Origin of the sequence: Microvirga sp. RSM25, from assembly GCF_044784385.1 — a bacterium.
Taxonomy (GTDB): Bacteria; Pseudomonadota; Alphaproteobacteria; order Rhizobiales; family Beijerinckiaceae; genus Microvirga; species Microvirga tunisiensis.
Map to the genome: position 1 here is coordinate 1,031,454 of NZ_CP173039.1, position 55,833 is coordinate 1,087,286.

The 55,833-nt window shown below is 61.8% G+C and carries 53 protein-coding genes, 1 tRNA gene, 4 pseudogenes and 1 riboswitch (2 of these 59 running past the window's edge); of the genes and pseudogenes, 15 read left to right on the plus strand and 43 right to left on the minus strand.

What is annotated here, in order from left to right; genetic code table 11:
- Positions 1-633, minus strand: the 5' portion of a protein-coding gene (locus ACD578_RS04955; protein WP_404291394.1) for a Crp/Fnr family transcriptional regulator. Its footprint begins 30 nt before the window's first position; the window shows 633 of its 663 coding nt (coding positions 1-633); it begins with the start codon at positions 631-633; its stop codon lies beyond the left edge, outside the window.
- A 605-nt stretch (positions 634-1,238) separates the two neighbouring features.
- Here ACD578_RS04955 and ACD578_RS04960 point away from each other — a divergent pair.
- The 3 genes from ACD578_RS04960 to ACD578_RS04970 all read left to right on the plus strand — a co-directional run bounded on the left by ACD578_RS04960 (position 1,239) and on the right by ACD578_RS04970 (position 3,770).
- Positions 1,239-1,994: a pentapeptide repeat-containing protein gene (locus ACD578_RS04960; RefSeq protein WP_152712238.1), complete on the plus strand. Its 756-nt coding sequence runs from the start codon at positions 1,239-1,241 to the stop codon at positions 1,992-1,994.
- A gap of 174 nt (positions 1,995-2,168) precedes the next feature.
- Positions 2,169-2,618 (plus strand): sigma factor-like helix-turn-helix DNA-binding protein, encoded by a 450-nt coding sequence (locus ACD578_RS04965; protein WP_152712236.1) that lies wholly within the window; start codon positions 2,169-2,171, stop codon positions 2,616-2,618.
- Positions 2,619-2,996: 378 nt separating this feature from the next.
- Entirely contained in the window at positions 2,997-3,770 is a 774-nt protein-coding gene (locus ACD578_RS04970; protein ID WP_404291397.1) for an outer membrane protein, read from the plus strand.
- 523 nt (positions 3,771-4,293) lie between these two features.
- Here the strand turns inward: ACD578_RS04970 and ACD578_RS04975 are convergent.
- The 12 genes and pseudogenes from ACD578_RS04975 to cobA all read right to left on the minus strand — a co-directional run bounded on the left by ACD578_RS04975 (position 4,294) and on the right by cobA (position 16,512).
- Positions 4,294-5,524: pseudogene (locus ACD578_RS04975) on the minus strand (phenylacetate--CoA ligase family protein).
- A gap of 109 nt (positions 5,525-5,633) precedes the next feature.
- Positions 5,634-6,059 carry a DUF805 domain-containing protein gene (locus tag ACD578_RS04980; protein WP_404291399.1) on the minus strand — a complete coding sequence of 142 codons (426 nt, stop codon included), beginning with the start codon at positions 6,057-6,059 and terminating at the stop codon, positions 5,634-5,636.
- 67 nt (positions 6,060-6,126) lie between these two features.
- A complete protein-coding gene (locus tag ACD578_RS04985) occupies positions 6,127-6,975 on the minus strand; it encodes an ABC transporter ATP-binding protein (protein WP_404291401.1) in 849 nt (282 codons plus the stop codon).
- Between the two features lie 138 nt (positions 6,976-7,113).
- Positions 7,114-8,436 (minus strand): ABC transporter substrate-binding protein, encoded by a 1,323-nt coding sequence (locus ACD578_RS04990; protein ID WP_152712226.1) that lies wholly within the window; start codon positions 8,434-8,436, stop codon positions 7,114-7,116.
- Between the two features lie 73 nt (positions 8,437-8,509).
- The gene (locus ACD578_RS04995; protein ID WP_404291403.1) at positions 8,510-9,595 is read right to left on the minus strand and encodes a branched-chain amino acid ABC transporter permease; all 1,086 of its coding nucleotides are present in this window, start codon (positions 9,593-9,595) and stop codon (positions 8,510-8,512) included.
- A gap of 12 nt (positions 9,596-9,607) precedes the next feature.
- Positions 9,608-10,558: a branched-chain amino acid ABC transporter permease gene (locus ACD578_RS05000; protein WP_404293702.1), complete on the minus strand. Its 951-nt coding sequence runs from the start codon at positions 10,556-10,558 to the stop codon at positions 9,608-9,610.
- Positions 10,559-10,575: 17 nt separating this feature from the next.
- Entirely contained in the window at positions 10,576-11,376 is an 801-nt protein-coding gene (locus tag ACD578_RS05005; protein WP_404291405.1) for an ABC transporter ATP-binding protein, read from the minus strand.
- Positions 11,373-13,424: an AMP-dependent synthetase/ligase gene (locus tag ACD578_RS05010; RefSeq protein ID WP_404291407.1), complete on the minus strand. Its 2,052-nt coding sequence runs from the start codon at positions 13,422-13,424 to the stop codon at positions 11,373-11,375. The genes ACD578_RS05005 and ACD578_RS05010 overlap by 4 nt, the downstream gene beginning before the upstream one ends.
- A 187-nt stretch (positions 13,425-13,611) precedes the next feature.
- Positions 13,612-13,815 (minus strand): hypothetical protein, encoded by a 204-nt coding sequence (locus ACD578_RS05015; protein ID WP_404291409.1) that lies wholly within the window; start codon positions 13,813-13,815, stop codon positions 13,612-13,614.
- A 329-nt stretch (positions 13,816-14,144) separates the two neighbouring features.
- Entirely contained in the window at positions 14,145-14,306 is a 162-nt protein-coding gene (locus tag ACD578_RS05020) for a hypothetical protein (RefSeq protein ID WP_404291411.1), read from the minus strand.
- Between the two features lie 86 nt (positions 14,307-14,392).
- A complete protein-coding gene (locus ACD578_RS05025; RefSeq protein WP_404291413.1) occupies positions 14,393-15,721 on the minus strand; it encodes a cobyrinate a,c-diamide synthase in 1,329 nt (442 codons plus the stop codon).
- The gene (gene cobA, locus ACD578_RS05030) at positions 15,718-16,512 is read right to left on the minus strand and encodes a uroporphyrinogen-III C-methyltransferase (protein ID WP_404291415.1); all 795 of its coding nucleotides are present in this window, start codon (positions 16,510-16,512) and stop codon (positions 15,718-15,720) included. The genes ACD578_RS05025 and cobA overlap by 4 nt, the downstream gene beginning before the upstream one ends.
- A gap of 71 nt (positions 16,513-16,583) precedes the next feature.
- Between cobA and ACD578_RS05035 the strand changes: the two genes are divergently transcribed.
- On the plus strand, positions 16,584-17,687 hold the full coding sequence (locus ACD578_RS05035) for a cobalt-precorrin-5B (C(1))-methyltransferase (RefSeq protein ID WP_404291417.1): 1,104 nt from the start codon (positions 16,584-16,586) through the stop codon (positions 17,685-17,687).
- Positions 17,688-17,698: 11 nt separating this feature from the next.
- Here ACD578_RS05035 and cobM read toward each other — a convergent pair whose 3' ends face one another.
- From cobM to cbiE, 3 genes are read right to left on the minus strand one after another with little or no spacing between them, the layout of a single operon-like run.
- A complete protein-coding gene (cobM, locus tag ACD578_RS05040) occupies positions 17,699-18,472 on the minus strand; it encodes a precorrin-4 C(11)-methyltransferase (protein WP_404291419.1) in 774 nt (257 codons plus the stop codon).
- Positions 18,469-18,855 (minus strand): cobalamin biosynthesis protein, encoded by a 387-nt coding sequence (locus ACD578_RS05045; protein WP_404291421.1) that lies wholly within the window; start codon positions 18,853-18,855, stop codon positions 18,469-18,471. Before ACD578_RS05045 ends, cobM begins: the two co-directional genes overlap by 4 nt.
- Complete coding sequence (gene cbiE / locus ACD578_RS05050) at positions 18,852-20,066, minus strand: precorrin-6y C5,15-methyltransferase (decarboxylating) subunit CbiE (RefSeq protein ID WP_404291423.1); 1,215 nt, start codon at positions 20,064-20,066, stop codon at positions 18,852-18,854. Before cbiE ends, ACD578_RS05045 begins: the two co-directional genes overlap by 4 nt.
- Positions 20,067-20,103: 37 nt before the next feature.
- On the opposite strand from cbiE, the gene ACD578_RS05055 reads away from it, so the two are divergent.
- Positions 20,104-20,856 (plus strand): cobalt-precorrin-6A reductase, encoded by a 753-nt coding sequence (locus tag ACD578_RS05055; protein WP_404291425.1) that lies wholly within the window; start codon positions 20,104-20,106, stop codon positions 20,854-20,856.
- Here the strand turns inward: ACD578_RS05055 and cobJ are convergent.
- Genes cobJ through ACD578_RS05095 form a run of 8 tightly spaced genes read right to left on the minus strand, consistent with a single transcriptional unit; the run spans position 20,838 to position 29,930 of the window.
- Complete coding sequence (gene cobJ / locus ACD578_RS05060) at positions 20,838-21,602, minus strand: precorrin-3B C(17)-methyltransferase (RefSeq protein WP_404291427.1); 765 nt, start codon at positions 21,600-21,602, stop codon at positions 20,838-20,840. The two genes, ACD578_RS05055 and cobJ, sit on opposite strands and share 19 nt — an antisense overlap.
- Entirely contained in the window at positions 21,599-22,342 is a 744-nt protein-coding gene (locus ACD578_RS05065; protein WP_404291429.1) for a precorrin-2 C(20)-methyltransferase, read from the minus strand. The genes cobJ and ACD578_RS05065 overlap by 4 nt, the downstream gene beginning before the upstream one ends.
- Before the next feature lie 4 nt (positions 22,343-22,346).
- Complete coding sequence (locus tag ACD578_RS05070; RefSeq protein ID WP_404291431.1) at positions 22,347-22,979, minus strand: precorrin-8X methylmutase; 633 nt, start codon at positions 22,977-22,979, stop codon at positions 22,347-22,349.
- Entirely contained in the window at positions 22,976-24,274 is a 1,299-nt protein-coding gene (gene cobG, locus ACD578_RS05075; protein ID WP_404291433.1) for a precorrin-3B synthase, read from the minus strand. The genes ACD578_RS05070 and cobG overlap by 4 nt, the downstream gene beginning before the upstream one ends.
- Positions 24,271-27,810, minus strand: coding sequence for a cobaltochelatase subunit CobN (gene cobN / locus ACD578_RS05080; protein ID WP_404291435.1), 3,540 nt, complete (start codon positions 27,808-27,810; stop codon positions 24,271-24,273). The genes cobG and cobN overlap by 4 nt, the downstream gene beginning before the upstream one ends.
- Before the next feature lies 1 nt (position 27,811).
- Positions 27,812-28,849 (minus strand): cobalamin biosynthesis protein CobW, encoded by a 1,038-nt coding sequence (gene cobW / locus ACD578_RS05085; RefSeq protein ID WP_404291437.1) that lies wholly within the window; start codon positions 28,847-28,849, stop codon positions 27,812-27,814.
- Positions 28,850-28,874: 25 nt separating this feature from the next.
- The gene (locus ACD578_RS05090) at positions 28,875-29,270 is read right to left on the minus strand and encodes a DUF1636 family protein (RefSeq protein ID WP_404291439.1); all 396 of its coding nucleotides are present in this window, start codon (positions 29,268-29,270) and stop codon (positions 28,875-28,877) included.
- Between the two features lie 18 nt (positions 29,271-29,288).
- Positions 29,289-29,930 (minus strand): HupE/UreJ family protein, encoded by a 642-nt coding sequence (locus ACD578_RS05095; RefSeq protein WP_404291441.1) that lies wholly within the window; start codon positions 29,928-29,930, stop codon positions 29,289-29,291.
- Between the two features lie 117 nt (positions 29,931-30,047).
- Positions 30,048-30,238, minus strand: a riboswitch (cobalamin riboswitch).
- A gap of 106 nt (positions 30,239-30,344) precedes the next feature.
- On the opposite strand from ACD578_RS05095, the gene cobO reads away from it, so the two are divergent.
- Both cobO and ACD578_RS05105 read left to right on the plus strand, forming a co-directional pair.
- Positions 30,345-30,950 (plus strand): cob(I)yrinic acid a,c-diamide adenosyltransferase, encoded by a 606-nt coding sequence (gene cobO / locus ACD578_RS05100; RefSeq protein WP_404291443.1) that lies wholly within the window; start codon positions 30,345-30,347, stop codon positions 30,948-30,950.
- An 11-nt stretch (positions 30,951-30,961) separates the two neighbouring features.
- Positions 30,962-32,407, plus strand: a complete 1,446-nt coding sequence (locus ACD578_RS05105; RefSeq protein ID WP_404293704.1) for a cobyric acid synthase — start codon at positions 30,962-30,964, stop codon at positions 32,405-32,407.
- Here the strand turns inward: ACD578_RS05105 and cbiB are convergent.
- Positions 32,394-33,379, minus strand: a pseudogene (gene cbiB, locus ACD578_RS05110) (adenosylcobinamide-phosphate synthase CbiB). The gene ACD578_RS05105 and the pseudogene cbiB overlap by 14 nt on opposite strands.
- Positions 33,380-33,390: 11 nt before the next feature.
- Between cbiB and cobD the strand changes: the two are divergent.
- Both cobD and ACD578_RS05120 read left to right on the plus strand, forming a co-directional pair.
- Positions 33,391-34,389, plus strand: a complete 999-nt coding sequence (gene cobD / locus ACD578_RS05115) for a threonine-phosphate decarboxylase CobD (RefSeq protein ID WP_404291445.1) — start codon at positions 33,391-33,393, stop codon at positions 34,387-34,389.
- A gap of 449 nt (positions 34,390-34,838) precedes the next feature.
- The gene (locus ACD578_RS05120; RefSeq protein ID WP_404291447.1) at positions 34,839-35,090 is read left to right on the plus strand and encodes a hypothetical protein; all 252 of its coding nucleotides are present in this window, start codon (positions 34,839-34,841) and stop codon (positions 35,088-35,090) included.
- Between the two features lie 470 nt (positions 35,091-35,560).
- Here the strand turns inward: ACD578_RS05120 and ACD578_RS05125 are convergent, their stop codons facing one another.
- On the minus strand, positions 35,561-35,815 hold the full coding sequence (locus ACD578_RS05125) for a hypothetical protein (RefSeq protein ID WP_152712183.1): 255 nt from the start codon (positions 35,813-35,815) through the stop codon (positions 35,561-35,563).
- Positions 35,816-36,062: 247 nt separating this feature from the next.
- On the opposite strand from ACD578_RS05125, the gene ACD578_RS05130 reads away from it, so the two are divergent.
- The gene (locus ACD578_RS05130) at positions 36,063-36,308 is read left to right on the plus strand and encodes a DUF6894 family protein (RefSeq protein ID WP_404291449.1); all 246 of its coding nucleotides are present in this window, start codon (positions 36,063-36,065) and stop codon (positions 36,306-36,308) included.
- 9 nt (positions 36,309-36,317) lie between these two features.
- Here the strand turns inward: ACD578_RS05130 and ACD578_RS05135 are convergent, their stop codons facing one another.
- The 5 genes and pseudogenes from ACD578_RS05135 to ACD578_RS05155 form a co-directional block, all read right to left on the minus strand.
- On the minus strand, positions 36,318-36,506 hold the full coding sequence (locus ACD578_RS05135) for an STAS domain-containing protein (RefSeq protein WP_404291451.1): 189 nt from the start codon (positions 36,504-36,506) through the stop codon (positions 36,318-36,320).
- A gap of 31 nt (positions 36,507-36,537) precedes the next feature.
- Positions 36,538-36,606: pseudogene (locus tag ACD578_RS05140) on the minus strand (hypothetical protein); the annotation flags it as partial.
- Positions 36,607-37,549: 943 nt separating this feature from the next.
- On the minus strand, positions 37,550-38,275 hold the full coding sequence (locus ACD578_RS05145) for a Crp/Fnr family transcriptional regulator (protein WP_404291453.1): 726 nt from the start codon (positions 38,273-38,275) through the stop codon (positions 37,550-37,552).
- A 190-nt stretch (positions 38,276-38,465) separates the two neighbouring features.
- Positions 38,466-39,446: an ABC transporter substrate-binding protein gene (locus ACD578_RS05150; protein WP_404291455.1), complete on the minus strand. Its 981-nt coding sequence runs from the start codon at positions 39,444-39,446 to the stop codon at positions 38,466-38,468.
- A gap of 243 nt (positions 39,447-39,689) precedes the next feature.
- A complete protein-coding gene (locus ACD578_RS05155) occupies positions 39,690-41,435 on the minus strand; it encodes a cache domain-containing protein (protein WP_404291457.1) in 1,746 nt (581 codons plus the stop codon).
- A gap of 1,094 nt (positions 41,436-42,529) precedes the next feature.
- Here ACD578_RS05155 and ACD578_RS05160 point away from each other — a divergent pair.
- The 4 genes and pseudogenes from ACD578_RS05160 to ACD578_RS05175 all read left to right on the plus strand — a co-directional run.
- Positions 42,530-42,934 (plus strand): annotated as a pseudogene (locus tag ACD578_RS05160) (autoinducer binding domain-containing protein); the annotation flags it as partial.
- A gap of 51 nt (positions 42,935-42,985) precedes the next feature.
- Complete coding sequence (locus ACD578_RS05165) at positions 42,986-43,183, plus strand: response regulator transcription factor (protein WP_404293707.1); 198 nt, start codon at positions 42,986-42,988, stop codon at positions 43,181-43,183.
- 72 nt (positions 43,184-43,255) lie between these two features.
- A complete protein-coding gene (locus ACD578_RS05170; RefSeq protein WP_404291459.1) occupies positions 43,256-43,888 on the plus strand; it encodes an acyl-homoserine-lactone synthase in 633 nt (210 codons plus the stop codon).
- A gap of 3 nt (positions 43,889-43,891) precedes the next feature.
- Positions 43,892-44,089 (plus strand): hypothetical protein, encoded by a 198-nt coding sequence (locus ACD578_RS05175; protein ID WP_404291461.1) that lies wholly within the window; start codon positions 43,892-43,894, stop codon positions 44,087-44,089.
- Positions 44,090-44,330: 241 nt separating this feature from the next.
- Here the strand turns inward: ACD578_RS05175 and ACD578_RS05180 are convergent, their stop codons facing one another.
- The 4 genes from ACD578_RS05180 to ACD578_RS05195 form a co-directional block, all read right to left on the minus strand.
- The gene (locus tag ACD578_RS05180; RefSeq protein WP_404291463.1) at positions 44,331-45,539 is read right to left on the minus strand and encodes a polysaccharide lyase family 7 protein; all 1,209 of its coding nucleotides are present in this window, start codon (positions 45,537-45,539) and stop codon (positions 44,331-44,333) included.
- 2,199 nt (positions 45,540-47,738) lie between these two features.
- The gene (locus tag ACD578_RS05185) at positions 47,739-48,701 is read right to left on the minus strand and encodes a DUF2971 domain-containing protein (protein ID WP_404291465.1); all 963 of its coding nucleotides are present in this window, start codon (positions 48,699-48,701) and stop codon (positions 47,739-47,741) included.
- Positions 48,702-48,993: 292 nt separating this feature from the next.
- Complete coding sequence (locus ACD578_RS05190) at positions 48,994-49,287, minus strand: hypothetical protein (RefSeq protein ID WP_404291467.1); 294 nt, start codon at positions 49,285-49,287, stop codon at positions 48,994-48,996.
- Between the two features lie 123 nt (positions 49,288-49,410).
- Positions 49,411-49,484: transfer RNA gene (locus ACD578_RS05195), tRNA-Gln, on the minus strand.
- A gap of 356 nt (positions 49,485-49,840) precedes the next feature.
- Here ACD578_RS05195 and ACD578_RS05200 point away from each other — a divergent pair.
- The gene (locus ACD578_RS05200) at positions 49,841-51,418 is read left to right on the plus strand and encodes an anti-phage dCTP deaminase (RefSeq protein ID WP_404291470.1); all 1,578 of its coding nucleotides are present in this window, start codon (positions 49,841-49,843) and stop codon (positions 51,416-51,418) included.
- Positions 51,419-51,662: 244 nt separating this feature from the next.
- Here ACD578_RS05200 and ACD578_RS05205 read toward each other — a convergent pair whose 3' ends face one another.
- The 8 genes from ACD578_RS05205 to ACD578_RS05240 form a co-directional block, all read right to left on the minus strand.
- Positions 51,663-52,841 (minus strand): hypothetical protein, encoded by a 1,179-nt coding sequence (locus tag ACD578_RS05205; protein ID WP_404291472.1) that lies wholly within the window; start codon positions 52,839-52,841, stop codon positions 51,663-51,665.
- Positions 52,842-53,272: 431 nt separating this feature from the next.
- A complete protein-coding gene (locus ACD578_RS05210) occupies positions 53,273-53,563 on the minus strand; it encodes a hypothetical protein (protein ID WP_404291474.1) in 291 nt (96 codons plus the stop codon).
- Positions 53,560-53,856 (minus strand): hypothetical protein, encoded by a 297-nt coding sequence (locus tag ACD578_RS05215; protein ID WP_404291476.1) that lies wholly within the window; start codon positions 53,854-53,856, stop codon positions 53,560-53,562. The genes ACD578_RS05210 and ACD578_RS05215 overlap by 4 nt, the downstream gene beginning before the upstream one ends.
- 1 nt (position 53,857) lies before the next feature.
- A complete protein-coding gene (locus ACD578_RS05220) occupies positions 53,858-54,124 on the minus strand; it encodes a hypothetical protein (protein WP_404291478.1) in 267 nt (88 codons plus the stop codon).
- A 3-nt stretch (positions 54,125-54,127) separates the two neighbouring features.
- Positions 54,128-54,550, minus strand: coding sequence for a hypothetical protein (locus ACD578_RS05225; RefSeq protein WP_404291480.1), 423 nt, complete (start codon positions 54,548-54,550; stop codon positions 54,128-54,130).
- Positions 54,551-54,813: 263 nt separating this feature from the next.
- Complete coding sequence (locus tag ACD578_RS05230; protein ID WP_404291482.1) at positions 54,814-55,167, minus strand: hypothetical protein; 354 nt, start codon at positions 55,165-55,167, stop codon at positions 54,814-54,816.
- 49 nt (positions 55,168-55,216) lie between these two features.
- Positions 55,217-55,537 carry a DUF4031 domain-containing protein gene (locus tag ACD578_RS05235; protein ID WP_404291484.1) on the minus strand — a complete coding sequence of 107 codons (321 nt, stop codon included), beginning with the start codon at positions 55,535-55,537 and terminating at the stop codon, positions 55,217-55,219.
- 116 nt (positions 55,538-55,653) lie between these two features.
- Positions 55,654-55,833 carry the 3' portion of a hypothetical protein gene (locus tag ACD578_RS05240; RefSeq protein WP_404291486.1) on the minus strand. 72 nt of this gene lie beyond the right edge of the window, so only the last 180 of its 252 coding nucleotides appear in the window; its start codon lies beyond the right edge, outside the window — the gene reads right to left on this strand; the stop codon is at positions 55,654-55,656.

Genomic DNA, 55,833 nt, shown 5'->3' on the forward strand with positions numbered 1-55,833 from the left:
GATCTCGGGGAGGGCGGCGCGAAGGCGGACGATCTCCTCTTCCATCTTCTCCATGTTGGAGAAGAGTCGTTCACTGGTGAGGCGCAGGAAGTAGAAGCCAAACTCGGGATTCTGGAAATAGAGCTGGCGCACCTCGTCATATGAGATGCTGAGCACCTCACCGGCTTCCAGGCATTCGAGGGTCTGGGTGCGCGTGTTGCTCGGGGACATGAAGCCCATCTCGCCGACGACCTGCCCCTGGAGCAGCTCGATATCGATCTCCTTCAGGCGATAGCGTCCGGAAATCGTGAAGAACATGCAGTCGGCCACATCGCCCTTGGCGAACAGCAATTCCCCGGTCCTCGTCTTGTGACGGGTCATGAAGGGCTTGAGCCAATCCATGGACAGGTCGCTCCTGGAGGCGTGCTTCACCCGCTTGATCAAGCCCAGCATCTGGTACAGACGCATGCCGTTCAGCGGCAACAGGATCAGGTTGACGACGAGGCTCGGGTAATTGCCCGTGAAGGAGGAGAAGATCAGGGAGCAGATATTGGCCCCGATTCCGATGCAGCGCAGCGGGATGATGGTCCTCATAGCGCTGCCCGTGACGGCAAGGACCGCTCCGAGCCAGCCGATGGCTTCAAACCAAGTCATGAACACTCATCCCCGCATTCTGATCTATCGTTACGGCATATAGCACCAAGATAGGAATGTGCGCCAGCTAGGCATTGGCGCAGTATCAACGGCTCTTTAGGAGAGTGCCTGCCCAGGGGCGGAAGCATTGGCGAATCCGAAGAGGCCAATGCTTGCATTCCAAGGGGTCAGGGGCGGGGAGTGGAAGCTTGGCTAGGCACACTCAGGCCCTGACGCTGAGACGTGGCACCGGTCCGGGGCGTGGCGGAGGGACGCCTTACGGCCTCACCCGAGACGGATGGTGGGAGTGGAACGGGATCACGCGGCAGGACTCCGACGGGGGTCGTGGAGGCGACGCAGCCGCTCAAGACAAGCCCGGCAAGCACAACGGCAGGAAACGTTACGGAAAGACGCATAGTTTTACTCCACAGGGATCGCTGCAGAAGCTAGACCATAAGAAATGGAAGTCGAGTCCTGTATCGATGCTCCGATTTTTCACCGAGACGTGGTTCAGCGTGCAAATCGAAGGCGCTTTTCTGTGGCTTACGCAAGGAAAGTTGCATCGAAAGGGCTCCTCCGGACGGGCGTGATGCCTAAATATTGAAAGAGAAACTTGAGAGGACTTTATGGAGGATCGTTTCCGCGTGAAGATTGCAGGAGCCTTGATCACCGCTGTCGTGTGTGCCGGTCCGGCCTGGGCCAAGTGTCAGGATGGCCCGGGCCCAGGAATTGACTGGTCCGGATGCTCCAAGGCGCGCCTCATGCTGACCAACGAGGATCTGACGGGCACCATCTTCCAGCGCTCCCTTCTGACCCTGAGCGATTTTGCGTCCTCGAAGATGGCCGGTGCCAATTTGAGCGAAACGGAGGTCAGCCGCACCCGCTTCGAAGGGGCCGACCTGACAAAGGCGGATTTCACCAAGGCGCTCGGCTGGCGGGCCAATTTCGGACAGGCCAATCTCACCGGTGCCGTCTTCAGCGCGGCGGATATGAACCGCTCGAACTTTGCCCAGGCCAAAGCCGCAGGAGCGAATTTCAGCAAGGCCGAGCTGAACAGGTCCGACTTCAGCGGGGCCGATCTCTCAGGCGCCAATATATCGAAGGCGGAACTCGCGCGGGTTCTCTTTCAGAGCGCAAAAATTACCGGTGTCGACTTCAGTTATTCCAACCTGTCTCGAGCCCGTCTGGATGGCCTGGATCTGCAGGGCGTGAACCTCACGGGATCGTATCTGTACCTGACACAAATCGGCGGTGCGAATTTGAGTGGGGTCACTGGGCTCACCCAAGCGCAGGTCGATATTGCCTGCGGGACGGCGCAGACGAAGCTTCCCGCTGGCCTCAATCCACCGAAAGCCTGGCCCTGTAAGGAAGAAGAGGACTGAGACGCTGCTGTTTCTGGTGAAACCAAGCTGCAGCGTGGCCGTTGAGTTTTGAGAAGGTCTTGTCTCGCGAGGTCCAGAGCATCGGACCCTTAAGTTGGCGCATCGTGCGGAAAAGTGGATCCGGTTTTCCGCACAATGCGCTAGGTTCCATTTCTTCGAAGGAGTGCGTTCGATTTGGCCACGCTCAAAGAATTCGAGGATGCCTTGCGTGAGCAGGGAATGCATATGGCCCTCGCCATCCTGGAGAAACTTCGGGAGCGGGATCGCACCAAGCGGTCGGTAGCTCCCGCTCGCCGCATCGCCGGCCGGAAGATGACGCCTGAACTCGCCCGACGGATCCTGGAGCTTCATGGAACGACGGAGATGACGCAGCAGGAAATCGCCTTCCAACTGGGCGTCAATCAGGGGCGGGTCAACGAGGTCATCAAGCGCGGCAAGTGGCTTCATGACGATCCGACCTCACCGGAGGCGGTTGCTAGAGACAAGGCCAAGGCGCGGATGGCCGGTGAGAGCAGCCGAAAGCGGCCCGAACATCGCGCAATGAAAACCGTCTCTTCATCTCAGAAAAAGAGCTCGAAGCTGAAGCCGAGCAACCAGGCGCAGCTTCTGCTGGGCGATCTTTAGTGGATCGTGAAGAACCAGAGGCCCGCGTCGGCGAAAAGTAGTCCCGGTTTTCGCGCCAAGCGATGCTCTAGCGCCTTCATTTCCAGAAAAAACCCCGCCCAAAGGGCAGGGTTGAGTGATCTCCTCGCCTTCGGTTGTCAAGCCGAAAACACGATTATTAGGACATGCCTTCCAAGTAATGTCAAATAACTTTAAAGGTCTTGTTAAGAGACTTATTTTCTGCAGTATTGGATAAAATTCTTTACATCGAAAGTAGTACTACTTTTGCACCCATTGAATACTGATCGAACATGTAGGTGTTGCCCCTTTGCAATAGCTTTCCCAAGCGGAACGAGCGTAAGTTTTCACCGTGAGTCCTCACACTAAGGGGTTACGGTTATGAGAAAGTGCGTAATTAGCCTCCTCGCAGGGGTTGCAAGCGTCACGCTTGCTGCAGCCGCTGCCTCTGCCGCCGATCTTCCAAGTCAGGCACCACCTCCTGCACCGATCATCACGGCGCCGATCTTCACGTGGACCGGATTCTACGCTGGTGTGAACGCCGGCTGGGGCTGGCGTGACAATGATCGGCAAACCGCCGTCCTCGGCGGTGCGGTCCCGGGCACCCTGTTCTTCCCGGACAATGGTGACGGTGGGTTCACCGGCGGCGGTCAGATCGGTTACAACTACCAGATCGGCTCTTTCGTGATCGGTCTGGAAACCGACATCCAGTGGGCCGACACCGATCAGGAAGAGAATGTTGCGTTCATTCCGGCGGGCGTGCCCGGCACCTTCGTGCCCGGAACATTCAATAACGACCTGTCGGATTGGTTCGGCACGGTGCGTGCCCGTGCCGGTGTCGCGTTCGATCGCGTGTTGATCTACGCCACAGGCGGTCTGGCCTATACCGACGATAATACGGGCTGGGTGGCCGGCGCTGGTGTCGAGTGGGCGCTGCCGGTGAACTGGTTCGGCTCTTCCGCGGTCACCTTCGGTCTCGAAGGCCTGTGGCTCAGCTTCGATGACGACGACGACTTTGGCGGTGGAGTTGTTGGCTCCTTCCAGCCGGCCGCCGGCGGACCGCCGATCGACGTCGTTGCTCCCGCCGGAGGCAGCGATGACAACGACTTCTTCGTCGCTCGTGCCAAGCTGAACTTCAAGTTCGGCACCTACTGAGACGTTTCACCTAACAACAGAAAGGCCCGAGGGATCCTCTCGGGCCTTTTTTCTGTGCATCGTGCGGGGAAGTGGATTCAGCTTTCGGCGATGATCGATGCAACAGACCCTCGCGCCTAATCCCGAATAGCCAAGCTTTGAAAATGAAAATGGCCGCGACCCTGTCCTTTGAAGGATCTGTGGTCGCGGCCCCGGCCCGTGTTTGCCCCCACGGGAAGCTTTGGCCTAGACCTCGGAAACGTGACCTCAATGAGGCGTAGGCTTGGCCATAAGAAATTTGAAAAACTTTGGAACCAACTTCAACTAAGGGCGTTTATTGGCATCTCCGGTCTTTTTTGCCCCTACGGCCGGACACCTTAAGAGCACCCTATGGGTGCTCTTTCTTTTTGTAATTCCTGACTTTTCTCAGTTCGAATCACCTATGAGCTTGAGCTTATGGAGCGCGAGTCCTGCGTTCAAGGCATCTTGGCTCGGCTTATTTTGCAATCCCGCAAAGCTGGATTGCCATTCTGAAAAGAGCCGCTCAATCGTATTTGCGATCATCCGCGATGACCTTGCCGTCGTTCGGAAGACTTCCAGGCGTCGCGAAAGTCACCGACCCTTTCAGCTTCGTGATGATCTGAAGCGTCGCGCCTACCGCTGCCGAGAGGTCGTCGCTCGGCTCGGCCGTTTCGGCAGCGAGCGTCATGACGTCCGTCTCGCCTTCGCGGGTGATGACGAGGCGCAGTCGGCCGAGTTCGGGATGGCGCCGGCCGATCTCCGCCACCTGCTCGGGCCGAACGAACATGCCTTTGACCTTGGCGGCCTGATCTGCGCGGCCCATCCAGCCTTTGATGCGCATGCTGGTACGACCGCAGGAGCTGACCCCGCTCACGGCCGCCGTTAGGTCTCCGAGAGAGGCGGATGAACGGACGATGCGGATCGAGCGTCGTCACGACGATCTCGCCGACATCGCCCTCCGGCACCGGATCGCCCGTGCCCGGCCGCACGATCTCGACGACGATGTCTTCATTGACGACGAGTCCGTCGCGGGCGGAGGTCTCGTAGGCAATGAAGCCGAGATCCGCCGTGGCGTAGGCCTGATAGGCCTCGATGCCCTTGGACGAGAATTCCTCCTGCAGTGACTTCGGAAAGGCCGCGCCCGACACGAGCGCGCGCCTGATGGAGGAGATGTCCCGCCCGGCCGCCGCAGCACCGTCGAGCAGGATCTTGAGAAAGTCCGGCGTGCCGCAATAGGCCACCGGCCGGTAGGTCTCGATCAGCTCGAACTGCTGCTCGGTGTTGCCGGGCCCTGCCGGAATGACGGCGCAGCCCAAGGCCCGCGCGCCGGAATCCATGATGAAGCCGCCGGGCGTCAGGTGATAGCTGAAGGTGTTGAGCACCACGTCCCCGCGTCGGAACCCGGCGGCGAAGAGCCCGCGTGCGGAGCGCCACGGGTCGGATGTGGTTGCTTCCGGCTCGAAGATCGGGCCAGGCGACGTGAAGAGACGGCCGAACGAGCCCGGTGCTTCGGCCACGAAGCCGCCGAAGGGGAGGGCTTCTTTCTGCAAAGCTGACAATTCGGCCTTGCGCAGCACGGGAAGAGCGGCGAGCGCTTCGCGGCTCCTGATGCTTTCGAGTTCGATACCTTTAAACCGCTCGGCATAGGCCGGGGCCTTGGCGGCCCGTTTCAGAATCTCCGACAGCCGCGCGAAGAGAGAGGCTTCGCGCTTGGCAGGATCGAGGGTTTCAAGATCGTCGTAGTGATCTGCCAAGAGCCTGTCCCTCATCAAACAAAGATCGATAACTTGAACATATCGTCAGGCCGAAGTGAGACCTGACGATATGCGGGAAGTGGCGTGCACATTCCACGCGGCAAGAGGCTCAGGCGCGAGCCGTATGAGAGCTTGAAATGGAGCCCTGCAACGGATCGGGACCGAACTGATTGGAGTCGACGGTTCCGCGATGGCAAAAAAATACGATCAGGACGATGACTCCAACAACCGGGATGAAGCCGAGCAACAGCCACCAGCCCGATCTGTCGGTATCATGCAGGCGCCGCACGCTGACTGAGATGCTGGGTACGAGAAGAGCGAGAGTGGCGAGTATGGAGAAGATCGGCAGATCTTCGAAGATCGCCGAGTCCAGAACGCTCGCTACGATGTTGACGATCATCATGAACAAGAAGAAGTACCAGTATTCCGAGCGTTGTGCCCGTCCCGAAAAGGTCGCGTATTTATTGAGACAGGTCTTGATCGCTTGTCCGAAGTCCATGGATTGCCCCCAGAAGAAATTAGGTGAGTCGTTCATCGCTCACGGATTCAACCGTAGGAATAGATATCACGTAACGTCAAGTGCGGTTGGGCACGTTGCTTCTTCAAGCCAACCAGCGCTTGCGGCGCTTGTAGCTCTTCACGGCACGGAAGGATTTGCGGTCGCCTTCCGAGACGCCGAGATAGAACTCCTTCACGTCCTCGTTCTCGCGCAGCATCTGCGCGGGCCCGTCCATGACGACACGGCCCGTTTCGAGGATGTAACCGTAGGTGGCGTATTTCAGCGCCATGTTGGTGTTCTGCTCGGCGAGCAGGAAGGACACGCCCTCTGTCGCATTGAGCGTGCGCACGATCTCGAAGATTTCTTCCACGATCTGCGGCGCAAGGCCCATGGAAGGTTCGTCGAGCAGGATCATGGAGGGACGGGACATCATTGCCCGGCCGATGGCGCACATCTGCTGCTCGCCGCCGGAGGTGTAACCCGCCATGGATGAGCGCCGCTGCTTCAGGCGCGGGAAGTACTCGTAGATCGCCTCGAGATCGCGTCGGATGGCGGCGTTGCCGTCTTTGCGCGTGAAGGCGCCGGTGAGCAGGTTTTCCTCAATGGTAAGATGGCCGAAGCAGTGGCGGCCTTCAAGAACCTGGATGCAGCCCCGTCGCACCAGCTCGTTGGGCGAGAGACGATCGATCCGCTCGCCTTTGAACTCGATCGAGCCCTTCGTCACCTCGCCGCGCTCGGCGCGGAGCAGGTTGGAGATGGCCTTGAGCGTCGTCGTCTTGCCGGCCCCGTTCGCACCGAGCAGCGCCACGATGCCGCCCTTGGGCACATTGAGGGAAACGCCTTTCAGCACGAGGATGACGTGGTCGTAGATGACCTCGATGTTATTGACGTTCAGAACAGTCTCCGCCGGTTGCGGCTTGTTCTGATCGTGCATCTGAACGGCGCTTGTCATAAGCGGTTCTCTCCTTTTCCCTCTCCTTGTGGGCAGGGTCAGGGCGGAGGTGCTGGCCTGAACCTTGACAGGTTAGCGCTCACACCCCCGCCTCGAACTCCTCCCCACACGGGGGAGGAGGGCAGGTTGCGGTTGGCCTCAGCTTGCCTTGTCGCAGGCTTCCGTGCGCTTGGGCCAGCCGGTATTCTTCTCGGCATAATCCTTCGCGGCCGCTTCGAGTTGGCCTTTCACGCGGTCGGTCATCGGCTCGATGGGATTGGAGATCTTCACCCATTTCGTGCCGTCCCATTCCTGCATGAAGGCGGCGCGGTGTCCGTTATGGTCCGAGCAGGAAAGCACGAGCTGATCGGTGAAGCCCTCTAACCCGAGCTCCTTCAGACGGGCCGGATCGAGCTTGATGTTCTCCATGCCGCGGCGCACGTCCTCGCCGGTCACCGCCTTCTTGCCTGTGAGCTTCTGCGCCGTGGCAATGCCTTCGGCGATCAGCAGCGAGTTGTAGATGCCGCGATTGTAGAGAAGCTCGCCGACCTTATCCTTCTGAGCCTTCGAGAAGCCCTTGTCGACCACGTGCTTCTGGATGTCCTGGACGGCAGGGAAGTTCGTTCCCACCGCATGCCAGTTGAGCATCTTGAAGCCCTTGGCGCCTGCGCCACCGCTCTTCGCGTCATCCTCGCCCGGCCACCAGACCGAGTAGAACTTATCCATCGGATAGCCAGAACGAACCGCTTCCTTGATGGCTGCGCCATTCATGGAGCCCCAACCCCACATGATCATGTAGTCGGGCCGGTCGCGGCGAGCGCTGAGCCATTGCGAGGACTGGTTCTGCATGTCCTGCGCGGCCACGGGATAGAGCGCGACCTCGAAGCCCAGCTCCTTCGACAGTTCCGTGAGCAGCGGAATCGGCTCCTTGCCGAAGCTGGCATCGAGATGCAGGAAGCCGATCTTCTTGCCCTTCAGCTTGTCGAGGCCGCCTTCCTTCTCGCCGATGTACTTGATGATCATCGACAGGCCGTCCCAGTACGTGGCCGGCGGGTTGAAGACCCAGGGAAAGATGTCGCCGCGGGCGGAGGCCGAGAGGCCATAGGCCATGGACAGGATCGGGATCTTGTCCACGGAGGCGCGCGGGATCAGCGGCAGGGTGATGCCCGTCGACCACGGATTGACCACGACCGGGTTCTTGCCCTTCACGGACTCGTAGCACTCGACACCCTTCTTAGTGTCGTAGCCGGTCTCGCATTCCTCGAGCACGAGCTTCACGCCCCCGATGCCGCCGTCACGCTCGTTGAGCATGCGCAGGTAATCGTGCATGCCGTCGGCGATAGGCGTGCCGGACCCGGCGAAGGGGCCAGTGCGGTATGTGAAGAGAGGCACATAGATCGAATCCTGCGCGAAGGCAGGCAGGGCAACACCCGCCAGCATCGTCGCGGCGGCTAATCCAAGACCAAATTTGCGAAACGACATGATTGCGTTTCCTCCCGTTGTATCGGCTGAAGGCCGAATTCTTGTTCCGTTTTGTCTCCTTGGCGGTCCACCGTCAGTAAGGGAACGGCCAGACCAGGAGCTTCTGTTTGCCGATCTGCCAGAGCCGCGCGAGGCCGTGCGGTTCGACGATCAGGAAAAAGATGATGAGCGCGCCGACGATCATGAAACGCAAATGCTCGATGACATCCGCGCCGACCGAAATGCCGAAGGGCGACAGGATGGCAGGCAGCACGATGCCGAGGACGATCGGCAGGATGAAGATGAGCGCCGCACCGAAGAACGAGCCGATCAGGCTGCCCAGCCCGCCGATGATCACCATGAACAGGATGAAGAAGGATTGATTGATGTTGAACACGTCGTATTCCGCGCCGCCATACCAGAGGAAGACGAGCAGAGCGCCGGCGACGCCGCAGTAATAGGACGAGACGGCGAAGGCCAGGAGCTTCGTCTGGAGCGGCCTGATGCCCATGAGCTCGGCCGCGAGATCCATGTCGCGGATGGCGATCCACATGCGCCCGATGCGGCCGTGAACGAGGTTGGAGGCGAGCCAGGTGAGCAGGATCACGATGGTGAGCACCACGAGATAGCGTGTCTGCGGTGTCGCGTTCGGCCCCATGATCGGGATGCCGAAGAGGGTGCGCAGGGGGGCATCGAGGGCGCCCGAGACGTTGTAGTTCACGAGCCACGGGATGCGGATGAAGCACCATTGCAGGAAGAACTGCGCGGCGAGTGTCGCCACGGCCAGATAGAAGCCCTTGATGCGCAACGAGGGCAGGCCGAACAGGGCGCCGATGGCCGCGGAGAAGAAGCCCGATACGAAGATCCAGACGATCACGTTCACGCCGGGAAAGGCCGTCATCAGCTTGTAGCAGGCGTAGGCCCCCACGCCCATGAAGGCGCCGGTGCCGAGCGACAGAAGGCCCGTATAGCCCGTGAGGATGTTGAGGCCAATTGCAGCGAGCGAGAACACCAGGAACGGAATCATCACCGCCTGCAGCAGGAAGCTGTTGCCGAGGAAGGCCAGCGCATAGGCCGCCAGGATGATGAGGGTGAGCCCGATCCGGTCCTCCCGCAGGGGAAAGATCGCGCTGTCCGCGACGTAGTTGGTCTTGAACTGGCCGGCCTCGCGGTAGAGCACTGAGATGTCTCCCTAAATCCGTTCGATGATCTTTTCGCCGAACAGACCCTGCGGCCTGTAGAGCAGGAAGAGCAGGGCGATGACGTAGGCGAGCCAGGTCTCGATACCGCCGCCGACGAGCGGCCCCCAGTAGAACTCGCCGATCTTCTCTCCGACCCCGATGATCAGGCCGCCGATGATGGCGCCGGGGATGGAGGTGAAGCCGCCGAGAATGAGGACCGGCAGGGCCTTGAGTGCGATGATCTGGAGCGAGAACGACACGCCCGAGCGCGCCCCCCACATGATGCCGGCAACCAGCGCCACGATACCGGCGGCGAACCACACAATGACCCAGATCTGGTTGAGCGAGATGCCGACGGAGAGCGCCGCCTTGTGGCTGTCGGCCACTGCCCGCAGGGCCCGGCCGATGCGGGTCTTGGAGAAGAACACGGCGAGCAGGCCGATCATGATCGAGGCGATCACGGCGGCGGCGATATCGAGATGCTGAAGGCGGATGGAGCCGCCAAGCGCATCGATCTCCGTCGTGCCCTGCGGCAGGAAGAGCTGCTCCGTTATCATTTCCCGCGGGCTGCCGCCGAAGATGAGCTCGCCGAAGCCGATGAGAAAATAGGTGAGCCCGAAGGTCGCCATGAAGAGGATGATGTCGGGCTGGTTGACCAGTGGCCGCAGCACCACCCGCTCCACCACCATGGCGAGGACGAACATGGCGAAAACCGCCAGGATCAGCGCCAGGAAGGCCGGCACGCCTTTCTCATAGAGGCCTACCAGGATCAGAGCCGAGAACACGACCATGATCCCTTGCGCGAAGTTGAACACGCCCGAAGCTTTGAAGATGAGCACGAAGCCGAGCGCGATCAGTGCATAGAGCACGCCCGAGACGAGACCTTCCCAGAGCGTCTGGATCAGGAGATCCGGCGCCTCGCCCATGAAGACGAAGGGTTCGATGAAGACCTTGTACAGCATGTCCATCGTTCAGCCCTTCAATGCGCCACGCCGAGATAGGCGTCGATGACGCGCTGGTCGTTCTTGACCTCGGCCGGCGTGCCGTCTGCGATCTTGCGCCCATATTCCAGCACCACGACCCGATCGGAGAGATCCATCACCACGCCCATGTCGTGCTCGATGAGGGCGATGGTGGTGCCGTATTGCTGATTCACCTCCAGGATGAAGCGTGACATGTCCTCCTTCTCTTCGAGGTTCATGCCGGCCATGGGCTCGTCGAGCAGGAGAAGCTCCGGCTCCATGGCAAGCGCGCGCCCGAGTTCGACCCGCTTCTGCAGGCCGTAAGGCAGGCGCCCGACCGGGACCTTGCGGATGTGCTGGATTTCGAGGAAGTCGATGATCTCCTCGACGAAGCGGCGGTGCTCGACCTCTTCCGTCATGGCTGGACCATGACGGAAGAGCTGCCAGAAGAAGTTCGAGCGCATCTTGATCGAACGGCCGGCCATGATGTTGTCGAGGGTCGACATGCTCTTGAAGAGTGCGACGTTCTGGAAGGTGCGGGCGATGCCGCCACGCGCCGCCACATAGGGGCGCATCTTCGGGCGCTTGACGCCCTTGAAGGTGATGCGTCCCTCGGTCGGGTAATAAAATCCGTTGATGCAGTTGAGCATCGAGGTCTTGCCCGCGCCGTTCGGTCCGATGATGGCGCGGATCTCGCTCTTGCGGATGTCGAAGGATACGTCGGTGAGTGCCTTCACGCCGCCGAAGCCGAGAGACACGTTCTCGACTGCGAGCAGCACGTCGCCCTTGCTCATGACAGGGTGATCGGGCGCTCTCATTCCGCCGCCTCCAGTACCGATCCTGGCTCTGTTGTGGGGTAGAGTTTCATATCCCTGATCTTGACCCGCGCCGAAATCACGCCCTTGCGTCCATCCTCGAAAGTGACCTCGGTCGAGATGTCGGCCTCCGACGAGCCGTCGTAGAGCGCGTTGATGAGCGGAGCGTAACGCTCGGCGATGAAGCCGCGGCGCACCTTCTGCGTGCGGGTGAGCTCGCCGTCATCGGCATCGAGCTCCTTGTGCAGGATCAGGAAGCGCTTGATCTGCGCGCCGCCCATGCGCGGTTCGGATGACAGCGAACGGTTCACATCGTCCACGTGCTTTTCGATCATGTCATAGACCAGCGGGTGGCCGGCGAGTTCCTGATAGGAGGCATAGGTCACGCCGTTCCTCTCGGCCCAGTTGCTCACCGCCACGAGGTCGATGTTGATGAAGGCCGCGACATGGTCGTGCCCGTCGCCGAAGCAAACCGCTTCCTTGATGTTGGGATAGAACTTCAGCTTGTTCTCGACGTATTTCGGCGGGAAGAGCGCGCCGTCGCGCATCTTGCCGACGTCCTTCGCCCGGTCGATGATCTTCAAATGGCCGTTCTGGTCGAAGAAGCCGGCATCGCCCGAATGCACGAAACCGTCCGGTGTCTTCGTCTCCACCGTTTTCGCATCGTCCTTGTAGTATCCCACGAACACGCCGGGCGAGCGATAGAGAACCTCGCCATTGTCGGCGATGCGGATCTCCACCTGCGGTGCGGGGCGGCCCACCGTATCGGCGCGGATCTCGCCGTTCGGCTGCATGGTAATGTAGACGGAAGCCTCCGTCTGTCCGTAGAGCTGTTTCAGGTTCACTCCGATGGAGCGGTAAAAGCGGAAGATCTCCGGCCCGATGGCCTCGCCCGCCGTGTAGCCGACCTTCACCCGGGTCATGCCGAAGCGATTGCGCAGGGGCGCATAGACAAGCACATTGCCGATGTTCCAGAGCAGGCGGTCCCAGGCTCCCACGCCCGGCTCCCTGTTCAGGATCTTCTCGCCCACCTTGTTGGCGTGGTTGATGAAAAAGTGAAACATTCGCCGCTTGAGAGCACCCGCATCCTCGATGCGCACCATGGTCAGCGTGAGCATGCTCTCGAAGACGCGCGGTGGTGCGAAGACATAGGTCGCGCCGACCTCGCGACGGTCTTCCGCAATAGTTTCCGGGCTCTCGGGGCAATTGACGCACAGACCCGACAGGATCGCCTGCGCATAGGAGAAGATGTGATCGCCGACCCAGGCGATTGGCAGATAGGCGATGATCTCGTCCGTCTCGTCGAGCTTGTCGAAGTCGCAGCCGATCTCTGCGGCCGCGATCACCGCATCGGAGGTGAGCATCACGCCCTTCGGCCGTCCGGTCGTGCCGGAGGTGTAGAGAATAATGGCGAGATCGGAGCCTTTGCCCTCCTGCAGGGCTCGCTCGGTGGCAGTGGCCTCTTGCGCATCCGCTAGCCGCGCGCGGCCTTCCTCCACGACGGACGCGATGGAATGGAGCCGGCCGTGATCGTAGTCCCTCAGGCCCTTCTGCTCGTCATAGAGCACGTGCCCCAGTTGCGGCAGTTGCTCCGAGACGGAGAGGATCTTGTCGACCTGCTCCTGGTCCTGCACCGCCGCATGGGTCACTTCGGCGTGGGCGAGCACATAGGCCATCTCCTCCGCGACGGAATCGGCATAGACCGGGATCGGGATCGCGCCGAGCCACTGGGCGGCGCAGATGGTCCAGTAGAGATAGGGGCGGTTGTAGCCGATGATGGCGATCTTGCCGCCGCGCTCCAGGCCGAGGGATTGCAGGCCGCAGGCATAGGCGCGGACGATGTCATGGACCTCGCCCCAGGTCCAGGATTGCCAGATCCCGAGATCCTTGTGCCGAAACGCGGTGCGGTTCGGGCGTAGGCGCGCATTGCGCGTCAGCAGTTTCGGGAATGTATCCGCGCGCGCGTCCGCAGCCGTCGTCAACGACGTCAACCTCCCTGGCAGCCGCGCGCCTTGAAAACGCGTGGTATGGCTTCGCTTCCTCTGGCGCATGGAGATGCTTCTCCATTCGTCCGCCGATCTGTGCCGGCTTGCCCGTTTCGGGCAGTGTTGGAGGGTATTCTGTCGTGCCCATCAGGGGACGGCAAGGTGCCTGTCACCGCTACCATGGGCTAATACACCGGCGGACGGCCCCGAAGCAGGAGAGCCTACGCGGCCCTGGTTCCGGCAGGCCAGATCGTCATGGTACGGCCGTGAGGGCAGCGGGCTCGATTTCGTCGGATTTGACGAGGCGTTCGATGCCGACCGTGTTCTTGACGCGATAGAGCAGAGTGTCATCCTCGTCTGATACAAGGCAGACGATGCAATAGGTGCGGCGGTCCGCATGGCCCGAGGAGGGCCTGGTGATCCGGACGAGTTGTCCGATATGGAATGCCTCTTTCATCAGCGCCTCCAACACCCCTGGGATGCGATGAACAGGAGCTTGGCCGATGGGCGGCACCGCGAGGAATGTCGCCTGCCAATCCGTCAAGCTTGCATGCTCTCCCCGACCCCATTCAGGATTCGAACCGGATCAAGACGAATGGCTGAGGCGAAACGATGGCGTTGTTCCATTTCTTCCCAGTCCCGCGGCATGATGCCGTCTCTCGATCCGCAAGCGAGTCGAGGAAATCGCGAACAGGCTGTGGGCGCATTAACATGGGATAATTGCGATAAAAGCTCGGCCACAAGGCCAGCGGTATCCGGCCGCAATCCGCATATGAATCGTGAGCGTTATTGGGCCGGAGGCGGCGGGTTGCTGCGAGGATTGGCAGGAGCTGCGTTGTTACCGGGCTGATTAGCGTTGTCCGTGCTGCCGGTCTGGTCCGACCCGTCATCCCCGCAGGCGGCGAGAGCCAGCAGGACAGCCAGGGGCAAGATCATTCGAAGGCGCATGATGGTCTCCTCGTCTGGTGCTGTTCAACTCCCCGCCTGCCGGGATGTTCACTGACCAGCTTGGGCCCAAACGCGTATCCGACCGATCATCCATGGGCGATGGCGTGGAAGAAGCTCCCCGTCACGAGCCCCCTACGATGCCCGGCGGTGCCCAGATCGTTGCCTTCCGCATCCGTGATCGTGGCGAAGGCGGTCTCATGCGACGTGTCGCTCTGCGTGACCGAGGCATAGTGGAACTCATGGCCGACGAGGCGCCTGCCGGCTTGGCCCATCGCCCCGTCACCGAGCAGATGCGCCACCCGGTAGCCGAGATGCATCTTGCGCTTGGCATAGCTCGTCTCGACTGGGAGTAGACCCGCCATGGCATGCGCGTGGCCGTCTCCGTCCTCGAGGGAGCGGCCCAGCACCATGTAGCCGCCGCACTCGCCATGAACTGTCCTGCTCTCGGCAAATCGGCGCAGTCCGTCGAGAAAGCGCGCCGCTCCGGCGATGCAGCCGGCGTGAAGCTCGGGATATCCCCCGGGCAGCCAGCAGACGTCGCAATCGGGCGGCGGAGGCTCGTTCGCCAAGGGAGAGAAGGTCACGATCTCCGCACCGGCCGCGCGCCAGCCCAACAGCACATGCGGATAGACGAAGGAGAAGGCCTGGTCCGTGGCCAACGCGATGCGCTGCCCCGGCGGCGGCAGAGGAAGAGGCCTTGCGCCACCGGCGGATTGCAGCCGGGTCGGACGGGCCATGGCGATGAGCCGGTCGATGTCGAGCGCAGTTTCCACCGCATCGGCAAGACGTTCCAGGCGTCCGTCGAGTTCGTCGGTTTCTCCTGCCTGGACGAGTCCGAGATGCCGCTCGGGCAGGGTCAGATCGCTGCTGCGCATCAGAGCTCCGAGAACCGGCAAGCCGATGCGCGCCATCCCGTCTTCGACCAGCCTGCGGTGGCGTTCGCTCGCGACCTTGTTCAGCACCACGCCGGCCACCTCGATCCGTGGGTCGAAGCGGGCGCAGCCGAGCGCGACGGCGGCGGCCGATTGCGCATGGCCCGACACGTCGAGGACGAGGATCACCGGCCAGCCGAACAGGGCCGCGATGTCTGCGCTCGCGCCGGTGCGGCCGGTCTCCTGGCAGATCCCGTCGAAGAGGCCCATCGAGCCTTCCGCGATGACAAGCTCCGCATCGCCGGCCGCCTCGGATGCGAGCGCGTCCAGCAGCGGCGGGCTCATGGCAAAGCTGTCGAGGTTGAAGCTCGGCGCGCCGGTCGCGGCGGCGTGGAAGGCGGGATCGATGTAATCCGGCCCGCATTTCATGCCGCGCACGCGCAGGCCCCGGCGGGCCAGCGCCCGCTGGAGCCCGAGCACGATTGTCGTCTTGCCCGAGCCCGAGCGCGGTGCTGCGACGAGAAGGCCGGGTCCGACGCTCACTGGGCCGCCTCGCTGCCGAATTCGAGCAGATGGTTGGCGATGGCTGAGCGGAAGGCCGCAATCGCCCCGATAGCCACGATAGCCGGCGAGCGGATGAGCCCTTCCTCCGCGAGCTTTGGCAAGGTTTCGAGTGTTCCTTCCACCACGCTTTCCTTGGCGGTCGTCGCCCCATGCACAGCCAGCGCGGGCGTGTCGCCCGCAAGCCCGCCTTCGAGGAGCCCTTTCACGATCGAGGGGAGGCTGGAAACCGCCATGTAGAGCACGATAGGGGCACCGGTACGGGCAAGGCCTCTCCAGTCGATCTCCGAGTCGGGCGCGGCATGGCCCGTGGCAAGGATGACCGCATGGTTCGTCTTGCGCATGGTCGCCGGGACGCCATGGATGGCGAGCGAGGCAAGGCCGCTCGACACGCCGGGGATGATGCGGAACGGAACGCCGGCGTCAGAGAGAGCCAGTGCTTCCTCGCCGCCGCGACCGAAGATGAAGGGATCGCCACCTTTGAGCCGCAGCACCCGCCTGCCTTCGCGGGCGAGCTGGATCAGCCGCTCGCAGATATCCCGCTGAACTGCGGAGGGCTTGCCACCGCGCTTCCCGGCAAATTCGAGCGTGGCCCCCTCGCGGGCAAACGACAGCACGGCCGGGTCGACGAGGGCGTCGTAGACGATGACATCCGCCGTCGCGAGGGCATTCAGCGCATGGATGGTGAGCAGGCCGGGGTCGCCCGGGCCGGCGCCGACGAGCCAGACCGTGCCGGGAGCGAAAGGAGGCGAGAGGCGGGACAGGGAGATCATGCGGGCCTCCGCTTCCGAACGCCAGTGACGGGATGACTGTTGGAATTCATGGGGACGATGTAAGAGGGCGTATGGACGAGAGTAAACCCGCCGGATCGTTGCGCCGGGGCTGGACCACGGGCGCCTGCGCCACGGCGGCGGCCAAGGCGGCATATCTTGGTTGGCAGACAGGCGATTTTCCCGATCCGGTCGAGATCGCGCTTCCGGGCGGAGCGCGGCCCGCTTTCTCCCTTGCCATGAGTGAGCCTTGCGATGGTGGCGCCCGGGTGGGGGTGGTCAAGGACGCGGGCGATGATCCGGACGTGACTCATGGCGCCCTGGTGGTTGCGACCGTCCGTGCCGGTGCTCCGGGCTCGGGCATCACGTTCCATGCAGGCGAGGGCGTCGGCACGGTTACCCGCGCCGGACTGCCCCTGCCGCCGGGCGAGCCTGCCATCAATCCGGTGCCGCGCCAGATGATCCGCGACAACCTGGAAGAGGCGGCGCGCAGCGTCCGCGGGCGCTTGGATATCGAGGTTCAGGTCTCCATTCCGGGTGGCGAGGCGATTGCGCAGAAGACCCTCAATCCGCGTCTCGGCATCATGGGCGGACTGTCGATCCTCGGCACGACGGGGGTGGTGGTACCCTATTCCTGCTCGGCCTGGATCCACAGCATCTACCGGGGCATCGACGTGGCCCGCGCCGGCGGCCTCGACCATGTGGCGGGAGCGACGGGTTCCACCTCCGAGAAGGCCGTGCAGATCCTGCACGACCTCCCGGACCATGCCCTCATTGACATGGGCGATTTCGCCGGCGGCATGCTGAAATACCTGCGCCGCAACCCGGTCCCGAGGGTCACCATCGCGGGCGGCATCGCCAAGATGACGAAGCTCGGTCAAGGGCTGCTCGACCTGCATTCGCGCTCCGGCGCAGTCGATCTCGCTTGGCTGGCCGAGCGCCTTGCCGAGGCTGGTGCGGAGCCACGCATTGTGGAGCAGGCGCGCGGCGCAAACACGGCGCTCGAAGTGCTGGAGACCGCGAAAAACCTCGGCCTTCCGCTCGGCGACATGGTGGCGCAGCATGCCTGGCGCACGGCCGCCAAGGCCTTGCGCGGTACCGAGATCGCTCTCGAGATCGCGGTGTTCGACCGCGACGGACAACTCGTCGGCCGCATGCCGTTCCATCCGGTTGCCTGACGCCGCGTAATTCATCGGTTGTCCTCGCGGATGCCGGGACGGAAGCGGCGGTCGTAATCGGTCGAGTAGAGTGCGCTGTCGCGGAAGTCCTTGGCTGCCAGCGTCCGTCCGATCAGGATCAACGCGGTGCGTTCCAGCTTATCGGCTCGAACCATGGCGGCAATCGTGGAGAGCGTGCCTTCGATCACCCGCTCGTCCGGCCAGGACGCGCGCCAGACCACCGCTGCGGGACAATCGGCGCCGTAGAACGGCAGCAAGTCCTCGACCACCTGCTCGATCACATGGATCGAGAGATGGATAGCGAGCGTAGACCCGGTCTGAGCGAAGGTGGCAAGCCGCTCTGTTTCCGGCATGGCCGACGCCCGCCCCGAGGTGCGGGTGAGCACTACAGATTGGCCGACCTCCGGCACGGTGAGCTCACGCCCCAATGCCGCCGCGGCCGCCGCGAAGGCAGGGACACCGGGCGTGATCGTGTAGGGGATGCCGAGCGCATTGAGCCGCCGCAACTGCTCGCCCATGGCGCTCCAGATCGAAAGATCGCCGGAATGGAGCCGCGCCACGTTCTCGGCATTCTCATGCGCCCGCACGTATTCGGCCGTGATGGCATCGAGATCGAGCGGCGCCGTGTCGACAAGACGCGCACCGGGCGGGCACCATGACAGGATCTCCGGCGACACGATGGAGCCGGCATAGAGGCAGACGGGACAATGCTCGATGAGGGTGCGCCCGCGCACGGTGATGAGATCGGCGGCGCCGGGGCCGGCTCCGATGAAGTGAACTGTCATGGCGCGGTCTCCGGACGGGCGAGGGCGCAGGTGACGGAGGTTGACGCGATACGCTCGAGAACGAGCGTAGCTCCGGGGCCTGCTGCGGCGAGGGCGGCCGCTTCCGCCACCGATCCGACGCCGTGAGCGGCGAGGGAGCGCGCCGATTGCATGCGCACGCGCGGCGCGGCGGCAGACAGGTCCCGCTCCCCAACCGCGATCGCAGCAACCGCAAGTCGGTGGGCGGCCTCAGTGAATGCAGGCAGGTCGGCAAGGGCCTCGATGGTACCGAGTTTTGCCAATGCACCGTGCGTCAACGCAGCGCGCTTCAGCGCCAGCTCCACGAGCATCACGATCTCATCGGCGGCGACGCTGCGCCTGAATCCTACCCCTGCCACGATCATGGCTTCGTCACCACCCATTGCGTGACGGGCATCGCCGCCCGCCAGCCGTGCATGCCGCCGACGGGCTCCAAGCGCGAGACCGCAAAGCGCCGCATCGTGCCGCCATGCTGCTCGTAAAGTGCGCCGAGCAGCATCTCGGTTTCCAGCGTGACGCCATTGATGACGAGACGCCCGCCGGATTTCAGCGCGGCCCAGGCGGCGTCGAACACGCCGGCTTCCGATGCGCCGCCGCCGATGAAGATGGCATCCGGCGCCGAAAGATCGTCCAATGCTTCCGGTGCACGTCCGATGCGAATATCGAGCGACGTCGCGCCGAATTCGAGCGCATTGCGGCGCGCCCGCTCGGCCCGCTCACAACGTTCCTCGATCCCGATGCAGCGGTTGCGTGGATGGCGCAGGCACCATTCGATGCCGATGGAGCCTGCACCCGCGCCGATGTCCCATAGCAACTCACCGGCCTTGGGTGCGAGCGCGGCAAGGGTGAGCGCACGGATCTCCGCCTTCGTGAGCTGACCGTCGTTCTCGAAAAAAGCATTGGGCAGACCCGGTGCAAGAGTGACGACTCTGGCATCGCTCGCAGCCACGACCTCGATAGCGACCGTGTTGAGCGGATCGAGCTCGGCGATGGCGAAGTCGGCCGCAACCGCGTGGCGGATGCGCTCGCGCGGGCCGCCCATGGCTTCGCACACAGTGAGCATCGAGCCTCCGAAGCCCCGTGCCTTCAGGAGGTTGGCGAGTTTGCCCGGCGTCGAACCGTCCCATGACAGAGCAAGGATGCGGGCGCCCGGTTGCAGATGGGGAATGATCCGTTCCAGCGCGCGGCCGTGCAGGCTCACGCAATCGCAATCGGGCAGCGACCAGCCTAGGCGTGCGGCCGCAAGGCTGAAGGCGGATGCTTGCGGAAAGCAGGCGATTTCGTCCGCTGGGACAAGGCGCGCAAGCTCCGCGCCGACGCCGTAATGGAACGGGTCGCCGGTCGCGAGAATGCAGGTCGGCTGGCCGCGGCGGGCGAGGATCAGGGGATAGCCGTCCGCCAAAGGGCTCGGCCAAGTGAGCGTTTCGGCGGAAAGAGGAGCGGCGAGGGCGAGATGGCGCGCTCCGCCGATCACGAATTCAGCCTGATCGAGAGCGGCCAGAGCCGCAGGGGAGAGCCCTGCACGCCCATCCTCACCGATGCCGACGATGGTGAGCCAGGGGCGGTTCTTCGTCATGCTCGACTCCTGCTCAGAATTCAGGGAAAAGGAGCTCATGCGCATCCTCATTCTGGGCGGTACGACCGAGGCCTCCGCACTCGCGGCGCGGCTGGCCAGCAACCCTGATTTTAGTCCGCTCCTGTCCATGGCCGGTCGCACCAGCGAGCCGCGTCCCATGCCGATCCCGACCCGCATCGGCGGCTTCGGCGGCATAGATGGGCTTACTCGCTTTCTTCGCGTCGAGGGGATCGAGGCCGTGATCGACGCGACGCACCCCTTCGCCGCTGTGATGTCCCGCAACGCGGCAGAGGCGTGCGCGCAGGCTGAAGTGCCGCTGCTCGCCCTGCGCCGCCCGGCCTGGATGCCGCAGGAGGGAGATCGCTGGATCGAAGTGGATTCGATGAATGCGGCTGTTCATGCCTTGGGAGATAGCCCCCGCCGCGTGTTCCTCACCGTGGGCCGCCTCGAACTCGCATCCTTCGCGACTGCGCCGCAGCATACATATCTCGTGCGCACCATCGAGCCCATCGGCGATGCGCTGCCGATTCCGAAGGTCATTGCCATTCAGGATCGTGCGCCGTTCGACGAGGCTGCCGAGCGCGCGCTCATGGAGCGCGAGCGCGTCGACGTGGTGGTGACGAAGAATTCCGGCGGTGCTGCAACATATCCGAAGATCGGGGCCGCGCGGGCTCTGGGCCTGCCGGTCATCGTCGTGGCCCGGCCGCAGAAGCCGCTCGGTGTCGAAGAAGTCGCCAGCGCCGAGGCGGCGCTCGTTTGGCTCGAGCGTCTTCATGGGCGCACTCCGTAAAAGCGCGGTGTATAGACGTAAGACTCTTCGCCGTCGGGCCGCTCGATCAGCCGTGTGGTGGTGGCGCCGATGATCACGATTGTCGACATGTCGGCCATGGCGGTTTCCACCTCGGCGAGTGGCAGAATCCTGATCCCCTCGTCGGGCCGTCCCACTGCGCGGGCCAGAATGACGGGCGTGCCGGGACCACGCGTCTCGGCGACGATCTTGAACGCTGCGCCGAGCTGCCAGGGCCGGGCGGAGGAAATCGGATTGTAGAGCGCCACGACGAAATCGGCCGCGACAGCGGCTCTCAGGCGTGCCTCGACAACCTCCCACGGCTTCAGGTTGTCCGACAGCGACATGGCGCAGAAATCGCCGCCGAGCGGTGCGCCGACGCGGGCCGCGGCCGCAAGCATCGCCGTGATGCCGGGCTCGACGCGAATATCGAGGCTGCGCCAGGCCGGATCGCCATTGTCGACGGCCTCGAACACGGCCGCCGCCATGGCAAAGACGCCGGGATCGCCGCCGGAGACGACAGCCACGCGAGCTCCCTTCGCCGCGAGATCGAGCGAAAAGCGTGCGCGGTCGAGCTCGACGCGGTTGTCGGAGGCATGCCGCCGCAGGCCGGGCCTTTCCGGTACCCGGTCCACATAAGGACCGTAGCCGACGATGTCGGTGGCTGAGGCGAGCGCCTCGGATGCGGATGGCGTCAGGAAGCGCGGATTGCCCGGGCCGAGTCCGACGACTGTAAGGAGGCCCGTCATACGCGCCTCCCTTGTCCCGGCACGATGATGAGCGAGAAATACGGTGCGTCGAAATCCTCCGGAAGGTCGGGCAGCGGAACGATCTTCTCCTCCGCCATGGTCGCACGCTCCACATAGATGGCGCGCTCGAAAAGGCCGGTGGACTTTAGCACTGCGCGGACCTTCGGCAGATGGCTTCCGAGCTTCATCACCACGGCGGCATCGGTGCCGGAGAGACGGCGTGTCAGCTCGGCCTCGGGCAGCGTACCGGGCACGACGGTGAGCACGTCGTCGCCCCAGGTGATCGGCGCCCCGGCACGGGTCCAGGCGCCTGACATGGCTGTGACAGCGGGTACCACTTCGATCGGGACGCGGTCCTTCAGGCGCCACCAGAGATGCATGAAGGAGCCGTAGAAGAAGGGATCGCCTTCGCAGAGAACCGCAAGGGTGCGCCCCGTCTCGACCTCGGCGAGAAGCCTCGCGGCCGCCTCCTCATAGAACGGGTTGAGGGCTGCCGCATAATCCGGATGGCCGGCCGGGATCTCGGTCGTCACCGGATAGGCAAGGGCGATCTCCCGCTCCGGGTTCTGGCCGACGATGGCATCCGCGATGGTGCGCGCATTGCCGCGCCGTCCGCGCTTGCAGAAATGGACGAGCCGATCGGCACTCTCCAGCACCTTGCGGGCGCGCACGGTCATGTAATCGGGGTTGCCTGGGCCGAGCCCCAGGCCGAAGAGGCGGATGGGAACTTGCGTGGTCATCGGCTCACTCGACCGGGTTCGCGAGGGCATTGACAGCCGCGGCCGCCATGGCGCTGCCGCCGCGCCTTCCGTGGACGACGAGGTACGGCACGCGTCCGTCCCGTGCCAGCGCCTCCTTGGATTCTGTCGCGCCGATGAAGCCGACCGGAATGCCGATGACGGCGGCAGGCTTGGGCGCCCCGGCATCGAGCATTTCGAGAAGGTGGAACAGAGCCGTGGGTGCATTGCCGAACACCACGAGAGCGCCCTCCAGCCGCTCGCGCCAGAGCTCCATGGCGGCGGCCGAGCGGGTGTTGCCGAGTTCAGCGGCGAGTGCCGGAACGCGTGGGTCGTCGAGGGTGCAGATCACTTCGTTGCCCGTCGGCAGCCGCGCGCGGGTGATGCCGTTCGCCACCATCTTGGCGTCGCACAGGATCGACGCGCCGCGCTTCAAGGCAGCTTCCGCCACATCCGTGAATTCGGGCGAGAGATCGACATCGCGCGGCAGGTCTGTCATGCCGCAGGCATGGATCATGCGCACGACGACGCGTTCCGCCGTGCCGGAAAAGCGCGATAGATCGGCCTCCGCGCGGATGATCGCGAACGAGCGGCGATAGATCTCCGCACCTTCGCGAATGTAATCGCGCGATCCGCTCATCGGGCGCGCTCCGGAAAGGCACGACGCAGGTCGGCAGAAGTCTTTGACAGCAACAAACGGGTCATAATCTCGTCGATGGAAAGGTGAAGAGTGGAAACATCGCGGGTGGAGCCACCGGGAACGACGTCATAGCGGCCATCGGCGCGGCCCACCAGCGTTAGATCGGCCCTGCCTGGATGGGCGCAGCCTTTTGGGCAGCCCGAGACGTGAAGATTGGTGCCCTGGGCGAGAAGATCGCTGCGGGCGCTCGCGAGCCGCAAGGCGTCTGCGGGGGCAGGCGTCAGAGCGTTGGCGCAGTCCGGCTTGCCCGGGCAGGCAAGCAGCGACAGGCGGGGATCGTTCGCGTCGGTGATAAAGCCGGCACCGGAGGCTTCTGCAATGAGCGTTGATACGTGCTCGTCCGCGATGCCCAGCAACAGGATGCCGCGCGTGAAGGACAGGCGGATCTCGGCCGCGCCGAAGCGCTCGCACCACTGAGCCACCTGCAACAATTGCTCTGTCCCACAGCGGCCGAAAGGCAGCGCGAGAAGAACGGCATGCCCGCCTTCGATCGGGATGACTCCCACGCGTGGGGACACTGGGCGCTGCAGCATGGCGACTGCCGGTTCGAGAGCCGCCGATGCGATCAATTCCTGAACGAGGTGAGGCTGAAGATCACGAAGACGCCGCGCCTCCGTTCGTCGCGTGCGCCGCATGTCCGAGAAGCCCGAGAGGACAATGCAGGCCGCATCTGGCGCGCCCGGATGGGGTGCCGCACCGATCCCATGCAGGTTCCCGGATGAGGAGATGCTGAAAGCAACGGTGCCGTCCTCGCCCGCCGTCAGATGAAGATCGGCCCCGATGGCATCGAGCGGCAGGGACCCACCGCCATCGACAGCGATGAAGAATTTTGCAGGTAATCCTTCCTGTACAGCCGCCGTGCTCTCGATCGCCTGCGCCATGGCGAAGGCGTCGAAGCGGTCGTGCGGGTCGAGACCGGCCAGCGGCGAGAGAACCGTGAGCCGGTTCGGGCCGTCGCCAGCGGGCTCGGCCAAGCCTTGACGGTCGAGGAGGGCGAGCAGTTCGGGATAGGTCCCGTCGCTGACGCCGCGGATCTGCAGGTTGCCGCGGGCGGTGATGTCGAGATGGCCGTTGCCGTGTTCGCGTGCAGCCTCGGCGATGAGGCGCGCCTGGTCAGCGGTGAGTCTGCCGCCGAACGGACTCAGGCGCACGAGCAGGCCGTCGCCGGTTGCCATAGGGCGGCGCACGCCCGGGCACCATCCGCGACGCCTTTCGCTGACAGGCTGCGCGCTCATTCGGCCGCTTCCTTTCGCTCATCGTCGAAGAAGGCTGCAACGGAATTGAGGCGGCTCTCCCATAGACCGCGTTGGCGCGCATCGGACAGGCGGGCGCGGATCGCTTGCGCGGCGGCCGGATTAGCTTTCTCAAGACGGTGCCAGATCTGCTCGTCGGTGATCAAGGCCGTGAAGACGAGATCGAGGGTTGCTGACGAAACCGAATCCGTGGTTGCCGCAAAAGCGAAGAGCGCATCGACTCCTTGCGCGATCTCGGCCGCGCCGCGCCAGCCGTGGCGCAACTGGCCTGCAATCCAGCGCGGGTTCGTCAGGCGGCCGCGGACGAGGCGACCTACGTCCTCCGTCAACGTGCGGGCTTTCGGCTGCTGCGGACGGCTCGTGTCGAGGCTGTAGAAGGCCGGGGAGGTGCCGAGTGATTGGGCGGCAGCCGCGAAGCCTCCTACGGCATCGGCGGCGGCGTCGCCGTCGAGAATATCGCGCTCGGCCACGTCGCTCACATGCACGAAGGCCTCCGCCTGCTCGACACGCTGCGCGAAACTTTGGTCGGGCTGTGCTTGGCCACTGACACTGAGGGCATGGGAGGTGCCTTCGAGATAGGTGCGGCCGAGATCACTTCTCGTCGTCCATTCGCCGTCAAGCGCCTGAGCCGACACGCCCGCACCATAGGTGCCCGGCGCGGAGCCGAAGACGCGCGACAACGCTTCGCCGCGCCGGCGCGCAGCGGCCAGCTCGTTCCACTCACCGTCCTCGTTGAGCGCGGCGACCGCGCGGGCAGCCTGGTCGAGGAGCGCGATCTGATCCGGAAACGTGTCGCGGAACGCGCCGGAGACGCGCAGGGTCACATCGGCGCGCGGGCGGTCGAGGAGTGGTTGTGGCACGATCTCGAAGCCGGTCACGCGGGTGGAGGCATGGTCCCAGGTCGGGCGCACGCCCATGAGAGCCAGCGCATGGGCGATATCCTCGCCGCCGGAACGGAGCGTGGGGGAGGCCCACAGGTCCATCACGATCCGGCGCGGCCAGTCGCCTTCTTCCTGCAGGTGACGACGCACCACCTCGGCTGCTGCGCGCCAGCCGAGTTCGGTCGCTGCGCGGGTCGGGATCGCGCGCGGATCAAGGGTCGCGAGATTGCGTCCCGTGGGCAGCACGTTGGTCTGACCGCGCGACGGCGAGCCGGAAGGGCCAGGCACCACGAAGCAGCCATCGAGCGCCTTCAGCAATCCCTCGCGCTCGCCGGTGGCGCAGGCCTCAAGCCCGGCAGGAGCGCTGCCGAAGACATGCAGCCCATCGCGGATCGTCACCTCGCCGAGATCGCAGAGATGGGCGTCGAGGCGCGTCAACGCCTCATCCATAGGCATGCGGCCATCGACGCCGCAGGCCGATGCGAGCCCGCTGGCCCTGGCGCGCTCCAGGATCTCGTTCGCAACAAGTTCGGCCCGGCCGGGATGGAGCACCTGAGCGGACGAGAATTCCTCGACCAGGTCGCGCAACGCCGCAGCCTCGCCGTGCAGGCCTGCTTCGCCCGTCTGCGGCGTGAGATGGCCGATGGTCACCGCGCCGATGCGGCGCTTGGCGGGAGCGGCCTCGCCCGGATCGTCGACGATGAATGGATAGATCACCGGCACGGCACCGATGACGAGGCGCGGCCAGCAGGTGGAGGACAATGCCACCGCCTTGCCGGGCAGCCATTCGGTGGTGCCGTGTGTGCCGAGATGCACGAGCGCGTGGATGTTCTCCAAAGCACGCAGGCCGAGGTAGAACGCGAGATAGCCGTGGCTCGGCGGGCATTCGGGATCGTGGTAGAAGCCCTTGCGGTCGAGCCCGCGCGCTCGGTCGGGCTGAAGCGCAACGAGGACGTTTCCGGCACGGATCGCACGAAAGCGGAAGGCTCCCGCGTCGAACGTCGGATCGTTTTCGGGATGTCCCCAGCGCCCGTCGATGACAACGCGCTGTTCTGCCGGCAGCGTGTCGAGCCACGCGCGATAGCTGGATAGCGGGACCTCGAACGACGTCTGGCCGTCAGTCAGACGCGGCATCAGTTCGGCGGACGTAAAATCCCGTTCGGCCGCATAGCCGGCTTCCTTGAGAACGTCGATGATCTCGCAGGCGCTGGCCGGAGTGTCGAGGCCAACCGCGAAACCGGCACGTCCGCCCCGGGCCGGGTAATCGGAGAGAACCAGCGCGAGCCGCCGCTCGTGATGTGGGGTACGAGCCAGACGCACCCATGCGGCGGCCGTGTCTGCAACGGCATCGATGCCAGCTTCGTCCGGCGCCTGCACCCGGCGCGAGAAGGCGAGCGCCGGATCGGCAGTCTCTTCGGCCTTGAACGAGACAGGACCAGCGGCGATGCGGCCGTCGAACTCGGGCAGGGCGATCTGCATGGCGAGATCGGCGGCGGATAGCCCGCGCGGAGAGGTCTCCCAGGCTTGCCTGGCACTGCCGACGGGAATCGCTTGCAGGATCGGGCAATCGGCTTCGTCGAGCACGAAGCTTCCGTCGTCGCGCGATGAGAAGGCCGTGGTCGTGACGAAGATGTCGGGGCGGCGCGCCCGGATCGCGCGCCGAACGACAGCGACGGCTTCCGGGTCTTTCAGGCTCGACACCGCGAGCACGAGCGAGTCGATGCTTCGCTCTGCGAGAGCCCCCGCCAAGTCTTCGACGGCCCGCGTGTCGCCTGAGAGAGCGGCAGAGCGATAGACGAGGAGGTAGGCAAGGGGGCGTTCGATGGAAAGGTTGGTGAGAGCAACCTCTGGTTCGGCGATAATTTCAACTTCGACCCTGGAGCCTTCATTCTCGGAGGATGACGCGCCATGCGCTTTCCTCGCCGTCATGGCCGGGCCCGTCCCGGCCATCCCGATGCTGCGGGACGCAGCGCTTGTCCGATCGGGATCACCGGGACAAGCCCGGTGATGACTGGAGGAGCGTGCTGGCTCATCTAGGGCCATCAGCCCAGGATCAGGGGCGTGGCTCGAATATCGGCCCATGAGCGGTCTTGCAGGCACCCACGCGAAAGCGCGGGGAACTGCGCGCGGCGGAGAGACGGCCGTATCGGACACACCAATCTCAACGCCGATGCGCACGAGAAGGCGGCTCATATTGTCGATGCCGCCAGCCTGGAAATAGGCTTCCAGTTCGTCGCAGAGCGTCTGCGGTACGGTGGCATAGGCCGACAAGCGTGGATCGGGCCGGTCGTCGCCCGGCAGCACCGCCAGCTTCACCCCATGGGAGCGGCAAGCCCGGGCGAGGTGCTCGATGCCATAGCGCCAGTAATCCAGACCGCCGAGGCAGCGCAGGAGGACGAAGCGCGCCTTTACGGCGGTCTTGTCGATATAGAGATCGACGGAGAGAGGATGGCGCAGGCGACGAAGCGAAGCGAGGCGGAGGGAAGGTCCGCCTGCCGCAAGCCGATGGGCGGCCGCCAGCGCTCCGAGGTCACTGTCCGCGAAGGAGAGGACGACGATATCCCCCGGCGGTTGCTGGAGGTCTGTGGCCTCCCCGCCCTCGTCGAGGGAAATTGCTGTGACCGGAAGGAGGTGCATGTCATTCGTTGCTCAAAGCGGCCTCGACGGCTTTCACGTCGAACCCTTTCAGACCGATCACGACCATGCGGCCGTCGCGGGCTTCGCCGGCCTTCCACGGCCGGTCGAAGTGGTGCCCGACGCGCTGGCCGACGCCCTGGACCACGAGGCGCATGGGCTTGCCATCGACGGGCGCGAAGCCCTTGATCCGCAGCACGCCGGCCGCTTCCGCCGCGCGCTCGACACGGGCGACGAGCACCTCCGGCGTGGCGACAGGCGCAACCGGAAACGCGATGCTGTCGAAATCGTCGTGGTCGTGATCCTCGGCGGTCTCATGGTGCGAAGGACGGGATTCGAGGTCGGCTTCCGCTGCAGCGCCGAGGCCGAGCAGAACGGTCGGGTCCACCTTGCCGTGAGTAGTCTCAATGACCTTCACGGCGCGGGGGAGATGTTCGTTGATCGCGGCGAGGACTTTTCCCCTGTCGCCGGCCGCCATCTGGTCGGTCTTGTTGAGGATGATGAGGTCGGCGCAGAGAAGCTGGTCCTCGAACACTTCCTCCAGCGGATTCTCGTGATCGACGGAGGCATCGGTTGCGCGCTGGGCTTCGAGCGCATCCGGGTCCTCTGCGAAGGCGCCGGACGCGACGGCAGGTCCGTCGACGACGGCGATCACGCCGTCCACCGTCACGCGGGAGCGAATGTCGGGCCAGTTGAAGGCGCGCACCAGTGGCTTGGGCAGAGCAAGACCCGAGGTTTCGATCAGGATGTGCTCGGGCGGGTTCGGCCGGTTGAGCAGCGTGTTCAGGGCCGGCACGAAATCGTCGGCCACCGTGCAGCACAGGCAGCCGTTGGAAAGTTCGACGATGTCCTCCTGCGTGCAGCCTTCGATGCCGCAGCCTTCGATGAAGGAGCCGTCGAAGCCGAGATCGCCGAATTCGTTGACGAGAACGGCGAGGCGCCGTCCGCCCGCATTTTCGAGCAGGTGGCGCACCAGGGTGGTTTTGCCGGCACCCAGGAATCCGGTGACGATGGTGCAGGGGATCTTTTTGAGATCGCTCATCGGTTGAGCCTTTCGGCGGCTTCGTTCAGGCCGCGTCGTGTGTCTTGATAGGGGGAATGCGGGCGACAACGCCCTTGCGGAACTCCTCGGGCCGCTCGCGCCAGGGCACGAGCCCGTCGGCGGTCGACGCATAGCGGCGCAATCCGTCGAGGATCGTCTCGACTGAGGTCTCTGCGTTCAGGTCGCCATAGATGTAGGTCCAGCGTCCGGGGCCGGAGACCGCAATCGTACAGGGGCGCTTGCAGACGGAAAGGCACTCGACCGCCTCCACGCGCACCTTTGGCGCGTCAGGGTGTTCAAGTGCCTCCGTGAGAGCCCGGTGAAGGATTGCGCCTGGCCGGAGCGCCTTGTCGTCCGGGCCACCCGCCTGACGGCAGGTGACGCAGACGTGCAGGCAGATCTCCTCATGGGATGAGGTCATGGCTTCTGGCCGATGCGATCAGGCGGATGCCGAATAGGCCAGGGCCAGGGTTGCCGCGCCCATCACCGTGACGGCGAGACCGGCAAGGCGCAGCTGCAGCGAAGGCGCCTGGAGCGAAGCGTTCGCAAAGCGGCGAGCCGCGAAGGCGATGCCGATCGTGAGCGCGGTCTGAATCACGACGAGGCCGACGAGATAGGCCACGAGCGGGGTGGATTCTGCGCCGACGATGGATTCACCCAGGGCATAGCCGTGCACCGCTCCGCCGATGGCGAAGAGAGCGGCGATCGCCGCATAGGGAAGGGTGGTGCGCACGGTAGCTGCGATGCCGATGATGACGACGCTCAGCGCTACGAGCAGTTCCGCATGGGGCAGGTCGGCGCTCGCCAGGTGCAGGCCGACGCCGGCCGCCATGGCCACGACCCAGAAGGCCGGCAGGGCGAAGCCGCGTGCGAAGCGGGAGGCGACGAGGCCGACGCCGATGAGCGCGGCGAGGTGATCGAGGCCGATGACCGGGTGGCCGAGGCCCGAAAGCAGGCCCTGAACGAAGGTGGAAGGCGTCTGGCCGTCCATGGCATGGTGCGCCAGGGCGGGGGTCGCGGCGACGAGGCCGGCGAGCGTCAGGGCAAGGAGGCGGGTCTTGGGCAGGATCGGTGCGGTCATCGTTCTCTCCGTCGGGAGACTCTGGTTCTGAGTCTGTTGCGCTTCCACGGACGGAACCGAACGACGAAACGTCATTCGACTACGGTCACCGTCGGCACACCCCGTCCGACAGACCCGATAGAAGCAAAGGCTGACGGCAGGTCTCCTGGCTCGCGGGTCGATGCTTTTCGCCGCCGCCTTCCCGGGCGTCATGACCCAGTGGCATTTGGAGCGAAGGCTCGCCGCTTACAGTTGCGGGGGCAGCCGCGGTGTCTCACCGCATTCCCTTTTCACCCCGTTTCCGGGGCACCGTCCGTTACATGCTTACCGGGGCGAGGGGCATCTTTCAAGCCTGAGTATTGAGAACGGCCCGGCCTTGAAATCGGGCCCAAGCCTGTTCATGGTGCGGCCCTCTCATGCTGAAAGCAGGTTGGGATGACCCAGGACGAAGGGGCGCGCCATCGCGCCAAGATGATCAAGCGCAAGGAAGTCCAGGACCGGGAGGTCGCTTCGAAGACGGTCGAGAAGGGGCTCCTCATCGTCCATACGGGGTCTGGCAAGGGCAAATCGACCGCCGCTTTCGGACTCATGCTGCGGGCGCTCGGGCGCGGCTTTCATGTGGGCGTGGTGCAGTTCATCAAGGGCGCCTGGGAAACCGGCGAGCGCCTGGCCCTCGACCGGTTCTCCGATCAGGTCGAGTGGCACACCATGGGCGAGGGCTTCACCTGGGAGACGCAGGATCGCTCCCGCGACGTGGCGGCGGCGGAACGCGCGTGGGACAAGGCGAAGGACTTGATGGCTCGCGAGGATATCCGCCTGCTGGTGCTCGACGAGCTCAACATCGCCCTTCGCTACGATTACCTTGACTTGGCGCAGGTTGTCGAAACACTGCGGCAGCGCAGGCCCGATCTCCACGTGGTCGTCACCGGCCGCAACGCCAAGCCGGAACTCATCGAGGCGGCCGATCTCGTCACTGAGATGAATCTGGTGAAGCATCATTTCGCGGCGGGCGTGAGGGCGCAGGAAGGCGTCGAGTTCTGATGCGCGCACTCATGGTGCAGGGCACCGGCTCCAATGTGGGCAAGTCGCTCCTGGTGGCTGGCCTGTGCCGGGTCTTCGCGCGAAAAGGAATGAGGGTTCGGCCCTTTAAGCCGCAGAACATGTCGAACAACGCCGCCGTCACCGCCGACGGCGGCGAGATCGGCCGCGCCCAGGCGCTGCAGGCGCGGGCGGCCGGTGTCGCGCCCAGCGTCCACATGAACCCCGTGTTGCTCAAACCGCAGAGTGAGATCGGCTCTCAGGTGGTGGTGCAGGGCCGCGTGGTCGGCACCGCCAAGGCGCGGGAGTACCAATCCTGGAAGCCGCGCCTCATGGAGGCGGTGCTCGACAGCTTCGGCCGGCTCTCGGAAGAGGCCGATCTCGTCCTCGTCGAAGGCGCGGGCTCGGCATCCGAGGTCAACCTCCGCGCCGGCGACATTGCCAATATGGGCTTTGCCCGCGCAGCCGATGTGCCCGTGGTGCTCGTGGGCGATATCGACCGAGGCGGCGTGATCGCGAGCCTCGTCGGCACGAAAGCGGTGCTCGACGCGGCGGACGCCGCGATGATCCGCGGCTTCATCGTCAACCGCTTCCGGGGTGATCCCGCCCTGTTCGACAGCGGCATGCGCTTTGTGGCCGAGCGCACCGGCTGGCTGGCTCTCGGCCTCGTGCCGCATTTCGCCGATGCCGCGCGCCTTCCGGCCGAGGACGGTCTCGGGCTGCGGCGCGAGGGGCGCAAGGGCTCGGTTGTCATTGCCGTCCCGGTGACGCCCTGGATCTCCAACTTCGACGACCTCGATCCTTTGCGCGAGGAACCGGGTGTCGAGGTGGTGCTGGTCGAGCCTAGTCGACCGCTCCCTGCTGCGGCTGCCCTCGTCCTGCTGCCGGGTTCCAAGACCACCATCGACGATCTCACGTTCATCCGGGCACAGGGCTGGGACATCGATCTCAAAGCCCATGTGCGCCGGGGAGGGCGGGTCCTCGGTCTCTGCGGTGGCTACCAGATGCTCGGGCAGCGCATCGACGATCCCTTCGGGATCGAAGGCGAGGCGGGCCGCTCCATCGAGGGCTTGGGTCTGCTCGATGTCGCGACGACGCTCACCGCGAAGAAGCGGCTTGAGGCCGTGACCGGGACCACGCTCACAGATGGCGCGCCGCTCTCCGGATACGTGATGCATATCGGCGAGACGTCAGGGCCGGATGCTTCTTCGCGCGCTTTCTCGCGATTGGCGAACGGGCAACGCGACGGCGCCATTTCAGCGGACGGGCGCGTCGTCGGCACCTATGTCCACGGTCTCTTCGCGGATGACCACCAACGGGCGCGGTGGCTCAAGCTGCTTGGAGCCGAAACGAGCGATCTCGCCTATGAAGCCCTCGTCGACGATATCCTCGACCGCTTTGCCGATCACCTGGAAATGCATCTCGACTGCGAGCAGCTCCTCGCCATCAGCGCGCGATAATCCAGGTCAACAGCGTCAATCCCGCCGCGAGTGCAAAAAGCAGTGCGCAGGCCGTGCGGTAGAGGGCGAGGGCGCGCTGGATGTCATCCGCCGTCGCCTCGGCACGCCCGTTGCCCATCCAGCGATCCTCGACGCGCACATCGCCATAGACACGCGGTCCGGCCAATCGCAGCCCCAGCGCTCCGGCCATTGCGGCTTCCGGCCAGCCGGCATTGGGCGAGCGGTGATACGAGGCGTCGCGCCGGACGGCTTGCCAGGCACCGCGAGGCGAGGCTCCCCGGTTCAGGGCGGCGGCTGCAACAATGAGAAGGGTCGACAGGCGCGAGGCGGGCAGGTTCACGAGGTCGTCGAACCGTGCGGCAGCCCAGCCGAAGGCCTCGTGCCGGGGGTGCGATGGCCGATCATGCTGTCGGCGGTGTTCGTGGCCTTGTAAAGAGCCGCTCCGGCGAGGCCGCCGAGCCCGAGCCAGAAGGCGGGCGCCACGATCCCGTCGGAGAAGTTCTCGGCCAGACTTTCAATGGCGGCGCGGGAGACGCCGGCCTCGTCCAGGCTTTGTGGGTTGCGCCCGACGATCATCGAGACGGCCGAACGCCCACCGCCGAGTCCACCCTCGCGCAACCCTTTCGACACGGCTGCGACATGCTCATGCAGGCTGCGCTGGGCAATGAGAGTGCTGGAGAGAAGGGCGAGCAGTCCCACACCGACGATGCCGAGCGGCAAAAGCGATCGTTCCAGCATCCACGCCGCCAGGCCCGTGACGGTCACGAGGATCAGCAGAGCCAGAATGCCGGCAGCGCGCCGCCGGCTGAAGGACCAGTTCTCACGGTTCGAGACTCGGTCGAGACCTTTGATCAGCCGTCCGATCCAGGTGACGGGATGCCCGATCCACGTGTAAAGGCGGTGGGGATAGCCGAATGCCGCCTCGGCCGCGAGGGCGAGGCTCAGTATCAGCAGGCTATCGGAGAGGGGCATGGGTGAATCGGATGAGTGAGGCGCGGATCTGGCATGGGGGCGATCTGGACGAAGCCCGGCGGCTCTTTCCGGAAGCACCCGAGCCGTGGATCGACCTGTCGACGGGGATCAACCCCATACCCTATCCCATGCCCTCCTTGCCAGCCTCCCTGTTCGAGCGACTGCCGTCGCCCGCCGGTCATAAGGATCTGGAAGCGGCTGCCGCCGAAGCCTATGGGGCATCGGATGCCACAACGGTGGTGGCCGCGCCGGGAACCCAGGTTCTCATCAGCTTGCTGCCGGCCCTGTGGACCCGGTCGCGCGTCGCAATCCTCGGGCCCACCTATGCGGAACATGCGCACGCCTGGCATGGGGCAGGGCACGAGGTTGCGGAGATCGGCTCGACCGACGGGGTAGGCAATGCGGATATCGTCGTTGTGGTGAACCCCAACAATCCCGATGGCCGCATGCTCCGACGGGGGGCGTTGCTCGATATAGCGAGTCACCTGCGGCAGCGCAGGGGCTGGCTCGTGGTCGATGAAGCCTTCGCCGACTTCGCTGAGTGCGAGACGCTTGCTCCCGTTCTGCCGGAGAACGTCATCGTTCTGCGTTCCTTCGGCAAGACATACGGACTTGCGGGTGTGCGGCTCGGATTTGCGATCGCAGCCGACGGCTTTGCCGAGAAACTAAAAAAAGCGCTCGGCCCGTGGTCTGTATCAGGCCCCGCCATGGAGGTCGGACGCCGGGCGCTACGTGATCGCTCATGGAGACAGACTGCGCAGCGCGCGCGAACCGACGATGCCAGCCGCTTGGATGCGCTGCTTGCGCCTCATTCGGATCGGCCGCCGAGAGGTACGATCCTCTACCGTCTCATGGACAGTAGCCGCGCGCCGGAGTTGTTCTCTCATCTGGGGCGTCTTGGCATCTGGGTCCGCCGCTTCCAATACGATCCGCGTCTCCTGCGGTTCGGGCTGCCGGGTTCGGAGGAGAATTGGCGACGTCTTGAGCGCGCTTTTGCCAATTTTTCCTGATGAGCTCAGTTGAATTCGAGAAAAAAGAAAAAGCCGCGTCTGATCTTTCAACCAGAACCGCGGCTTGTATCCGTGCGAAGCCCCCAAGCACGGTAGTTTTTGAATATATATTTGGTGACTGTTGTTTTGAATTGCCCCGCATCAATGGGTTCAGTCTATAACCCAGTGCACTCGGAAAAAGAAATAGTGGAAAATACGTACCGCGAATGGTCAAGCTTGACGGTAAGCTGCGTATTGCCAAGTTCATGGATGTTTATCCTGTCCTGCGTTAAGATTTTTGAAGAATATTGATTTCACTTTAAAGCTCGGCTTTAGGGATCTTTCGTCCGATCATATGGATAGGGAGGCAATGTTCCATGCCATCCGCAAAATCCCGGAGCCTTGGAACAGATTCGTTGGAGTTCGAGTCTGAATGAGACTGATGAGACATCGGCAGGAGATAAGGGTGAATGTCGTCCGGTCGCATTGAGAAGAAGGCGGTCAGGCCCTGGAACACACCTGGGCTGGCGTACCTCGGGGCTTTTCTCGGCATTGCGCTCGCAACAGCCCATCACATCCATCATGTGAACATCGGCGATCTCTCTGAGAACAACGCCGTTGTTCACATCTTCGGCGAACTCTTTGCGGCGACGAGCGCCGGCGCTTTATTGCTGGGAATTGTCTCCGAAATGCGGAACCGGCTCGTGAGACGTGGCGACTGAAAGGAAAGCCGCTCACGAGTCTATTTCGAGCCTCTAGCTGAACTTCTCGGCTGGCAGTCGAGATTTCGGCAAGGTGCTGGCGGGCATCTTCGAGAACGCTCTCCGTCAGCGCGGCAAGGCCTTTCGAGATACTCTCCAAAGCACGTTGGGGCTCCAGTGGCTGACCGTCGTCCAGCATGCCGTCAGACTGGGTGCTTGCGTGGCCGCGCCGCTCCTCCAGGATCGAGGGTAGACGTTCGCTCTGGCGACGATCTCGCATGGATGAACTTTTCAACGCACGTATGCTGAAAACTACCACCAATCAGCCGATATGGAGTAGAACCTCGGTGAATAGGATTAAGATCGGCTGGCGAGCAGATGCGACGGTAATGTCTTGGCGCGTCGTGCGGAACCGGACGTCCGCGTCAGCGAGAAGTGGATCCGGGTTCCCGCGCCGAACGATCCGATGCTCCAGCGGGAGCAAAGGCCATCTAGCGCTTCAGGCGCTTCACATTGGCACGGACCTTCCTGCGGTATCCCCTTACGACCTTATGAGCCGATCCGCCCGTTGCAAGCGTCGCCGCCGCCTCTGCAAAGGCGGTGACCTTTTCCGTCACCATCAGCAGGTTTTCCGCCGTTGACCCCTGACCCATGGCGGCTTGGGACACGCGGGTCCAGATCACCATCTGAGCCTCGAAGGCCAGCATTGTGGTGTCTGTCGCAAGTTTCATCCAGGGCAAAAGCATCGGAACTCCTGAAAAGGGGACGGCGGATTGGCAGCTTCGGACTTTGGCATCCGATCTGCTAACGCGAGAAAAAAGGGAGCTATACCATCAAAGTGGCGCCATGTGGTTCCATGGAGGATCGGGCCTGTCCGGAATAGTGCTTTGGGATTCAGAGTCAATTTCAAGATCAGTGATTGTGAATTAACGTAGGTGAATACGAGGATGGGATCAGTCCGATCCAATTCTGAGTTGCCGAGGGGATGTGTCCGTGCCCCGCTATTACATAGATATCAGGAGCCATTTCGGAATCGATGAAGATCCAAGTGGAATTGAGTTGCCCGATGTAGCGGCCGCCAGGACCGAAGCCCTGAGGGTGGCCGAAAAGCTCTTGAAAAGCTGGGCCGGGATGTCACCAAATTACAGCAGCGAGATCATGATCGAGATCGTAGGGGAGGATCTTCGCCCTGTCCTGATCATCCCATGCTCGGATATCCAACTGCCAATCTCCGAATAGTTCGAGGCATTACGGTGAGCTCGGCTTGAGCTGACGCAAGGCCTCTTCGCGCGTTTCGAAAATTCTGAAGACCCGATCCACCGCAGTCAGCCGGAACAGCTTCTGAACCTGAGTGCCGGGAGCCACGATACTGAAGTCGCCATCGGCCTTCCGCGCGGCTTTCAGCGCCGCGACCCGTGCTGTCCATGAACGAAACATGCGCAAGATGCAGTGCAGGTCTGACATTGCCCTCGGCAATCGCTGTCGTGATCTGCTGCTTGAAGCTTGGGGCCGCCGCGGCGTCAAGGCGGCCTTGGATATGACCCGGGCCGTCCCTGCGTCCTGCGCGGCCAACTCAATGTTCATGCGACCCCCTTTAGGATTATTCCAAGCGGCGCAGGATTAACGCCGCACCTTAGAATTCGATCCTAAACGGAAAGCGGAAACCGGCTGCGCGATCAATCCTATGGGCTGCCTGCCCAACTCACCAGGGAACTCTCGGGGTTCCTGTCCAGGGGAGTTGCTACGTTCACCGGAGCGGGAGGGTTGGCTCTGGTCATGCAGATCTGCATATGAACCTTGCGAACGTCTTTGATCTCGGCCCTGTAATCGGCGAGTGACAAATTACGGGTTCGGTAGATCAACCTTGTCTCCCTGTAGCATGCATTCCAGCGAGCTTTCCCTTCAGGAGAGGAAGCCCAGCTATGTTCCTGTGCCGAAACGCTGCCTGAGGTGAGGACAGTTAAAGCCAGTATACCAAGAGTTATATGACGCATGGGCAGTGCTCGCGTTGTGAGTATTGGCTCACTCGAAGAGTATAACTGCTTAAGACCACTTCTGTCCCGATAAGGGGCCCAGAGCAAAGGTGGATCCACTTTTGCTCCACCACTTCATGGATTGGTGTGGGATATGTCTTTGAACTGCGACTAAAGTCGGAAAAGCCTTCTTCCTCTCATGGCGCTTTCATGAGCCCTGCGGCTTGAACCTTAATGAGCGCGGCATGGTCGATGCGCAATCAGCGTCGCTGAATTGGTCGGATCGGCAAATGGATCTCAACTGCGTCATGGAAGCTGACAGCACAAGAGGAAGGCTGCCAGAGCTGCTGTCACGGCCGTAGCGATCAACCCCTTGTCGATGAAATATTCTGGCAGGGCGGTGCGATTTGGCATTCGGTTGATCACGTCACGGCTCGCTTGCAGGGGCCACAGGCTGACTTACATGTGGCGGGTGACCGGCAAGTCAACGATTTCATCCGATGGCTCCTATGTCATCGGAGCCGGCAGCAGCTGCGAAAATTTCTGACGGATGACCTCGTAGCACTCGCAGGACGTCTCTTCGAGACCGCGGCGATTGGTGATCGTGATGACGCCTCTGCTCTGGTTGATGAGGCCGGATTCATGAAGTGTGCGTGTGACCGCGCTGACCGTCGAGCGTTGGACGCCCAGCATCTCCGAGAGGAACTCGTGGGTCAGAGGCAATTCGTCCGAAGCCCAGCGATCGCGCGTGCTGAGTATCCAGCGGCAGCAGCGCGCCTCGACGCTGTGAGTGGCATTGCAGGCCACACTTTGAAGCGTCTGCGCCAACAGAGCCTCCGTAAAGCGCAGGACAAGCTGCTGAATCTTGGGGCGCTCCCTGAATGCATCGTGCATTCGATCCAGCTCGATCCGGGAAGCCGTGCCGGATATTTGCACGATATACCGTCCGAACGAGTTTCGGGAGACAAAGGCGCTGACGAGACCGAAAAGGGACTCGCACCCGAAGGTGGCCATCTCGGCCGATTTCCCGTCCAACATGACGGTTACGAGAGAGACGACCACGCCGTGCGGGAAATAGGTATGCTGAATCGTCTCTCCGGCCTCATAGACCACGTGACCTCTTTGGAAATCGACGACGTCCAGATGCGGCTCCAGATAGGCAAAATCCTCATCGTCCAGAGCGGCTAAGAGCCGATTCGAGCGATGAGGGCTGTTCATCTGAACCTGTGCCATGGCGAAAGGTCCTGCTCTGAACAGGTTCATTCTACCACGACAGGCGGTCCAAGGATGCTGAAAACGGTTCCGGCAGGGACGCTAGGACGCCAAGCCGACGGTAGCATAACCGCGCGCTCAGAGACGGCAGTCGGAGAATGGCTCTGTCGGATCAGATGCAAATAGGTATCCAACCGCGATCTCGAATTTTTTATTCGATCACCACATCGGCGCTGCTGATCAGTGAGGGCGGCAAGGTGACGCCCAGGGCGCCGGCGGCCTTCAGATTGACGAACAGTTCCACTTTCGTGACCAGTTGGACTGGAAGATCCGCAGGCTTCTCGCCATTGAGGATCCGTCCGGCATAGATGCCGGCGCGACGATGCGATTGCGTGAAATCGCCTCCATAGCTCATCAAGCCGCCCGCAATCGGGAAGTCGCGTGATTGTGTGATGGCAGGCACCCCATAGCGGGTCGCCAGCGCAGCAAGCCGCTGGCTGCGGAATGCGAAGTAGGGGTCGGAGGTAAACACGAGCCCTCCTGCCCGGAGCTGGGATGCGGATGAGAACATGGCGTCGAACTCTCGTTCGTCGCTGGTGGTCAGAACATGAAGTCGCACCCCGAGAGCGTCGGCTGCCGCCTGGAGGTTCTTCAATTGTGAATCGGCGGTCGGGCTGGTCGGGTTGGAGACAATGGCGAATTCGGTAGCGGATGGGACCAACTCGTGCATGAATTCCAGCCGCTTACGCGAGACTTCCACGCTCAAGCTCGATACGCCCGTGAGGTTGCCTCCTGGCCGTGACAGACTGTCCACGACTCCGAGTGCGACGGGATCGCCGCCCATCTCAAAGACAATCGTTATACTGCTGGTTGCCGATTTTGCCGCGAGGGCTGCGGGAGCGCCTCCCGCCGCGACGATGACGGCGGGCTTCCGACTGGCCAGATCTGCCGCGAGTGCAGGCAATCGATTGTACTGGCCTTGCGCCCATCGATACTCGATTGCGATATTGCGACCCTCGGCAAAGCCGCTCTCGCTTAGGCCTTCACGGAAGGCCTTAAGGCGGCTGGTGAACGGCTCGGGCGACTCGGGGCCGATATATCCGATCAGTGGTACCGCCAGCGGCTGGGCGCGCAAGGGGAGCGTCAACGCTGCCGCACCGCCGATCACTGTGAGGATGTCACGCCGCCTCATTCGACCAGCATCCTCAGGCGATAGAGGGCTCGAAACTTGAAGTGTGCTGTGCTTCCAACCGCCATCACGAGGTCACCTTAAAGTGCTCATGTGAACCCGACGACTTGGCGGCATGATAGCCGCAATTATTTCTCTTTGTAATAGACGAATTTATATTCGACGACTTGCTTCAAGTCCGGTTTCTATCTGCCATTTCAATGATGGCGAATGTTTGCAGGCACCATCCCTGCTCCGACGACCAGCTTAGGCGGTATGGTGCCTCTCTTCGAAGGATATGCCGTACACGGGCAGCTCCTCATCATAGCCCTTGATGGATCTCATCCCGAGCGAGATCATGGCGCGCTTGCCGTTCACAGCCTCGGCAATGGCAACATCTGCCAGAATTTCCCGGTCGGCCGCCGAGGCGCACAAGCGGGCAGCGAGATTCACGACGGTGCCGATGGCGGTGTAGTCGAACCTGCTCTCGTATCCGATCCTCCCGACCGTGGCCGGCCCGATGGCCAGACCCACTCCGAAACCGATCCGGTGGTCTCGCTCTCTCCAGCCGACGATGAGCTCCTGCACACATTGCTGCATCTCCGCCGCCAGGTCGACCGCCCGGACGGCCGGCTCATCGACCGGAACGGGTGCGTTCACGAGCACCATCAGTCCGTCCCCTGAGAAGGTCGTCAGGGTTGCGGCATACTTCGTGATGATCCGGCCAAGGGCATCGTAATATTCCGAGAGCACGCTCATCACCTCATCGGGCGTTGCTCTCGCGGAGAAGGCGGTGAATCCTCGCAGATCGCAAAACACCGCCACCACCTCGGTGCGGCGGCCCTCGAGCACGCCGTCGTCGCCTTTGCGGTCGACGAGTTCGGCGACTTGGGGCGCCAAGAACCGTTTGAGTTTGGCAATGCGCTCCTGACGCTCCTGGGAGATGGCGAGTTCGGCGGCCATGGTGTTAAAGCTGTCAGCCAGCCGCTGAAACTCGTCGCCTGTTGCAATATGGATGCGGTGTTCGAATTGTCCGGCGCCGATGCGTTCGGTACCCTCCTCGAGCCGCCGGATCGGCTCGGTCATCCGGCTGGCCAGGACATAGGCTAGCAGACCTGCGAAGGCGGCACCGGCGAGAAGGAGGCCCCCTGTCCTCCACAGGGCGGCATAGATGGGCCCAAAGGCTTCGGACAGTGGCTGCTCGACGACGACCGTCCAGTCAGGGCCGGCAACGGGTGAGGCGGCAGCTGCAACCGCGTTTCCTTGCGAGTCCCGGCTTGTTGCGACATCTGCCCCGGCACGCCTGATCACCTCCCGGATAGCCCGAAAAGGGGCGAGTGTGGCCTCATCCGCTCCTCGCAGGACGAGGCTGATGTCCGGATGAGCGATGAGCCGCCCCGGAACGTCGAGCACAAACGCATGCCCAGTTTCCCCGACCTTGATGGCCGAGATCACGTCCCAAATCAGCTTCAGGTTCACCTCGGCGACAACCACGCCGACGGACGGTCGGTTGCCGGACATTGCAATTGTCAGGTAGGGTTCGGAGTCTCGATAGTAGCGGACCTCGCCATACCAGAGCTGGCCCGAGCGGGCTCCGGTGACTGCCTCATTCGTGGAGCGGTCCGCACGGCTGTCGGTTCGGTTCAGGCCGATGCGCGAGACATACAGTCGTTCGCGCCCGGTGCCGTCGACCAGGGTGAGGCTGACGATGGCAGGCACCTGCCGCAGCAGGCGCAAGGCATCGATCCGCCGCCGCTCGTCCGGTTCCTCGGTCCAGGGGAGCTGAACCAGCCAGCCGAGCTGATTGGTGATGCCGTCGAGAAAGCCTTGGATCTTGGCGGCTGCGGATCTCGCCTCGACACTTAGCAACTGTTCGACCGTCGTCCGCTGGTCGCGGTAGCCGAACCAGGCCTCGCTGACACCATTGGTCGCCAGTGGAATGACCACGGCCAGAAACAGCACGAGGAAGTACTTCTGGAAGAGGCCACTGAACCGGAGACGGTGCCTGATCATGACCACATGCGCTTCAGCCTGTCTCGCCGGATGCTGGCTGGAAAGGTGGGGGCAGTGATCGTGCGGTGCGTCAAGACGGAAGGCAAGGCAATCATCGAAAGCCCTCGACCCGTAGCGGTCGCATTTCACTGATTATGAGGCCGGGTGCGGCGCCTCGCCAGTGGTTTGTTCCGAGCCTGCAACTGTCCCTTGCCCGGGTTCCCGCGCATGGCTTTCGTGAGCACTCAAGGATCCGAGGCTCTACGGAAAGGATCGCCGCTCGCGAACAGCCAGGTCTCGACCAATCGGGTTCCTGGACTATCCGGCAGGACCTGCAGGCCGTGGAGGTGCCGCAGATCCGGGTGTGTCGAATTGGATACAGAAAAAGAGAAAGGCAGCGATGCTGCCCTTTTGTGCTTGCCGGTTTTTGATGCACAAAGTACTTTATTGCAATGCAGCGCAGTAATTGGCGTTACCGCGCTGCTCGCCCTTCTTGGGCGTTTCCTCCCTAAACTTCGGGCCGCATTGTTGCGGCCCTTTTTCTTGTCGAGGGAGCGTATTCACGGTCTCATGATCGGGCAAGCGAATTCTACGGCTTCTACGTACATCAAAAGTCTTAACGCCGTGTCGCGGGATGCTCCGTCTCTTGGCTGGTGCATCCTTCCTCGTGGAAAAGCGGGTCCACTTTTTACTGATGCGGACCCGATTCCGCACGATGCGCTCAATTCCCGGCCTGCAACTATGTTTTGCCCATATTCTCATTGAGGAGAGCATCGGGGGACACGTCGCCGACCACGGGAACTGCCGATTATAGCCTGCCGAACGCTAGAGGTCCGGAGCTGCTCCAGACCCTTGGGGAGAAACGGCAGACACTGACCGGCGATCGGAAACACTTCCATTGAGGCTGCGATATCGTGATTCGTACCGGCGGAATCTTTGTCGCGGCCAATCCAGGCACCGCTTTCCGGATCTGGTCTTCTATTGGGCAGGTTGACGACCTCGAAGATATTGTAACAATGTTCCAGAGGAGCGGGAACATGTCGCGGAAAGACTTCGAGCAGACAATTGAGTTTATTCAGGATCTTGATTGAGCGAGAACGCCGGCCGAGGTATGCGGGATGCTGCTGTCAAAGGTCCGCAGGTTTGGGGCTGAGTATGTCCTGGCAGGAACCATGCCTTCGCCTGGGACAAGTCGTGAGCAGCAGATCTCAAACATCATCCTTGATCATTGGCCTGTTGATTGGTCCCGCCGCTACTTTGCCCATGGCTATGTCTTCCGCGATCCCGCCATTCGAGGCGTTACAGCGAACATGAGTCCGTTCATGTGGGATGAACTTGAGCCGCTGTATAGAGATAACCAAACGGCATGGCGGGTTATGGATGAGGCTGGTGATTTCAGGCTCAAGCGAGGATTTACGATTCCGTTAGTAACACTCGAAGGTGATATCGCAGGTTTCTCATTGGCGGGCGAGAAGTTGGAGGTTTCGCCCGCAGACAGAGGAATGCTGACCCTGTTGGCAACGTATGCCCTGGGCAGATCATTCCTACTGCGCGCGGACGACGGGAAGCCGATGCTTTCACTGAGCAGCAGAGAGCAAGAAGCGCTTCAGTGGGCGGCCGAAGGAAAATCGGAATGGGAAACCGGCGAGATCATGGGGATCTCGCAGCATGGCGTCGACAAGCACATGCGTGCGGCTCGGCTTAAGCTCAGGACCACGAGCCGAACGCATGCTGTTGCCGAAGCCATTCGCCGAGGCCTCATCAAATAGATAGTACGCTTTTGCGTACTTATGTTCCTAATATCCGATCATATGATGGTGTCCTCAACCTTAGGAGGACCCATGATCCATATCGTTACGCCAGAAAATCAGCACCTGTTTCGGGACGAGATGGAGCAGGCGTATCGACTGCGGCATCGCGTGTTCGTCGAAGAGATGAAATGGACGGACCTGGCAAAGCCCGACAGTAGGGAAATCGATCAGTTCGACAATGAACATGCCGTCCATATGCTCTACGTCGATGATGGCAAAGTGCATGGTTACCAGCGCATGCTGCCGTCCACGAGGCCTCATCTTCTCTCCGATGTGTTGCCTCAACTCTGCGAGGACGAGCGCCCTGTCGGGACCCATATCTGGGAGTGGACTCGATATTGCGTCGAGCCGGCCCACCGGGAGAGGGGGAGGGCCCTCAGTCCAGTAGCCAATGCGCTTCTCTCCGGCATCGTCGAATGGGGACTGGAGAGCGGCATTTCCACGATCATCATCGAGATGAATCCGCTGTGGTTGCTGCGACTTGTCCAATTGCACTTCCGCACGATTCCGCTCGGTTTGCCACAGCGGATCGGGGACCAGGATGTCGTCGCCATCACCGCTACCTTCGATTATCGGACATTGTCGCGTCTCCGGGAAATGCGCGGCGACGGTAGGCGCGCTCTTGCTGCATCAGAAATAGAGACGCGCCGTCTCGTGGGGTGAATCATGACACAAAGCAAAGAGGAGTTGGGTCTTGATGAGAAGATGATGGTTCTCGATTTCTGGGCTCATGGAATGGATATTGCGCTGAAGTTTACTGAAGAGCAGATTAGGTCCGTCCGTGGACTGAAAGAAGCTATTGACGCGACCTCAGTGTTACCGGCCGCCATTGGATGGGAGGACGACGCTGAGGAGGCCACCTAGAATACCTGCCGTACTCATTTGCTGCTGCCCAGACACGAGGAACTTGCTGCAGCACGGACCATGCGGACGAGAGCCATGCGCATTTCAGGGCTCTCGATCCACCTCGATCTGCGCCGCCTCCGGCTGATTCAATCTTTATCCTTCAGCAATGATCTCGAGCATGTCGTCGGGAAGAGGTCACGGGCTCTTGTAGAGCAGGAAGGCGCTGCCGCGAGGTGCGATGAAGGTGATCGCTCCGGCCTTAAACAACGAACAGATCCTTGTACGTCAATATTGCCCCCTTCTTCAATTGTGCAAATTCAAGAGGGGCCTTGGATCCGGACGCATCTGGATCGTAGGACAGAACGCCCGACTTCCTGTCGTACAAGACATAGTCGTCTGTATCCCTTGCCTGGGAGTCGATGGCGAAGAATCCTTTTTGGAGCTGAGCCGGCTTAGTGAGCGTACCCTTGCCGAGCGTGGTGAAGATCTTGTTGTCGAGCCAGATGGCATCGGCCGCGGCGCCGAAATCCTTGATGGTGTCGAAGTTTATCTTCCGATCTGTTTTGGATGTTCCCAGCTTGGTGTCGAACACGAAAACATCCTTCCCGCGGTCGCCGTAGAGCACGTCGTTGCCGGACCCGCTGTAGAAGATGTCCGCACCGGCCTTGCCGCGCAAAGTGTTGTCCCCGGCATCGCCACGGATTGCAGGTGCCGCGGTCTTCTGGAGGCTCGTCGTCGAGGAGACATTGTGAGAAATCGAAAGGGCGTAGAATGAGGTCTGCCCGTAGCCGGCGCCTTGGGTTTCGTTCACTCCCAGGTAGGTGCCTGCCTTGAAATAGAAGGCGTCCGACTGCCATACGCTGTTGATCTTGCTGATGGACTTGTAGGTCTGGCCATCAGCCTTGATGGTCACAACGAGCTGATCTGCCTTTGCGCTGATCGTATAGGAGAAGCGTTCGTTCAAGGACACGTGTGGCTGCTTGCCTCCAGCGTTCAGGAAGTAGAACTTTGTCTCGCTGTCGTTGGGTCCCGCCTGATCGTTGACGAAATAGAGCTTGCCGTTGTCCCAGTTGAGGCGGATCAGTTCGTCATCCTGGCCGTGGATCTGCCCCACGACGATCCGACCAGGCGTGCCGTTGAACTTGGTCGGGGCATGATCGATCTCCAAGATCGCGGACATGATGCCGCCTTTGGCTAGGCTCCAGGCGGCCCGCTCAGAACCGTTCATCTCGCGCAGTTCGGATCTGGCGAATTTGGAGCCCTTTGTGGTGGCCCCCTCCACGGGGGCCGTAAACGTCATGGCCCCGCTCCCGGCGGTATAGAAGTATTTCGGATGCTCGTAGCCCGAGAGGCTCTTCACCTCGCGCGACGTGCCCGTGAAACTGCCGGCACCATCGATGGGAAGGCCGATCTTCCAGTTGGACAGGTCGAAATTGCCGCTTGGTGTGGCGCGTGGGTTTAGAGCCATGGAGGAGATACCGATGCTGAACGCATTCAGCTTAAGGCATCAGCATTGCTCCAACCTGTATTCCTAATGGTATGGTTACTGGGAAGACAGGGGCATTCACCCAGGCGCCATCTCGGTCTAGAGCATCGTGCGGAACCGGAGGCCCGCATTAGCGAAAAGTGGATCCGGATTTCCCGCTCCACCCGATGAGCTGCTCGAGTAACAGAACATCGGGTGGTCCCAAAAGCGGAGTCTGCTTTGGGGACCGATGCCCTAGGGATTGCGCGCCCAGCTGACGAGGGCCGTCTCCGGATGTCGATCGGTCGGCACGGCAAGCTGCACGGGAGCAGGCGGGGTTGCCCGGGTCATGCACTCCCTCATGTGAGACTGACGGCCTGCCTTGATCGCCTGGCGATAATCTGCGAGCGAGAGACTGTAGGTTTTGTAATTCAGTCTTGTCTCTCTGTAGCAGGCATCCCATCGGGCTTTGCCTTCAGGAGTGGACGCCCATTTTCCGGGCTCTGCCGACACGTCCAGGGAAACAAGAGCGGTGAAAGTGAACACTGTAAGCGACAACAAACGCATTTCGAACTCACACAGTTGATCGTTAGCCACCTTGCGGGGGAAACGGCGTGTGAGGAGCGGCGTTCAAGTGGGCCAAGAGCTATAAAGTATAGGTGGCTACCTCGTTGGAGGCATCTTCCTGCTCGCAAATCAAGGGTGCTGCCGGCAAAGGAATGGGCGGCTGGTTTCCCGGCGGAACCGATGCACGCCGGAACAGATTGACATGAGCGTTTGAGACCTGGCGCGATGCCGAGGCCGAGCCGTCAGCGTCCTGCACAGGCGTGGAGCAGCAGGTACGAAGATATCAGCACGCCTATTGCCAGGACCAACACAGTGGCTGTCAGCGTAGGCCAACCAACTCGGGTCTCACGAGCGAGGCGCGCCAGCACCTCGTGTCGCTTCTGATTGAGCGGCCTGTCCCTCTCAAATTCCCCGTGAACCATTGGTGCCCCGCTACGAAAGGTGCCACTTCGGCAAGGTCAGCCAAGTGTGCTCTTGCCACCATTTTTAGGATGCACGTCGACCGAGTGGCCAGTTCCCTAAAGTGGTAGAGCGGCTGCGGGAGCAGGTCATGCAGGGGAACAGCATTGAGGACCGGGCACGGAGAATGGCCGCGCCTGATCCTTATGACGGATTCAGACGCGGCCCCGGCCCGTATTTGCCCCTACGGGAGGCTGTTAGCTAAAGATTAACCTTGGCTGGAATGCGGCTGAGCTTCGTAGTTTATTGGACCATTCTGTGGAGCGGCCATTTCTCAGACCAAGTGCTGACGGGTCGGTCGGTGGGCTCGGCGACGGCGGCGGTGTCGCGGGGGTAGGTCATGATATGAAATCAACCGCTTGTGATGCACCTCACAGCTCGATCCCTTGATCGTGGGGCAAAGTCATCTTTCGCCGACAGAGAGCATCTTCGGTGGAAGCGAGCAGCCCAACTTGAAAAGGACGTCTCATGAATAACTTCGGTCCCACCTACGACTTTGGCGGCGACGGGGACATGCTCTCCGGCGTGCCTCCGATGTCCATTCTATACGAAGGTCCCACACCTTGGTTCATGCCGAGCAGCGACTCTGGTGGCGGCGATCCTCCTTTCTGTGGAACGCCCCCTGGTCCGAGCGGCGGCCCTGTCATCATGCCCTATATTGTCGAAGCGCCCCCTGGTCCTAACGATCCGCTGGACTGCTGGTAAGCGAAACTGCGGGCAAGCGAAATCGGGGCGTCGCGAGTCAATGTATTGCGACGCTCCATCGTTGTGCAGTGCTGAGGCCTGGGACAGAGCCCACAATCGGCTAGGGCAAAGTCTAGCCGGTGAACTCGGAGATGGCAGCGGTGTCGCGGGAGTAGGTCGTGCCTTGAGTATGGCAGGGAAGGGTGAAGAGCGGGTTCAGCGCTGTGTGCCACACCAGACCGAGGGTCAGCGGGGCTCCTTTTTGCCGGACAAGCCTCAAGCAGCGGATTGGCTGCTAACCCAAGCGGCACCGCATCACCAAAAGTAAGAGATGCTATAGGCAAGGATACCTGCCACGACGAGCGCAGCGGCGGTCTTCCAGTGCTTCTGTATGTGCTGATGCAGCGTCATTGCGTGTCTTCTTTTGAGCTCGGAGACGGCGGTGGTGTCGCGGGAGTAGTTGATGGGGAGGGAAGCTGTCCTGAAGTTGTGTCAATATTGGCGAAGCGGGATGTGTGAAGTGAAAACCTTGGTGTTTGCATTCTCTACACCGGCTTCATCTAGCAAGCTGACAAACGCCTCATATGCAGCGAACGAGTGATCCGTTGGGCCTATAATGACCCGGTCAAGCAATTCAGGGATAGTTGCGCCAGTAAAGCCTTCCTCTGGGATATTCTTGAGAGGAATTTTGTAGACCGGCTGGGGAATGCCACGAACAACTTCAACATCTCGACGCAAGTGCTGTGACGATTCAGGCCAAGGGGAGTGGATAATCCGCCACTCCTTCTCTTCTTTGAAGCCAGGATGCTTGGTTGCAAGAACGGCATACTGGAAAGCATGAAAGACAAAAGCCATTTGCGTTTGAAAATCCAACGCTCTAAGCATTTCTTCATTTTCTTCCATCCCGTCGACAACTTTCTGAAATTCCTGCTTGAATTCAATTGGGCTGAGGTAAGCAACGGGGCTTGTATAGGCTTTCAATGCGTTAGACTGGCGAAGAAACGGGCCGCTATTCAGAACTAGCGCAACGCCGGTAGTGCCGCCATATGCTCGCCACATAGAAAGACGTCTAATTTCGTCCTCGCTTTCTAAGTGTTCAGACATGCATGCTAAATAAGTGTGATACCGAAAATTTGGCTCCAAAGGATCGAACTGTGCCTTGAGTTGATCCGAAAAATTTGGGTGAAATCGATCCAGGATGCTCCTGAACTGTTCACCAGGTTCGCTATGATAAGCGCCGGATAAACATCTTATGCCATGATCAATTTCCATGAAGTCGTTCATTGCTGTGGACTTTCTCATCCACACTTCTTTCTTCTTGACTATATTAACTGCGACCTCTGCAGAGGTATAATGGACAAAGCGTGTGCCTTTGGTCCTCATTTCACGTTGTTTATTTAATGCGTAAGGATTGAATATGTCATAAAGCTGATCGTATGCTGGAAGATCTTCCATGGTGCCTCTCATGCTTTAGCAAAGCATAGGGCGAAAAGATCTAGACATAAACTAGCGCAGCCGAGTTTTGACGCATGTCCCCAATTAGGGCTCTAGGCCGAAGGTGGCCCCTCATCCTCTGGAAGAGAAGCAGGAGGAGGGGAGGCATGGATGATTGCTCCGCTGTCGTCATTCTTGATCATGGAGCCGTCCGAACTTTCGATTAGCCCGGTGCATTCGGCACATTCGCCACCGGGGCCGAAGTCATCGCAAGGGCCATACCAAGGGTGTGGATGCTTCTCGATTGTCTCGCTCATTCCCCATCCTCCGGAAAGAGGGAGGACTGAAGAGGGGTGGGGAGGAGTGCCCGGATGGCGTGGGTCGCCGCAGATGCTCCACCCGAGTTCTGGCTGCCAAGGTCATTGTCCTGCTGGCGCTCAACCTCGTCCGCCGCTTTGGCGCACTCTTTGATGATTGTCTTTCGGACCTCAGCCGGGATTGCATAGCGGACGAGGCCCGCCAGGTATTCGGCAGCCCTACGGTCTGTCTCGTGATAGTGAAGCTTCAGGGCCTCGAAAATCAGATCGGTTAAGGTATGCTCGGTCATGCCGTCCTCCCTGTCATGAGAGGGTCGAACCGCGAACCCATTTGTCTAAACAGCCGTAAAGAGGCTGTCTAAACGAGCGATCCAAATTGTGAGGAGGTGCCGCTAAGCCCTTGAAAAGCAAGGTGGCTGGGGGACCTGGATTCGAACCAAGACTAGCGGAGTCAGAGTCCGCTGTTCTACCGTTAAACTATCCCCCACCGAAGCCATTGAAGTCATTCGCCTTTTTCGGAGAGTTTTTCAATCCAGGGCGAAAGTTTTTCAAACGGCGTCTGTAGTGGCGCTGACATAGGTGGCTTTTGACGCCTCGTCAAGCCTCCAATTGAATATCATGTATGGGGATTTTGTGTCTCAGGAACGGGTGGCCGGGAGCGCCCGCGGCCTTAGATTGAAGACGTTAACGTTTGGCAGATGAAATGCGGGAGATCTGGTTGATGCTGTGGATAAGAATCGATTCAGGATCGTTTTGAATCGACTGGCGTGTCATCCGGGCGTCCACTAGCAAAGTACGCTAGTTGAGTCATAAAGTTGCTTTTGAGGCGCATCGAGGCGTAGAATGGGCAAGTCTGGGGATAGTGCAGGCGACGTCGCGAAGATTATTCGCCCAGAGTTGTTCTTTTGTCTGGGTGCGGCCTCTGGAACAGACACGCACACAGTCACCGAGGCCCTCTCAACCGAGCTCCGAAGTGTCGGGTATACGCCGGTGCCTATACGTCTCAGCTCACTCATGGCGACGCTTCCTGGCCTGGAGTACTTGGCAGGCCTCGAAGCTGATGATGAGCGGATCCGTGAAAGCATCAAGGCTGGAAATCGTATCCGTCGGCTTGAGGGATCCGCTGACGCAGTCGTTCGGCTTGCTATTGCTCAGGTCCAGAGAACGCGATCTGAGACGAATGCGGACAGCGACGTATCGGTGCCAGCGGAAGGCGTCTGCTACATTATTAGCTCCCTCAAGCGTAAGGAAGAGATCGACACGCTTAGGCAGATCTACAGCAAGCAAGTTTTCCTGATCTCCATTTATGAGCCGAGAGAAAGCCGAATTGAAAATCTATCTCGGAGAATAGCGCGAAGCCGGAAGGCACCGGATGAGAGGACATATCGGTCTGTCGCAGAAGAGATTATCGATACCGATCAAAAGGAGCGCGGAGACGCATTTGGCCAGCGCCTGGAAGATGTCTTTCCATTGGCTGATGTATTCCTCAAGGCCGGCAATTCGGTCAGGAGTGATGTAAGGCGGTTTATTCAGCTTCTGTTTGGTGCACCTTTCATCACGCCAACGGCTGATGAATTTTTGATGTTTCATGCCCGTTCAACAGCTGCACGATCGGCCGACCTTTCACGGCAGGTTGGTGCTGTCATAGCAACGCCAAAGGGTGAGATCCTTTCGACTGGCTGCAACGAAGTGCCAAGAGCCGGCGGGGGCGTCCAATGGGATGATGTGGCCGGCAAGGACGAGGACTATCGCGACTATAAGCTAGGTGTTGATGCTGCGGCCGCCGCGAAAATCGAAATCGTGTCTGGCGCGATGAAGGAACTCCAGCGAGCCGGTTGGCTCAAGGACGAATACAGTTCGAAGACGCCCGAAGATCTCGCATTGCTGGCGCTGTTCGAGGACAAGAAGCCTCTCGCCGGAACGATGATCTCAAGCCTTTTGGAGTTTGGCCGAATCGTTCACGCTGAGATGGCAGCAATCAGCGATGCTGCGATGCGGGGCGTGGCAATCAAGGACAGTTCGCTGTTTTGCACTACCTTCCCCTGCCATATGTGTGCTCGCCATATCATCGCGGCCGGAGTCAAACGTGTGGTCTACATCGAGCCGTATCCGAAGAGCCGGGCAAAAAGGCTCTATAAGCGCGCGATCCAGGTTGATGAGGACCGAGATGCAGACGATGACGCGGTGAAATTTGAGGCGTTCGTGGGGGTATCTCCCACACGCTTTTTTGACCTTTTTGATTTTATTGAGAGGAAGGATAGCCACGGGTACGCACATTCCGAAGCCGCCCCTTCACGTGGGCCTAAGGGTGTGTCTGTGGCATCATTTTCATCGGAACTGGAATCGGTCTATTTCAGTTCCATGAGTCGAGCCGACTGGTCGGAAGCGGCTTTAGAGAACAAAACGGGAGAGGCACAATGACCGCTGCGAAGAGTACTTCTTGGGTGACAAACTTAGCGAGTGAGGCTGCCAATCGTACGAACTCCTGGACGTCTTCTAAGCGCGCGTTCGCTGAGAAAGTACTTAATTCTAGCAAGCTCGACTCGAACCGGAGCTCGCAGCCGAAGATAGATCCTCATCTGCAGCCATCCTGGCCGCGTCAAGATCGCACCTAAGCTATCTGCGCCGCCGCACTATGAGGGTTGCGGCGGCTCCCGCCTACTATTCAGCTATTGATCACTTCGAACCGCCGCCGGTTCATCTCGGCGGCTTCCATTTGATCCATAAAGCGGGTGTAGCGCATCACCATCGGCAGGCTCATACCAATATCGTTGGAGATTGCCTGGGCTTCGTAGCCCTGCCGCCGGCGCTCCATCACAGCCGCACCGCGTAGGCCATGAAGGGTAGGGCCTCGGCTGTCCTCCGGGTCGATCTCCCAGCCATATCGCTTGACCTGGTCAGCCAACCATGTGCGCCAGCGCTTGCAGAGCGTTTTGCCCTCAGCTGTTTGCTCCAGCCACCGTCCCCAGCGCGACCGGATTCGCTCCGGAGTGTAGACTTGGCCTCGGGGCGTGTAGAGGTAGACGTCCTCGCGGTGGCGCTCGATCGGAGCCTTCCAGCGGGTTGAGGTGAAGCCGATTGGGGTCTCGCCCCAGCGGTCGAGCTCGATCGCCTCGGCCGTCGAGAGCGGGATGAAGAAGGCCTTGCGGACGCGATTCGTCTTCTGCGGGCGGCACCACAAGCCGTTGCGCTCCCGGTGGACAGGGCCGAAGCGAACGATATCGCTCTCGCGCTGGCCTGTCATTAGCCCGAGCCGAACGAATCGGGCGATGTCGCTTGGTGCGCTCTCCATCACGTAAGCTCGGGCCCATTCTGGCCATGGCACATGCCCGCGGTCTGGGATGCGGAGATCTTTGATTTTCTCGAACGGGTTCAGGGTCACGAGACCTAGCGGGATTGCCCAGTCCCAGACAGTTCGCCCAACAGCCAGCATTTGGTTGGCCATGACGGGTGTGTCCTTCATCGCATCGCGGGCCGTCTGGACTGCGACCGGGGTCAAGCCTTTGGCCGGGAACAACCCCCAAGCATCCGGGTTCTCGAACCGGTCGAGATGGACGCCATAGGTCTTCTTGGTCGACTCCGCGAGGCTCAGGAAGTCTTCTCCGGAGCGGTACCGGCCGACGACATCAGCCACTGAACCTGCTGGCACATTTGGGTTGCTACCGCCCAGGCGCTCGATCTCGCGCCAGAACTCCGACGACTGTGGGTCCCGAGGGAGCTTATGGCGTTCGCCAGCGCGTGCTGTATTCCGGCCAGGCGCCCAGTAGTAATAGAGCCGGCCCTTGGACCGGACGACTTGGACCTCAGGCGGCAGTTGCACGGCGGCGACCCTTCGTCTGGGCATGGCGTAGCTTCCCAGCATTGGCAACAAACGGGTCGGCTACGGTACATTGTTCCTGCTGAGGTGCAACGGCCGAGCTTTCTTGTTCCTCAGGTTTGCGCCTCGTGAGCCACGCATCCACGTCGGCCCAGCGCCATCGCGGTGTGCCTTCTGGCAGGCCGGGAGCTGCCGGCGGCAGAATCTTTCTAGCCACCCAGTTGTCCCAGGTTTCTGGCGAGATGTGCAACTCTGCCGAGCCAACCTCTCGCGACACATAGGCCGGAGTTCGGGAGGGCAGGGGAAGGTCAGCTTTTCTGACAGTCATGGGGCGGCCTATCAGCATAGAAAAGGCTAAGATAAATTCATTGAACCAGTCTGAGAGACGGTAAGATCAATGGCTTAGCAGTTGAGGCAATCGATCAGTTGCTCGTAACTTGTAAAAGTGTACAGCGCCCTCAGAAGGGGATGTCCGGATCGAGAGGGACCTTGGAATACTCTTCGTTGCGGCGAGCGGCGCACCGTGATGCGGTCTCGCGCCCCTCGGCATTGTCGCCATAGTCGCAATCGCCGCACTTGCTGCATTGCATGACCGGGAACGAGCAGCCTCCGTCGGTGCAGCCGCAGTTCCTGCCGCCGATATGCTGCCAGTCGTGGCCAGCCTCGCTGCAATGGGCCTCGGCTACGGCTCGCTTGGCGGCGGCGAGCTCGGCCTCTGCGGCGGCTAGGCGGGCTAGAACGGTGCTCATGCCCTGTCCTCTGCCCGCTCGCGGAGCATCTGGTCCGCATACTCGTAGCGGACGAGGGCCCAGACGGCGAGGAAGGCTGCGCGGTTGGCATCGTTGAAGGGTGGCACATCGCCAAAGACCTGAGCGGCCATCTCGAACGAGATCGGGGCATGTGCGGCGAGATAGTCCCGCAGCGTCATCCCTCCCGCCGATGTTGTGAAAGGCTCGATCAGATCTCCGTGCCCATCGCGCTGGCCGCTCTCAACATCCAACTGAGGGAATGCTGGACCGCCGTCTCGATACTTGTTCATCATCTCACATTCCTCGGATGGCGGCGGCGATCTCTTCACAGGCCGTGACGTCACACACGACAGGGCAGGGCACTTGCGCATTCCACCGCTCATGCCCGCTTTCCGCGACCTGGGCGCACCGCTCGCGCTCGTCGGCGATCGCCGCCTCGATGGTCCGCACCAGCGTCGGGATGCTGATGGCGTAGCAATCGCGCTCACCCTTGGCGTTGTCTCCGATCGGGAAGTCGCGGTGCTTGAACAGGGCCTCTAGGGCTCTTTCTACCGGCGTCATGACTCACTCTCCGATAGCATTGCGGATCTCGTGCAGAGTCTTCGGCAGTGGTTCGCTCGGCAGAAACCCGCGCAGGATCTCCGCCTGGGCGTCGGCCTTCTGGTACCAGCTCGCCGGCGGCTCGCCCTTGCTGTCGATCGCCTCCTGCACCAGGTCAGTGATCTTCTCGATCGACTTGTGCAGGCGGAGCAACTCCTCGCGATCCTCCTCCGCCTGCTCGACGGAAACGCCGCTCTGAATCATCTTGCGCAGCTCGGGCATGTGCTCCTTCGGCAGGCGCTCGGCGCACCAGAGGATGATGCGGCGCGCCTTATCGTTCTCGTTCTCGCAGAGATCGAGGCTCTCCTTCAGGCGCTTGCTCGCGGCCTCGGCCGCCCAGAGCTTCTCATCGAGGGTGGCTGGGCTCTGTGTGTTCAAGGGACTCATGGGGCTCTCGTGGTTAACGGGGATTCGCATAAACGGCGGCTTGGAAAGAAGTCAGACGTCGGCGACGTAATAGGCTCGGCAGGTGTGGTCCCACTGCCATGCATCGATATCGGAGGCAGGCTCATTCAGTTCATTTCGCCAGGTGAGCCACCAGTCACAGAGACCCAACAGCTTCATCGCCGCCTGGACATGAGGGCACGTTGAATGGGGCTCACCGACTGGAGCGCTTCCAACAATGAATGACAGCCACAATGCCCAAATGATCAGCCGCACTGCCGTGCCTCCTCGCGGTCCGTCCGCTCGATCTCCGCCACGATCAAGGCGGCCGCGCGCACCAGGTTGCGGCGATCTCCTTTCGGCTTCCACCACTCTCGCGACCACGGCCAGTCCGGTGGAGGAAGATCGCAGCGGCCAGCATCTGGGTGGTCGCGCCGCCAGCAGACCTCGCCGATATAGCAATAGGCAGCGGCAGCCATCTCGCCGCGTGCGTGTTGATCATCGTGGCGTGGCGTCCAGCCTTCCTCTTCGACTTGACGGCGGCGTTCGAGCTCGATCTCATCGAGCACGCGTGTCATGCCGTCGAAGGCTTTGCGATCAGCCTCAAGGGCCTGACGCATGGTATTGATTCTCTTCTTTCCACTCATAGGGTCGGCCTCTTGGTTTGGCTCAGAGCAACAGCGGGGTCTCGAAACGGGCTCGCAAATGAGCGATCCGGTCGAGCATCTTCTGATCGCCCTTCTGCTTGGCGACGAACTCAGAGGGACCGTACTTGTCGGTGACGATCGCGCCATAGCGGACGGTCTGGGCGCGCTTCGTCAGACAGATGTCGTAGTGCTCCCAGCTGGCCTTCGGTGGGCGCTGAAACCACTTGCGGCGCACACCGATCCGATCGGCCATGGCGTGCAGCTCTTCGCGCGTGTCGGCCCACATGTGGCACATGAGCATGCGGCCATAAGGAATGCGTACGTCGTCGACATAGACCGGCATCTGTCACCTCACCAAAGTGGGCCGAAGACGATGACTGCAATCGCGGTGCAGATCATCAGGCGGAGGTACCAGGCGGGCAGCACGTCTCTGAACGGCCGGAAGGGTCTGCACATGCGTTACCGCTCCAGGTACGAAAACAGGTCGACTGGAGCAGCCGGCTTGGCGGGTTGAGCCTTCACGGCGCTGTCATCCGGCACCATGTCGGATATCGTCGTGGTGAGGAGTCGGCCCGAAGGCTCGCGGATCGTGACGGAGTAGGGGCCGCACAGTTTCACGACCTCGCCCGAGTACTCTCC

Excerpts from the sequence above, each read along its gene's own strand:
- ACD578_RS04960 (WP_152712238.1), top strand. The coding sequence starts at position 1,239 with ATGGAGGATCGTTTCCGCGTGAAGATTGCAGGAGCCTTGATCACCGCT.
- ACD578_RS04970 (WP_404291397.1), top strand. The coding sequence starts at position 2,997 with ATGAGAAAGTGCGTAATTAGCCTCCTCGCAGGGGTTGCAAGCGTCACG.
- ACD578_RS04980 (WP_404291399.1), bottom strand. The coding sequence starts at position 6,059 with ATGAACGACTCACCTAATTTCTTCTGGGGGCAATCCATGGACTTCGGA.
- ACD578_RS04985 (WP_404291401.1), bottom strand. The coding sequence starts at position 6,975 with ATGACAAGCGCCGTTCAGATGCACGATCAGAACAAGCCGCAACCGGCG.
- ACD578_RS04990 (WP_152712226.1), bottom strand. The coding sequence starts at position 8,436 with ATGTCGTTTCGCAAATTTGGTCTTGGATTAGCCGCCGCGACGATGCTG.
- ACD578_RS05000 (WP_404293702.1), bottom strand. The coding sequence starts at position 10,558 with ATGCTGTACAAGGTCTTCATCGAACCCTTCGTCTTCATGGGCGAGGCG.
- ACD578_RS05005 (WP_404291405.1), bottom strand. The coding sequence starts at position 11,376 with ATGAGAGCGCCCGATCACCCTGTCATGAGCAAGGGCGACGTGCTGCTC.
- ACD578_RS05010 (WP_404291407.1), bottom strand. The coding sequence starts at position 13,424 with ATGCGCCAGAGGAAGCGAAGCCATACCACGCGTTTTCAAGGCGCGCGG.
- ACD578_RS05015 (WP_404291409.1), bottom strand. The coding sequence starts at position 13,815 with ATGAAAGAGGCATTCCATATCGGACAACTCGTCCGGATCACCAGGCCC.
- ACD578_RS05020 (WP_404291411.1), bottom strand. The coding sequence starts at position 14,306 with ATGCGCCTTCGAATGATCTTGCCCCTGGCTGTCCTGCTGGCTCTCGCC.
- cobA (WP_404291415.1), bottom strand. The coding sequence starts at position 16,512 with ATGATCTCCCTGTCCCGCCTCTCGCCTCCTTTCGCTCCCGGCACGGTC.
- ACD578_RS05035 (WP_404291417.1), top strand. The coding sequence starts at position 16,584 with ATGGACGAGAGTAAACCCGCCGGATCGTTGCGCCGGGGCTGGACCACG.
- cobM (WP_404291419.1), bottom strand. The coding sequence starts at position 18,472 with ATGACAGTTCACTTCATCGGAGCCGGCCCCGGCGCCGCCGATCTCATC.
- ACD578_RS05045 (WP_404291421.1), bottom strand. The coding sequence starts at position 18,855 with ATGATCGTGGCAGGGGTAGGATTCAGGCGCAGCGTCGCCGCCGATGAG.
- cbiE (WP_404291423.1), bottom strand. The coding sequence starts at position 20,066 with ATGACGAAGAACCGCCCCTGGCTCACCATCGTCGGCATCGGTGAGGAT.
- ACD578_RS05055 (WP_404291425.1), top strand. The coding sequence starts at position 20,104 with ATGCGCATCCTCATTCTGGGCGGTACGACCGAGGCCTCCGCACTCGCG.
- cobJ (WP_404291427.1), bottom strand. The coding sequence starts at position 21,602 with ATGACGGGCCTCCTTACAGTCGTCGGACTCGGCCCGGGCAATCCGCGC.
- ACD578_RS05065 (WP_404291429.1), bottom strand. The coding sequence starts at position 22,342 with ATGACCACGCAAGTTCCCATCCGCCTCTTCGGCCTGGGGCTCGGCCCA.
- ACD578_RS05070 (WP_404291431.1), bottom strand. The coding sequence starts at position 22,979 with ATGAGCGGATCGCGCGATTACATTCGCGAAGGTGCGGAGATCTATCGC.
- cobG (WP_404291433.1), bottom strand. The coding sequence starts at position 24,274 with ATGAGCGCGCAGCCTGTCAGCGAAAGGCGTCGCGGATGGTGCCCGGGC.
- cobN (WP_404291435.1), bottom strand. The coding sequence starts at position 27,810 with ATGCACCTCCTTCCGGTCACAGCAATTTCCCTCGACGAGGGCGGGGAG.
- cobW (WP_404291437.1), bottom strand. The coding sequence starts at position 28,849 with ATGAGCGATCTCAAAAAGATCCCCTGCACCATCGTCACCGGATTCCTG.
- ACD578_RS05090 (WP_404291439.1), bottom strand. The coding sequence starts at position 29,270 with ATGACCTCATCCCATGAGGAGATCTGCCTGCACGTCTGCGTCACCTGC.
- ACD578_RS05095 (WP_404291441.1), bottom strand. The coding sequence starts at position 29,930 with ATGACCGCACCGATCCTGCCCAAGACCCGCCTCCTTGCCCTGACGCTC.
- cobO (WP_404291443.1), top strand. The coding sequence starts at position 30,345 with ATGACCCAGGACGAAGGGGCGCGCCATCGCGCCAAGATGATCAAGCGC.
- ACD578_RS05105 (WP_404293704.1), top strand. The coding sequence starts at position 30,962 with ATGGTGCAGGGCACCGGCTCCAATGTGGGCAAGTCGCTCCTGGTGGCT.
- cobD (WP_404291445.1), top strand. The coding sequence starts at position 33,391 with ATGAGTGAGGCGCGGATCTGGCATGGGGGCGATCTGGACGAAGCCCGG.
- ACD578_RS05120 (WP_404291447.1), top strand. The coding sequence starts at position 34,839 with ATGTCGTCCGGTCGCATTGAGAAGAAGGCGGTCAGGCCCTGGAACACA.
- ACD578_RS05125 (WP_152712183.1), bottom strand. The coding sequence starts at position 35,815 with ATGCTTTTGCCCTGGATGAAACTTGCGACAGACACCACAATGCTGGCC.
- ACD578_RS05135 (WP_404291451.1), bottom strand. The coding sequence starts at position 36,506 with ATGTTTCGTTCATGGACAGCACGGGTCGCGGCGCTGAAAGCCGCGCGG.
- ACD578_RS05145 (WP_404291453.1), bottom strand. The coding sequence starts at position 38,275 with ATGGCACAGGTTCAGATGAACAGCCCTCATCGCTCGAATCGGCTCTTA.
- ACD578_RS05150 (WP_404291455.1), bottom strand. The coding sequence starts at position 39,446 with ATGAGGCGGCGTGACATCCTCACAGTGATCGGCGGTGCGGCAGCGTTG.
- ACD578_RS05155 (WP_404291457.1), bottom strand. The coding sequence starts at position 41,435 with ATGATCAGGCACCGTCTCCGGTTCAGTGGCCTCTTCCAGAAGTACTTC.
- ACD578_RS05165 (WP_404293707.1), top strand. The coding sequence starts at position 42,986 with ATGCTTTCACTGAGCAGCAGAGAGCAAGAAGCGCTTCAGTGGGCGGCC.
- ACD578_RS05170 (WP_404291459.1), top strand. The coding sequence starts at position 43,256 with ATGATCCATATCGTTACGCCAGAAAATCAGCACCTGTTTCGGGACGAG.
- ACD578_RS05175 (WP_404291461.1), top strand. The coding sequence starts at position 43,892 with ATGACACAAAGCAAAGAGGAGTTGGGTCTTGATGAGAAGATGATGGTT.
- ACD578_RS05180 (WP_404291463.1), bottom strand. The coding sequence starts at position 45,539 with ATGGCTCTAAACCCACGCGCCACACCAAGCGGCAATTTCGACCTGTCC.
- ACD578_RS05185 (WP_404291465.1), bottom strand. The coding sequence starts at position 48,701 with ATGGAAGATCTTCCAGCATACGATCAGCTTTATGACATATTCAATCCT.
- ACD578_RS05190 (WP_404291467.1), bottom strand. The coding sequence starts at position 49,287 with ATGACCGAGCATACCTTAACCGATCTGATTTTCGAGGCCCTGAAGCTT.
- ACD578_RS05200 (WP_404291470.1), top strand. The coding sequence starts at position 49,841 with ATGGGCAAGTCTGGGGATAGTGCAGGCGACGTCGCGAAGATTATTCGC.
- ACD578_RS05205 (WP_404291472.1), bottom strand. The coding sequence starts at position 52,841 with ATGCCCAGACGAAGGGTCGCCGCCGTGCAACTGCCGCCTGAGGTCCAA.
- ACD578_RS05210 (WP_404291474.1), bottom strand. The coding sequence starts at position 53,563 with ATGAGCACCGTTCTAGCCCGCCTAGCCGCCGCAGAGGCCGAGCTCGCC.
- ACD578_RS05215 (WP_404291476.1), bottom strand. The coding sequence starts at position 53,856 with ATGATGAACAAGTATCGAGACGGCGGTCCAGCATTCCCTCAGTTGGAT.
- ACD578_RS05220 (WP_404291478.1), bottom strand. The coding sequence starts at position 54,124 with ATGACGCCGGTAGAAAGAGCCCTAGAGGCCCTGTTCAAGCACCGCGAC.
- ACD578_RS05225 (WP_404291480.1), bottom strand. The coding sequence starts at position 54,550 with ATGAGTCCCTTGAACACACAGAGCCCAGCCACCCTCGATGAGAAGCTC.
- ACD578_RS05230 (WP_404291482.1), bottom strand. The coding sequence starts at position 55,167 with ATGCGTCAGGCCCTTGAGGCTGATCGCAAAGCCTTCGACGGCATGACA.
- ACD578_RS05235 (WP_404291484.1), bottom strand. The coding sequence starts at position 55,537 with ATGCCGGTCTATGTCGACGACGTACGCATTCCTTATGGCCGCATGCTC.